Here is a 57,671-nt window from a genome sequence, read left to right as displayed (position 1 = left end):
ATGGCCGGATGGGACAGAACCCATCTTATGGAAATGGCGCGTGCTGCACGCGCAGCTGCCATTCCAGATGCGACAGAGCGTGTGGCCGCCGAAGTGGTTGCCGCCAGTAAAAAATGAAATTGAACGGGCCGTGCAATGCAGGGTCCCAGCCGTAAGAAACGGATTAATCAGTAACCTGAAATAGTGAATAAAAACGTGAATACACAACAATTGGCGAAACTGCGTACCTTCGTGCCCGAGATGCATCGTGTCAGGCACATTCACTTTGTTGGCATCGGTGGTGCCGGCATGGGTGGTATCGCCGAAGTGTTGGCAAATGAAGGCTATCAGATCAGCGGTTCTGACCTGGCACCTAATGCGGTGACGCAGCAACTGACGGCGCTGGGCGCGAAGATTTATTTCAATCACCGCCCTGAGAACGTGCTGGATGCCAGCGTCGTGGTCGTTTCCACGGCCATCTCTTCCGATAATCCGGAAATCGTTGCGGCACGCGAAGCGCGAATACCTGTGATTCGCCGCGCTGAAATGCTCGCCGAGCTGATGCGTTTTCGTCACGGCATCGCTGTGGCAGGTACGCACGGTAAAACCACGACCACGGCCATGGTCACCAGTATTTATGCCGAGGCCGGACTGGATCCGACCTTTGTGAACGGTGGATTGGTGAAAGCTGCAGGCACGCACGCACGTCTGGGCTCAAGTCGCTTCCTGATTGCTGAGGCAGACGAAAGCGACGCGTCCTTCCTGCATCTGCAACCGATGGTGGCCATTGTCACCAATATCGAAGCAGACCACATGGACACGTATCAGGGTGATTTTGAAAACCTGAAACAAACGTTTGTGAATTTCCTGCATAACCTGCCGTTCTACGGACGCGCAGTGATGTGCATCGATGATCCGGTGATCAGGGAACTGATCCCTCGCGTTGGTCGTCATATCACTACCTACGGCTTCAGCGAAGACGCAGACGTGATGATTGAGAGCTACCGTCAGGAAGGCGCGCAAGGGCACTTCACTCTGCGTCGTCACGACCTGCCGCAAATAACTGTCACGCTGAACGCACCGGGCCGTCATAACGCCCTGAATGCAGCGGCAGCAGTTGCGGTTGCGACCGACGAAGGCATCTGCGACGACGCGATTTTGCGGGCGCTGGAAGGCTTCCAGGGCACCGGACGCCGTTTCGATTTCCTCGGTGAATTCCCGCTGGAGAATGTGAACGGCAAATCCGGCAGCGCCATGCTGGTTGATGACTACGGTCACCATCCGACAGAAGTGGACGCCACTGTAAAAGCGGCACGCGCAGGCTGGGCGAATAAACGTCTGGTGATGATTTTCCAGCCGCACCGTTACACGCGTACCCGCGATTTATACGATGATTTCGCCAACGTGTTGTCACAGGTCGATGTGCTGATCATGCTCGATGTTTACCCGGCTGGCGAAACGCCGATTCCGGGCGCAGACAGCCGCTCGCTGTGCCGCACCATTCGCGCACGTGGCAAGCTGGATCCGATTTTGGTTTCTGATATTGACGCTGTGCCTGAAAGTCTGGCGCAGATCCTCGAAGGGGACGATTTAGTCCTGGTTCAGGGCGCCGGTACCATCGGCAAAGTGGCCCGCAAATTGGCTGATCAAAAGTTGCAGCCAGTGAAGAAAGGTGAAGAACATCATGTCTGAGAAAGTAGCAGTTTTATTTGGTGGTACTTCCGCAGAACGCGATGTGTCATTACAGTCTGGCGCTGCCGTGCTGGCAGGCTTACGTGAGTCTGGCGTGGATGCTCACGGCATTGATACTAAAACAGTTAACGTCGCGCTGCTTAAAGAGCAGGGCTTCAGCAAAGTCTTTATCGCGCTGCACGGTCGCGGTGGTGAAGACGGCACGATGCAGGGGATGCTCGAGCAAATCGGCCTGCCGTATACCGGCAGCGGCGTGATGGCTTCCGCCCTGACCATGGACAAATTCCGCACCAAACTGGTGTGGCAGGCGCTGGGTTTACCCGTTGCCCCGTTCGTGGCGTTGCATCGTTCACAAATTGAAGAAGCAGGGCAGGGCGCTCTGGCGGCAAAAATCGCGGCATTGGGTTTACCGGTGATCGTCAAGCCAAGTCGCGAAGGCTCCAGCGTTGGCATGAGCAAAGTGACAACCGAACAGGAGTTGTTACCGGCCCTGCAGGAAGGCTTCCGTCATGATGATAACGTCCTGGTGGAAAAATGGCTGAGCGGCCCGGAATACACCGTCGCTATCGTGGGCGAACAGGTGATGCCTTCGATCCGTATTCAGCCTGCCGGAACATTTTATGACTATCAGGCAAAATATCTGTCTGATGAAACACAGTATTTCTGCCCAAGTGGTTTAAGTCAGGCGCAGGAAGAAGAGTTGTCCGCTCTGGCATTACAGGCTTATCAGGCGCTCGATTGCAGCGGTTGGGGACGCGTTGATGTCATGCAGGATGGCGACGGCAGCTTTAATCTTCTGGAAGCCAATACGTCGCCGGGCATGACCAGCCACAGTCTGGTACCGATGGCGGCGAAAAATGCCGGGCTGAGCTTCCCGCAATTGGTTTTCCGTATTCTGGAACTGGCTGACTGATATGTCTCAAGCCGCCCTGAATACCCGAGAGCGAGAGACGGCCGAGAGCAATAACGGCGGCCGTCGCAGTAACGGCGGCCAGTTGGCAGGGATCGTGTTTCTGCTGCTGGTCGCAGGCACCATCTTATGGAGTGCATGGGCCGTTGTTATCTGGATGCAGGATGCAAACCGGCTGCCTTTATCGCAGCTGGTGGTGACCGGCGAGCGCCATTACACCACTAACGACGATATTCGTCAGGCGATCCTGTCCTTAGGGGCGCCGGGCACGTTCATGACGCAGGATGTGAATATCATCCAGCAACAGATTGAACGTTTGCCGTGGATTAAGCAGGCCAGCGTACGCAAGCAATGGCCGAATGAACTGAAGATACATCTGGTGGAGTATGTGCCGGTTGCACACTGGAATGATTTGCATATGGTCGATGCCGACGGCAAGTCATTCAGCATACCCGCCGAGCGCGTAGTGAATCAGAAAATGCCGTTGCTCTATGGTCCGGAAGGCAGCGAACAGGATGTTTTGCAAGGCTATCAAACGATGAGTCAGGCGCTGGCCGCCGGCAAGTTCACGTTGAAAGCCGTGGCAATGAGTGCTCGTCACTCGTGGCAGTTAACTCTGGATAATGATGTTCGGCTGGAGTTGGGGAGAGATGACCGGATGGGGCGTTTACAACGTTTTATCGAGCTTTATCCGAGATTCCAGCAACAGGCCGACGCCGATAAAAAACGCATCACTTATGTCGATTTACGTTATGACAGCGGTGCGTCAGTCGGCTGGGCGCCGGAGTTTATTGACCAGCAAAACAGTAATCAGCAACAGAATCAGGCACAGGCTAAACAACAATGATCAAGTCGACGGACAGAAAACTGGTAGTTGGGCTGGAAATCGGTACTGCAAAAGTCGCCGCATTGGTGGGTGAAGTCCTGCCCGATGGCATGGTCAACATTATCGGCGTGGGCAGTTGCCCATCCCGTGGCATGGACAAGGGTGGCGTTAACGATCTGGAATCGGTGGTGAAATGCGTTCAGCGCGCCATCGATCAGGCCGAACTGATGGCTGATTGTCAGATTTCCTCTGTTTACCTCGCTTTATCTGGTAAACATATCAGTTGTCAGAATGAAATAGGGATGGTTCCTATTTCAGAAGAGGAAGTGACGCAGGAAGATGTAGAGAACGTTGTGCACACTGCCAAGTCGGTGCGTGTGCGTGATGAGCATCGTGTGCTTCACGTTATTCCTCAGGAATATGCCATCGATTATCAGGAAGGCATTAAAAATCCGGTGGGGTTATCCGGCGTGCGTATGCAGGCCAAAGTTCACCTGATTACCTGCCATAACGATATGGCGAAGAACATTGTTAAAGCGGTTGAACGATGCGGTCTGAAAGTTGACCAACTGATTTTCGCCGGTCTCGCGGCCAGTTATGCCGTTCTGACCGAAGATGAACGCGAATTAGGTGTCTGCGTCGTCGATATTGGTGGCGGAACCATGGATATCGCTGTTTATACCGGTGGCGCACTGCGTCATACTAAGGTTATCCCTTATGCAGGGAATGTGGTCACCAGCGATATCGCTTATGCGTTTGGTACACCACCGACCGATGCCGAAGCCATCAAGGTTCGCCACGGTTGTGCATTAGGGTCGATTGTCGGCAAAGACGAAAATGTCGAAGTGCCGAGCGTGGGCGGGCGTCCGCCGCGCAGTCTGCAACGGCAGACACTGGCTGAAGTCATCGAGCCTCGTTATACAGAATTGCTAAATCTTGTGAATGACGAAATTTTGCAATTGCAGGAGCAGTTACGTCAGCAGGGCGTAAAACATCATCTGGCCGCAGGTATCGTATTGACAGGCGGCGCAGCACAAATTGATGGTCTGGCAGCTTGTGCGCAACGGGTATTCCATACTCAGGTGCGTATCGGGCAACCTCTGAACATCACCGGGCTGACAGATTATGCGCAGGAACCTTACTACTCAACTGCTGTAGGGCTGCTGCACTATGGTAAAGAGTCTCACCTGAGCGGTGAGGCCGAAGTGGAAAAACGCGCCTCAGTGGGCAACTGGTTCAAACGAATCAATAGCTGGCTGAGAAAAGAGTTTTAATGTTTTAACAACGGGATCATGCTTCCAAGTATTTCGATCCCGACGCGACAGGCACAAAACGGAGAGAAACTATGTTTGAACCTATGGAACTGACCAACGATGCGGTGATTAAAGTCATCGGCGTCGGCGGTGGTGGCGGTAACGCTGTCGAACACATGGTGCGCGAGCGCATCGAAGGTGTTGAATTCTTTGCCGTTAACACCGACGCTCAGGCGTTGCGTAAAACGGCAGTAGGCCAGACTATTCAGATCGGTAGCGGTATTACCAAAGGTCTGGGTGCTGGTGCGAATCCGGAAGTGGGTCGCAATTCTGCAGAAGAAGACCGTGAAGCCCTGCGTGCTGCGCTAGAAGGTGCTGACATGGTCTTTATCGCAGCGGGCATGGGTGGCGGTACCGGTACCGGTGCAGCGCCAGTGGTTGCTGAAGTCGCTAAAGATTTAGGTATTCTGACCGTCGCTGTCGTGACTAAGCCATTCAACTTTGAAGGCAAAAAACGCATGGCATTCGCGGAGCAGGGTATCGCTGAGCTGTCCAAACATGTGGACTCCCTGATCACTATCCCGAACGACAAATTGTTGAAAGTTCTGGGTCGCGGTATTTCTCTGCTGGACGCCTTCGGTGCGGCCAACGACGTGCTGAAAGGCGCGGTGCAGGGTATTGCAGAGCTGATCACCCGTCCGGGTCTGATGAACGTCGACTTCGCCGATGTGCGCACCGTGATGTCCGAAATGGGTTATGCCATGATGGGATCCGGCGTGGCTTGTGGTGAAGACCGTGCTGAAGAAGCGGCTGAAATGGCGATCTCCAGCCCGTTGCTGGAAGATATCGACCTGTCAGGTGCTCGCGGCGTTCTGGTCAACATCACTGCCGGCTTTGACCTGCGTCTGGATGAATTCGAAACCGTGGGTAACACTATCCGTGCTTTCGCTTCTGACAACGCAACCGTGGTTATCGGTACTTCCCTTGACCCGGAAATGAACGACGAATTGCGCGTAACGGTAGTGGCAACCGGTATCGGCATGGACAAACGTCCTGAGATCACTTTGGTGACCAATAAGCCAGCCAGCCAGCCTGTTATGGATCATCGCTACCAGCAGCACGGGATGTCTCCGTTGCCGCAGGAAACGAAGCCAGCTGCCAAAGTGGTTAACGATCAGAGCGCGCAATCCAATAAAGAGCCCGACTATCTGGACATCCCGGCCTTCCTGCGTAAGCAGGCAGACTAGTCCGAATTGTAGGATCTCCGCTCTTTGTGCTAAACTGTCCCGCCAACCTTAATGTACTATGAAAAGGTTGGTAGGATAGATGGATAACATTGCGAGATAAAAACGATGATCAAACAACGTACATTAAAACGTATCGTTCAGGCGACGGGCGTCGGTTTACATACCGGCAAGAAAGTCACCCTGACTCTGCGTCCTGCACCGGCCAATACCGGGGTCATCTATCGTCGCACTGACTTGAATCCACCGGTCGATTTCCCGGCAGATGCCAAATCCGTGCGTGATACCATGCTCTGTACTTGCCTGGTCAATGAGCATGACGTACGTATTTCTACGGTAGAGCACCTTAATGCGGCCCTCGCAGGCCTGGGCATCGATAACATCGTTATCGAAGTCGATGCGCCTGAAGTGCCAATTATGGATGGTAGTGCTGCACCTTTCGTCTATCTCTTGATGGATGCAGGGATTGAAGAGCTGAACTGCGCGAAGAAATTCCTGCGCATCAAACAGACTGTGCGTGTTGAAGACGGTGACAAGTGGGCCGAGTTTAAACCTTTCAATGGTTTCTCTCTGGACTTCACCATTGACTTTAAACACCCGGCGATTGATTCCAGCTCACAGCGCTACAAAATGAATTTCTCTGCAGAAGCATTTGTTCGTCAAATCAGCCGCGCACGCACATTTGGTTTTATGCGTGATATCGAGTACTTGCAGTCACGTGGTTTGTGCCTGGGTGGCAGCTTTGATTGTGCGATTGTTGTGGATGATTACCGCGTACTTAACGAAGATGGCCTGCGTTTTGAAGATGAGTTCGTTCGTCACAAAATGTTGGATGCTATCGGCGATCTGTTCATGTGTGGACATAACATCATTGGTGCGTTTACCGCATACAAGTCTGGCCACGCATTGAACAATAAGTTACTGCAAGCGGTATTGGCGCAGCAGGAAGCCTGGGAACTCGTTACCTTCCAGGATGAAGCTGAAGTGCCATTGGCTTTTAAAGCCCCTTCTACAGTATTGGCATAATCGGTACAGATATTACTGTTTTACTTATTACGACTGGTTGTTCTGGCACTCTCTCCGGCCAGGTCAGCCAGTCGTTCTAATGCCTTCCTCAGTTTTTCCGGGCTACGGCTCGCCAGTCCTCTCAATTCATCTGCACTCTGTGAACTCAAATGCCTGACTGGCATCGACTCTGCTGCAATCGCCTTATTTTTCTCAGCAATCTGCGAAGCATTTTCCATTTTAGCCATCAACGAAGGATTAATCCTGATGTCGATTGATGACAATGATGGTAGAATTTGCGCTCGAAGTGCAGAGAGTAATGCCGGTTGTTCATAGCGTAATCGCATCATCCAGCTGGCATTAGCGATTTCCAGCACTAAAACTCCCTGTCGATAATTACCGACGCGACACCATGGTTGCATAGGCGACGGTAACAGACCCTTCACTGCGCGGTTGAGTTTTAATAACGCCGCAGCGCGCTGTTGAACATTCCGCAGCGGGCTTTGTTCCGTTGAAGAGGCGTCATCGAACAGGATATCTAATAATTGTGGGCGACTATCGCGCATGATGGGCTCCGGCGGATTATAAACGTGTGATTGGTATTCTAAATCGTTGGCGACAATTTGGCAGAAAGTATTTTTGGCCGCATCTCCTGTTGGGGATGGTCGCGGCGAGCCTTGGCGTGTCGACGAATCTCTCACAAACGGAACTGGCCTCGGTTCCCAATACGTCTTCAAGTCTTAACCGTCTAAACATCGGTAATACCGGGCTGAGCAATCTCGCCTTACTTCAGGCACATCGTCGCCCGTCTTTCGGTGTCGATTATTGGCAGCAGCATGCGCTACGTACGGTAATTCGTCACCTTTCTTTTGCTCTGGCACCGCAGGTGGTTTACACCTCTTCGCCGGAAGTGATTGCTGAAGAAGCCGAGCCGCTGCACGTTCAGCAACTGGCTTTGCTGGTGACCCTGAATGCCTTACTGACCCATGAATCTAAACCTCCGGTGATCATTCGTCGGACGCAGCAGCCTTTGCTGACTACCTCCTCTTCGCATCAAACCGGCCTGTGGCTGGCACAGGTACAGGGCATTCGTGCCGGCCCGGTCACCCTGATTTAACACACTCTCATTTAAGCACTTTATCTATAAATCAATAAATTAGGGTCGATTTTAACGGCCACAAAGAGATATCAAGCATCATGTTAATCAAATTATTGACCAAAGTTTTTGGTAGCCGTAACGATCGTACATTGCGCCGTATGCGCAAAGTGGTTGAGCTCATCAACCGCATGGAACCTGAAGTTCAGAAGCTGACAGATGATCAGCTAAGAGCCAAAACCGATGAATTCCGCGCGCGCCTGGCGAAAGGCGAAGTGCTGGAAACGTTGATCCCTGAAGCCTTTGCTGTAGTACGTGAATCCAGTAAACGTGTGTTCGGTATGCGTCACTTCGACGTGCAGCTGCTCGGTGGTATGGTGCTCAATGAGCGTTGTATCGCAGAAATGCGTACTGGTGAAGGTAAAACCCTGACGGCAACGTTGCCGGCTTACCTGAACGCGCTGAGTGGCAAAGGCGTTCACGTCGTGACCGTCAATGACTACTTAGCACAGCGTGACGCCGAAAATAACCGTCCACTGTTTGAATTCCTGGGCCTTAGCATCGGGATCAACTTACCGGGTATGCCTTCCCCTGCTAAGCGCGCAGCTTACGCAGCTGACATCACCTATGGTACGAACAACGAATACGGCTTTGACTACCTGCGTGACAACATGGCGTTCAGCCCTGAAGAACGCGTACAGCGTAAACTTCACTACGCGCTGGTGGATGAGGTCGACTCCATCCTGATCGATGAAGCCCGTACTCCACTGATCATCTCCGGCCCGGCTGAAGACAGCTCAGAAATGTACACCCGCGTAGACAAACTGATCCCTAAACTGATCCGTCAGGAAAAAGAGGACTCGGATTCCTTCCAGGGCGAAGGTCACTTCTCCGTGGATGAGAAAGCGCGTCAGGTTCACCTGACGGAACGCGGTCTGGTCCTGATTGAAGAAATGCTGGTAGAAGCGGACATCATGCAAGAGGGCGAATCCCTGTATTCCCCGACTAATATCATGCTGATGCACCACGTAACCGCAGCGCTGCGTGCGCACGTGCTGTTCACCCGCGACGTCGATTACATCGTGAAAGATGGTGAAGTGATCATCGTCGATGAGCACACTGGCCGTACGATGCAGGGCCGCCGCTGGTCTGATGGTTTGCATCAGGCAGTGGAAGCGAAAGAAGGCGTGGATATTCAAAACGAAAATCAGACGCTGGCTTCTATTACTTTCCAGAACTACTTCCGTCTGTACGAAAAACTGGCCGGTATGACCGGTACCGCAGACACCGAAGCATTCGAATTTAGCTCTATTTATAAGCTTGATACCATTGTTGTGCCAACTAACCGCCCTATGGTGCGTAAAGATATGGCTGACCTGGTTTACATGACTGAAATGGAAAAGATTGGCGCAATCATTGAAGACATTCGTAATTGTACTGCCAATGGCCAGCCGGTTCTGGTGGGTACTATTTCCATTGAGAAATCAGAAGTTGTCTCTAACGAGCTGACTAAAGCGGGTATTGCGCACAGCGTACTGAACGCCAAATTCCACGCCAAAGAAGCTGAGATCGTTTCTCAGGCCGGTCAGCCGAGCGCGGTGACTATCGCAACGAACATGGCCGGTCGTGGTACCGATATCGTGTTGGGCGGCAGCTGGCAGGTTGAAGTTGAAGATTTGGGCGAAGAAGCCACTGATGAGAAAATCGCAGAAATCAAAGCTGCCTGGCAGATTCGTCATGATGCCGTTCTGGCTTCCGGTGGTTTACACATCATTGGTACTGAGCGTCATGAATCACGCCGTATCGATAACCAGTTGCGCGGTCGTGCCGGACGTCAGGGTGATGCCGGTTCTTCACGCTTCTACCTGTCAATGGAAGATGCTCTGATGCGTATCTTCGCCTCCGATCGCGTTTCCGGCATGATGCGCAAACTGGGTATGAAACCGGGCGAAGCCATTGAGCACCCTTGGGTGACCAAAGCGATTGCCAATGCACAGCGTAAGGTTGAAAGCCGTAACTTCGATATCCGTAAGCAGTTGCTGGAATACGATGATGTGGCAAGCGATCAGCGTCGTGCGATCTACAGCCAGCGTAACGAACTGCTGGATGTGTCTGACGTGAGCGAAACCATCGCCAGCATTCGTGAAGACGTGTTCAAAACTATGATCGACAGCTACATTCCACCTCAGTCTCTGGAAGAAATGTGGGATGTTGAAGGTCTGGAACAACGTCTGAAAACCGATTTCGAACTGGAAATGCCGATTGCAGAGTGGCTGGATAAAGAGCCTGAACTGCATGAAGAAACTCTGCGCGAACGTATTATGGAACTCGCGAAAGAATCATACGCCCGTAAAGAAGAAGTGGTTGGCGCTGAAATGATGCGTAACTTCGAGAAAGGCGTGATGCTTCAAACCCTCGATTCCTTGTGGAAAGAGCATCTGGCGGCGATGGATTATCTGCGTCAGGGTATCCACTTACGTGGTTACGCGCAGAAAGATCCTAAGCAGGAATATAAACGCGAGTCCTTCGCCATGTTTGCTGCAATGCTTGAATCACTGAAATACGAAGTGGTCAGCGTGTTGAGCAAAGTTCAGGTACGTATGCCTGAGGAAGTGGAAGCGATGGAGCTGCAGCGTCGTGAAGAAGCCGAACGTCTGGCGCGTCAGCAACAACTGAGCCATCAGGATCAGCTGGAAGTTGAAGTGGAAGAGGCAGCACGCCTTGCTTCTTCGGGGGAGCGTAAAGTTGGGCGTAACGATCTCTGCCCATGCGGTTCCGGCAAAAAATACAAACAATGCCATGGCCGCCTGCAAAAGTAAGATATCAGGCTAAGTCATCGTGTTAATCTTAAAGGCGGCTAATCACCGCCTTTATTTTTTGTCTTAAAAGTACGGTTCAGTACAGGAATTTCAGTCAGGGGAAAGGTGAATACTGTGACGATTAAGCAACTGAATATCTCAGTCGGCATCATCCGTAATACACAGAAAGAAATTTTTATTACTCAGCGTGATGCTTCATCACACATGGCAGGTTTTTGGGAGTTCCCCGGCGGCAAGATCGAATCGGGTGAAACGCCTGAACAGGCTGTGATCCGCGAATTGCAGGAAGAAGTCGGGATCGAGGCAATATCTCCGGTATTGCTCGATACTCTTGAGCACCGCTTTCCTGACCGTATCATTACGCTGCACTTCTTTATGGTTGAAGACTGGAAGGGCGAGCCGTATGGGAAAGAAGGCCAGCCGAAACGCTGGATTGCCCAGTCGCAGCTAAATGAAGCAGAGTTCCCGCCGGCCAATGAAGCGATCGTTCGGGCACTGAAAAACAATCAGTTCTGATCTACGTTAAATTCCACGTACAAAAAAGGGGCCGAAGCCCCTTTCTGTTTATCCCTTCTCGTACCTGCTTTGCGCGTTAAATCTCTTCTTCGCTCCACTCATCCAGATCGTTGATATCCCCTTTGCTGGGAATACGTTTCTCTTCATCGGCCCATTCGCCGAGGTCGATCAACTGACAGCGTTTGCAGCAAAAAGGCCGGTAGGGGCTTTGCTCGCCCCATACCACCGTTTTGCCACAAGTAGGGCAATTCACTTCAATAATTTCGGGATCCATTTGCAACTCCTAGCAGCAGGCAAGATCAAAATTCAGTCGCGCGGGAACCACGCCATGTTCGCTGTCGAGGGGCAAAAAGCGAATGGCATAACGGGTTTTGTGCCCGGACACTTGCGGGTAGAGCAGATTTTCCATCGACAGGCGTAATCGTAACAGATCCGCGCCTTCAGCATTGTCCTGGAAAAAGCCATTAAGGCTGATTTGGTTGCGGAAAACACCGGACTGGCGGATCAAATCTAACACCATCGTGAGCGAATTGTTCAGCGGCGCCAGCGTTTCTAGCCAGTTTTTTACTTCGCCATCCCGCTGTGACTGTGCCAGATGCAGCCAGATATGCAGCGTCGGCAAGTCAAAGCTGCAACAGCCGCCAGGAATGCTGAGACGCTGACGTACCAGCGCGATCATGCGATCTTCTTTCAGCGCCTGACCAATACGCGGTGCTTTCATCAGCACACCTGCACACTGCTTCAGCTCGGTGCGTAACCCTTCAATGCGCGTTAAATCGACGCCGGGGACATCCTGCCACTGGGACAATTTTTGTTGCTGACGCTCAAGTTCTTTCAGTAAGTCGGTGCGGACTTCGCCGCGTTCTAACACATCCAGTAAGTCGGATGCCGTGCGAAAGAACAGCAGGGCGGAAGAAATAGCAGTGACCTGTGCATTGGCATGCAGCTGCTGTAACAGAAATTCAATGCGCAACCAGGTACGCATTTTTTCATTTAAAGGATGTTCAAAAAGAACCGTGGCTGCGGCTTCACTCATGCTGGGCAATATCCTGTCTGTTTTCTCCCTGATAATTCAACGCATTATTCACGGAGATACTGATGCCGCCAATGTTAAATAGCGGCTATGTAATTGGGCAACACGCGGTTCAATCGTTTCGGGACCGCCGCTGTTATCAATGATGTCATCCGCGCAGGCCAGTCGTTTTTCACGACTTACCTGCGAGGCAATAATATTTTCAGCCTGCTCACGGCTGACACCGTCGCGCTGTATCGTGCGCGAAAGCTGAGTTTGCGGATCAACGTCGACCACCAGTACGCGATGGGCCCGTGCCTGCAATCCATTTTCAATTAATAACGGTACGACCCAGAGCACGTAAGGCGTTTGCGCCTGCGCGATAAGGCGCTGCGTTCGGGCATGAATAACCGGATGCAGCAATTTGTTAACCCATTCTTTCTCAACGGGGTTGCTGAATATACATTCTCTCAAAACGGCGCGGTTAAGCGAGCCGTCAGCGAGAAGAATACTGTTACCAAAATGGCTGCTCAACTCATCCAGCGCCGGTTCGCCGGGGGCAACCACCTGACGGGCAATAACATCAGCATCGACAATGCTTACGCCGTGGCGTGCAAAGCTCTCAGCAACGGTACTTTTCCCGCTCCCTATGCCTCCGGTCAATGCAACGATATACGCCATGCTGATGCTCTGATAAATTTAGTTGGGTAAATGATAAAGAGATTATGAGTAAGTGCAAGCCGCTCTCGTGTTGGTTTAGGACTTCGAAAATTATTCAGCTGTGCAATCAAAAGTCTGTGATGTCAGTTGGAAAAGCCATCTTGCCGTTGTCATTTTCCTGTGTATGATAAAACCACTGGAAAGGGTGTCTAATTTTTCGCTTTACGCCCTAGCGACCCGTCGCCAAACCAGGACAAACCCGTCATGCGCATTGAAGAAGATTTGAAGTTAGGCTTTAAAGACGTACTTATCCGCCCTAAACGTTCCACCCTCAAAAGCCGTTCCGAAGTAGAACTGGAGCGCACCTTCACATTCAAACACTCCGCGATCAGCTGGTCAGGCACGCCAATTATTGCCGCCAATATGGATACCGTAGGGACATTCCGCATGGCGACGGTGCTGGCATCCTTCGGCATGCTGACGGCAGTTCATAAGCATTATACTGTTGAACAATGGCAGGCTTTCATCGCTTCTGTGGATGAATCCGTCCTGCGCAATGTGATGGTTTCCACCGGGACGTCTGAAGCAGATTTCGTCAAAACACTGCAAATTCTCGCAATGTCACCATTGCTGAAATTTGTGTGTCTTGATGTTGCTAACGGCTATTCGGAGCACTTTGTCGATTTCCTGCGACGCGTACGCGAAGCCTGCCCGGATAAAGTCATCTGTGCCGGTAACGTGGTCACCGGTGAAATGGTCGAAGAGCTGATCCTCTCGGGTGCAGACATTGTCAAAGTCGGCATTGGACCGGGTTCAGTCTGTACTACCCGCGTTAAAACCGGTGTCGGTTATCCGCAGCTTTCCGCTGTGATCGAATGCGCTGATGCCGCACATGGTCTGGGCGGACAGATTGTCAGCGACGGTGGCTGTGCCGTGCCGGGCGATGTGGCTAAAGCTTTCGGCGGCGGTGCCGACTTCGTGATGCTCGGCGGAATGCTGGCAGCGCATGAAGAGTGTGAAGGTACTGTCGTTGAAGAGAACGGTGAAAAATTTATGCTGTTTTACGGTATGAGTTCCGAATCTGCGATGAAACGTCACGTCGGCGGCGTAGCTGAATATCGCGCAGCGGAAGGCAAAACCGTGAAGTTGCCTTTGCGAGGCCCGGTTGAAAATACTGTTCGCGATATCCTTGGCGGTCTGCGTTCTGCATGCACTTATGTGGGTGCCGATCGTCTGAAAGAGCTGACCAAGCGCACTACCTTTATCCGCGTGGCAGAGCAGGAAAACCGGCTTTTCGGCGGTAAGTAATCGCTTAAAGATACGAGCCTCAATTACGGCTTTAAGGCGTCTATAACGGCGAAACAGGTTTTCGCCGTTTTCATTTCCTCCAAACGTCCCGTCGATAGTGCGCCTCATCCCATCACCGATCCCAACTGGAAAATAGGCAGATACATGGCGATCACTAAGCCACCAACAATCACGCCCATCACGGCCATCAGAACCGGTTCAATCGTTTGGGACAACGTGTCCGCCAGCGAATTCGCCTTCTCATTATGCAGATGCGCCAGCTTCAGCAGCAACTCATCCAGCGACCCAGACTCCTCCCCGATTTTTATCAGTTGCTGACACAGCGAAGGAAACAGCGGCGACTGCACAAAGGCCTTATGCAGCGGTGTACCTTGCATAATTTGCTCACGGATCTGGCTGAGCGCACTCTGAAAATGCAAATTAGACAGGGAGGATGCCGCCGCCTCCAGGCCGGAAATCAGCGTCATTCCTGCCTGTTGTGTCATCGCCAGCGTCTGAAATATCTGGCTGAGGCAACTGTCGGTAACCAGCCGTGAGGTTAACGGCAATCTTAGGAGCAGCATTTGCTCCCTATGCTTCCAGCGCTTTTGCGGATGTAGTTTGCGCAAATAGGCAAAGCAGCCAACTGATATAACACCCGTCAGCCACGGACCGGTACTGATCAGGACATCCGATGTACTGACCAGCATGCGCGTGAACCACGGCAGCTCGGCATCAAAGGAGGCATAGATTTTGGCAAACTCCGGCAGAACCAGGGTTAGCATCAGTAAGGTCACCACCGTAGCTATTACACTGACGATCAGCGGATAGCGCAGGGCTTTTTTCACTTTATCTCTCAGTTTGGCCTGCTGTTCCTGCTGTGCGGCCAGCTGTAAACAGCAGCGATCCATCTGACCGGTGAGTTCACCGATGGCAATAATCTGCCGGTAGATATCCGGGAAAACATCAGGATAGGCATTCAGCATTGCGGATAAAGGTCTCCCTTCACGAACTCCTTTAGCGATATTTTGCAAAACGCATTGCCACGCCATTTTCGGATGCTCATTTGCCAGCAACATCAGGCTATTGACCAGCGGCAGTCCGGCCTGTAGCAGCGTGGCAAGTTGCCTAACCATCGCAACGCGTTCTGAATTTTTCCAGTAGCCCCGGTTCAGACGTTGCTTCATTTGAATCTTCAGTGGTTGCAAACTGGCTGCGAAAAGCTGCTGATAAATGCCATCTTTACTGGCCTCGATGCTGCTGCCTTGCTGAATGTTTCCCTGAATATCGATGGCCTGCCAGTGATACAGGCACCATCTTTGGGAAAGCGCAGGCATTTCACTCATGCATCGGTTTCCTCGCCGGTGACGCGATAGAGTTCTTCCAGCGAAGTGATCCCTTGCTCAACCAGCAGCATTCCGGCTTCCTGCAGTGTGATTTGCCCCTGCTCGCGGGCAATTTTGCTCAGTTCATTCACTGTGGCTTCTGCAACCAGTGCCTGCTGCAAGCGTGGTGTAATGCTCAGTGTTTCATAAATGCCTGTCCGTCCGTAATAGCCGGAAAAGCACTGATGACAGCCGGTAGCCAGCCAGAGTGGGATCTGGGCACCTCGCCCGTTTTCACCTTTACCGACAAACCCCATGTGCGCCTTACGGCAGTGCGGACAGAGTTTTCGCACCAGACGCTGAGCAATTACCAGCCGCAGGCTGGCGGCAATGTGAAAGCCTTCAATGCCCATCTGACGCAGCCGGGTCAGCGTTTCACAGGTGGAATTGGTGTGTAACGTTGAAAGCACCAGATGCCCGGTTTGTGCGGCTTTTACGGCGATTTCTGCCGTTTCCTTATCGCGTATCTCGCCGACCATAATCACATCCGGATCCTGGCGCAGCAATGCGCGCAGCACACTGGCAAAGCTGAGATCAGTTTTACTATTGATCTGCGTCTGGTTGATGCCACTGACCGGAATTTCGATCGGATCCTCCACGCTGCAAATATTGCGGGAGATGGCATTCAGATGCCGTAACCCACTGTAAAGCGTGACGGTTTTACCGCTGCCGGTCGGGCCGGTGACCAGAATCAGCCCCTGCGGGTGTTTCAGCGCGGCTTTGAAATACTCGAGATCGCGCAGTGTCAGCCCCAGTTGCGACATAGCCAGATCCTGCTGGGTCATATGCAGGATCCGCAGCACGATTTTTTCACCATGCAACGTTGGCAGGGAGGAGACGCGCATTGAGTAACGCTGGTTTTGAAGCATCACTGACAGCTGTCCGTCCTGTGGTAAGCGGCGTTCTGCAACGTTCAGCTGCCCCATGATTTTCAGCCGCGCACAAACACCCGCCGCCATTGAAAACTCAGGGCCGGGAATCTCCTGCAAAACGCCGTCAATTCGTACGCGGACACGGAAGCTGTGCTCGTAAGGCTCGAAGTGAACATCCGAAGCCCGACGGGTGATTGCCTGTCTGAGAATCTGATTGAGGACATTAATTACCGGCGCATCACTCTGGTCGTTAAGCTCATTTTCCTCTGAACTACCCGAAGCCGGACGCGACTCACCTTTTGCAGGTTCTTCTTTAGGATCAGTGCTGCTTTTCTCCATTACCTGTTCGAGTCTTGCCTGTGGCCAGCGTTCAAGCTGAACTTTCAGCCCGCTTGCAAAGCGCAGAACGTTGCTCAACGTATCGGTATCTGGTTCAGCCTCATGACAGGCCACCCGCAAAGTCTGTTCGTCTCGATGTAAAATCACCGCTTTGTAACGCTGGCAAAGTGCTTCCAGTGAAGCTTCACTTTGCTGTTTCAGGTTTTCTACCGGTGAAACCCGATTTAATGGCATGTCACTCATTTCGGCGCTCCTGTGGTGTCAAAACGGAAGACGCTTTCGCAAGCTTCAACCATCGAAGTGTTACCTGAATTGGTGCAGGTACGGTTCCAGATAATGCCGCCGGCCTGATTGTCGAGAGTAGGGGTCATTACAACGCTGAGACCGTTAAGTGCCTGCTGACCTGTCAGTGTGATGATCCCCGCACTGACTTGTGTCTGGCTGACATAGCGGCTTGTGGCGGTCGCAGGGATCCCCTGACTGCCCGCGTTGCAGCTGGTCAGGGCACCTGCATCAATCACGCACAGCTCCACGCCGGTTTTATACGGCACCATGGTTTGCAGCATGTCGGTCAGGGCCGCTTTTTGAATGTAACTTTGATAAGCGGGAATGCCGATGGCGCTGAGGATCGCAATAATTGCGATCACCACCATCAGCTCTATGAGGGTAAATCCTTGTTGCCGTTGCATGGCTTTCTCCGTCTGGTGTAACTGCATGGATGTTGCTCAGGCAGCAAACTAAACGAAGAAAAAAAAGGACTCCAGCATCATCGGTGGCTTCTCCGCGACGTCTTCCAGGATAAATGTGCAAGCTCAGAAGGCAGGCAAAACTTTTGCGTGATGTCTCGCAATTATGCTCAGGAGGTCAAAAAGGGAGTTGGCAGAGTTCGATGAGAATGAGAGGGTAATGCGGCAAGTTCGAGAGAGTCCGAAGAAGTCGTATTGCCCCCTGCAAGGATTTCAGAGGGCAATAGCTGAAAGGCTAATTAGTTGAAACGCATAGAGAGATCCATCGCCCGGACATGCTTAGTCAGCGCGCCGACAGAAATATAATCCACGCCGGTTTCAGCGAATTCACGCAGCGTTTTTTCAGTGACATTGCCAGAGACTTCCAGCAATGCGCGGCCCGCGGTGAGGGCTACACCTTCGCGCATCATCGGCACGGTGAAGTTATCCAGCATGATGATGTCCGCACCCGCATCCAGTGCTTGCTGAAGTTCGTCTAGCGATTCAACTTCGACTTCAACCGGGACGTCCGCGTGGATCCACAACGCACGTTCAACTGCCGCTTTAATCGAGCCGCAGGCAATAATGTGGTTTTCTTTAATGAGGAAAGCATCAGCAAGGCCGAGACGGTGATTGCTGCCGCCACCGCACAGTACGGCATATTTCAATGCTGTGCGCAGGCCAGGCAGGGTTTTTCGGGTATCTAGCAGCTGCGTTTTGGTGCCTGCGAGGCGTTTCACATACTGATTCACTTCAGTGGCCACGCCAGATAAGGTCTGGACAAAATTCAGTGCCGTGCGTTCGCCGGTCAGCAGCATGCGCGCAGAGCCTGAAAGCTCACATAATGTCTGGTTTTCAGAAACTGAATCGCCATCTTTGACATACCATTTGACGGTGATTTTGTCTCCCGCCAGTTGGGTAAAGACTTCATCCAGCCAGCGCTGACCACAAAAAATTCCGGCTTCACGAGTAATAACTGTCGCGCTGGCATCTTTATCCTGCGGCAACAGTTGAGCGGTTAAGTCATTGTCGGCATTGGCTTCGCCGCCGAGGTCTTCACCCAGCGCCTGAGTCACAAGTAAGGGAATATCACTCTCGATACGTTCGAGTAACTGTGCGCGGCGACTTTCAGGGCTGTAGCTGCGGGTAGACATACAAATACTCCGAAATGGCGGAAAGAAGGACAAAAAAACATGCTACCCTGTTGCTGTGATAAGTACCACCCAGGCACATCATTGAGGTCATTGATGCACTTAGAACATGGCTGGATTGCCGAGGCCCGGCAGGTTGTTTCTCCCCATTCCGATCTCCGTCCTGACGACGAAATCCCCTCACTACTGGTGATCCATAACATCAGTTTGCCGCCCGGAAAATTCGGTGGTCCGTATATTGATCAGTTATTTACCGGCACGCTGAATCCGCAGGACGATCCTTATTTTGAAGGGATCCACCAGCTGCGCGTCGCCGCGCATTGCCTGATCCGGCGTGACGGCGAAATCGTCCAATACGTGCCTTTCGATAAACGCGCCTGGCACGCAGGTGTTTCCAGCTGGCAAGGGCGTGAGCGCTGTAATGATTTTTCCATCGGTATTGAGATGGAAGGGACTGACTTTGAGCCTTTCACAAAAGCACAATATCGCAGCCTGGCGGCAGTTACTGAGTTGTTAATTAAGCACTATCCGATTAGTCTTGATGCCATTACCGGACACAGTGACATTGCGCCGGGGCGTAAAACGGATCCCGGCCCTGAGTTTGACTGGGCATTTTATCGCAAGCTGTTAACACCTTCCGCAGGGCACAATGCTTCTGCTGACTCGTGAATGAACGCGGGTTCAGGTTTTTTTTAGCGCGTGATGTGTTGAGAGAGAGTGACAATCGATGACGTTATTTACTTTATTGCTGGTGCTGGCTTGGGAGCGCTTGTTCAAACTGGGTGAACACTGGCAGTTGGATCATCGGTTCGAGGTGATTTTCAGCCGCGGACGACAGACTTCTCTGGCGAAAACGCTGGCGATCGCCGTGGTCTGGATGGCGGTGATTTGGGTGATCCTGCGTACGGTTCAGGGCTTGTTTTTTGGCGTGCCTTCGCTGGTTTTGTGGGTGATTATCTGTCTGTTGTGCATCGGTGCAGGCGTTAAACGTAAACATTATCGTGCCTATCTGAAATCAGCCCGTCAGGGCGATGCCGATGCCACGAAAGAGATGGCAGAAGAGCTGGCGCTGATCCACGGTTTGCCAACAGATTGCACCGAAGAAGCCCGTCTGCGTGAGCTGCAAAATGCGCTGTTGTGGATTAACTTCCGTTATTACCTTGGGCCGCTGTTCTGGTTCGTGGTGCTTGGCCCCTACGGACCGGTTGCGCTGGGCGGGTACGCTGTGCTGCGTGGCTATCAGACCTGGCTCGCGCGCCATACGACGCCGCTCAAACGCGCGCAGTCCGGCGTAGACAGTTTGCTGCACATTCTTGACTGGATCCCGGTGCGTCTGGCTGGTGTGGCGTATGCGCTGCTCGGGCACGGCGAAAAAGCATTACCGGCATGGTTTGCCTCGCTCGGAGACATTCATTCTTCGCAATATCACGTGCTGACCCGTCTGGCGCAGTTCTCGCTGGCGCGTGATCCACATATGGATCCGGTGCAGACGCCGCGCGCCGCCGTTGGGCTGGCGCGTAAAGTCACCATGATTATTCTGGTCGTGGTGGCGCTGCTGACGATTTATGGCGCGCTGATTTAACGCCGCAGTTTCGCTGCCCAGCGTCATCTCTGAACAAATTAAAAGCCCGGCGCATTCACATGGCCGGGCTTTTTATCGCTTTCTCTTAACTGTTTCTCTAAAGCGTTATGGCAGTTTTTGCAAGGTCAGCGGACGGTTGTCGGCGGCAGGTTCGCCGAAGTCCGGTAGCCCGTTGTCGTCCCAGCGAATGTTTTTAATCCGGGTATGACGGTTCGGGTCATACAAAGGATCGCCTTCAATCTCGGTGTAATTTCGCGCGTGGTAAACCAATACATCGTCACCCTGTTCGTTGCGGGTAAAGCTGTTGTGACCGGGGCCGAACTGTTTGTTCGTTGCGTGAGTGGTAAATACCGGATGCGGCGATTTATGCCACGAAGACGCATCCAGCAGGTTGCTGTGCACATCAGCTGTGAGCAATCCGATACAGTAATTCTCATCGGTGGCGCTGGCGGAATAGGTGATGAAAATCTTATCGCCATGAGTGATCACCGCGGGTCCTTCGTTCACCCAAAAGCCGATAATTTCCCAGTCCAGTTCGGGTTTACTGAGCATCACCGGCGGCGATTTCAGCGTCCACGGATTTTCCATTTCGGCAATATACAGGTTGGAGTTGCCGCGGAGCGCCGGGTCTTTCTGAGCCCACAGATAATAGCTTTTTCCCTGATGCCCGAAATGCGTGGCATCAAGTGAGAAACTGTCGATCGGCGTTTGGATCCGCCCCTTTTCGATCCATTTCCCCTTAAGCGGGTCGGCATCCTCACACACCAGCGTATACATGCGGTGCTGAAACAGTCCGTCCTTAATCTCCTGTGACGGCGCGGCAGCGTAGTAAATCACCCATTTCCCGTCGATGAAATGCAGTTCAGGTGCCCAGATAAGTGCGCTCATCGGGCCGCTGTCGGGTTTGCGCCAGACGATTTTTGCCGGTGCATCAGCAAGGCCGGTCAGCGTTTTTGAGCGGCGAATTTCCAGCCGGTCATATTCCGGCACCGAGGCGATAAAATAATAATGCCCATCGCTGTGCAGCCAGATATGCGGATCGGCACGTTGTTCGATGAGCGGGTTTGGGTAATTACTCATGTTTCAGCTCCTTGCTGTGAAGCGGGAGGGAGCCCGCGTCAGGTGCATTTTTCGTGTCGTGGTATTCATTCAGCTCGCGGTAATTGCGGCGGCGGATTTCCAGATCTGACTGGATGGTGCGCATCATTTCGCGGTCAACTTTTAGTAAACGAACAACGCCTGCGGTGATGAGATAGCCAACGCCGGGGATTACTGTGAATAACAATACTATCCCGTTGATGGCGTGATCACTCTGTCGCGCCGCGCCAGCGTCGTAGCCATAGCCTGAAAGCAGGAAGCCTACCATCGCCCCGGCCACAGCCAGGCCGCATTTGAGGAAGAACAGGTTACCGGAGAAGCTGATGCCGGTGATGCGTTTGCCGGTTTTCCATTCGCCGTAGTCATCCACATCTGCCATCAGCGACCAGTGCAGCGGAGAAGGCAACTGGTGCATGATATTCAGGACAAAGTAGGCGACCAGAATCAGCGTCGTGGCGTGCGGGTCGAGGAAATAGAAGCCGCAGGAGAAAATGGTCAGGATGATGTTGGCCCAGAAGAACACTTTCAGTTTGCAGAACTTGTCGGTCAGCGGTTTCGCCAGCGCGCTGCCGATCATCATGCCGACCACGCCGAGGCTGATAAACATGCTGGCAAACGAGGTGGATTTCTCCATCACCCAGGTGACGTAATACATCGTTGCAGCCATGCGGATAAAGCCCGGACACACATTGCAGAAGGTCAGCAGCAGAATGCGAACCCACTGGTCGTTTTTCCAGATGTCTTTCAGGTCAGATTTCAGCGCATGTTTAGACGGCACCGCAGGCTGGATACGTTCTTTCACGAAGCTGAAACAGAACAGGAACATGAACAGCGCGATGATCGCCATCACGCCCATCGACATCTGGTAGCCCTTGGCTTTGTCCGCACCGCCAAACCAGTCGGCCATTGGCAGAAGCGTCGAAGACAAGATCAGCGTCGCGATCCCCACCATAAAGAAGCGATAAGACTGGCAGGCCACGCGCTCGTGCGGATCGGCGGTGATGACGCCGCCCAGCGAGCAGTAAGGGATGTTAATTGCGGTATAGGTGAGTGACATCAGGAAGTAAGTCACAAAGGCATAGATAACCTTGCTGTTATAGGTCCATTCCGGTGTCGTGAACATCAGTACGCTGAACAGGACGTAGGGCACCGATATCCATAACAAGTAGGGACGAAAACGCCCCCAGCGGGTCGTGGTGCGGTCGGCAATCGCGCCCATGATCGGGTCAGTGACGGCGTCGATCACACGCACCGACAGCAGTAATACACCGACCAGCGCCGGGGCAAGGCCGAAAACGTCGGTATAAAAGTAATTAAGAAACAGCATGATGGCGCCGCCAATCATGTTGCATCCCGCGTCCCCCATGCCGTACGCCACTTTCTCTTTGAATGACAGCGCGCCTTCCTTCATGGATGTTCTCTCCGGCTATTGGTTAAAAGAGTGATGTTAAAAAACTGTTTGTTAGCCAAGAGTATTGGCGCGGGAGGGGCAGAGGAGTCAGGAGGTAAGAGTCATGAAGATGGACGTTTTAGTCATGCTGGGCAAAGTGTGACCCAGATAACAAAGCGCCCCGGCCTGGAAATCGGACCGGGGCGCTTAAGATTTTAAGCCTTTAACAACGCTGACTTAATTTCAGGCTTTCACGGATTTTCCGCTTTGCTGATTTTTGACCCAGTAACCGAGGCCCAGAATCACCAGCCAGACAGGGATCAGCCATACAGAAATGGCCATGCCCGGCGTGATCGCCATAATCACCAGGATCGCTGCCATGAACAGTAAGCAGATATAGTTACCCACCGGATACAGCAGCGCCTTGAACTTGGTTTCGATCCCTTCGCGACGCATCGCCTGGCGGAACTTGATGTGCGCAAGGCTTATCATCGCCCAGTTGATGACCAGTGCGGAAACCACCAGCGCCATCAGCAGACCGAAGGCTTCGCCCGGCATCAGATAGTTAATCAGTACGCACAGGGCCGTCGTGGCCGCAGAAACCATGATAGAAGCAACCGGCACGCCACGTTTGTCGACGTTCATCAGGGCTTTTGGTGCATTACCTTGCTGAGCCAGACCAAACAGCATACGGCTGTTGCAGTACACACAGCTGTTATAGACCGACAGTGCCGCAGTCAGGATCACCACGTTGAGGGCATTGGCGACCAGCGCATCACCCAGATCGTGGAAAATCAGGACGAACGGGCTGGTGTCCGGCCCTACGCGGGTCCACGGCATCAGGGAAAGCAAGACAGCCAGTGAGCCCACATAGAAAATCAGGATACGGTAAATAACCTGATTGGTGGCTTTAGGAATGCTTATCTCCGGGTTGTCGGCTTCTGCGGCGGTGATACCCACCAGCTCCAGACCCCCGAATGAGAACATGATGATAGCCATCATCATCACCAGCCCGGTCATACCATGAGGCAGGAAGCCACCTTGCTCCCAGAGGTTTCGCACTGTCGCCTGCGGACCGGCAGTATCGCTGAACAGCAACCAGCCACCGAACAGGATCATGGCCACTACCGCGACGACCTTGATGATCGCAAACCAGAACTCCATCTCACCAAAGACTTTAACGTTGGTCAGGTTGATAGCATTGATCAGCACGAAGAACACAGCCGCAGAAGCCCAGGTTGGGATCTCCGGATACCAGAATTGAATATATTTACCGACGGCGGTCAGCTCTGCCATCGCGACCAGCACGTACAGCACCCAGTAGTTCCAGCCAGAAGCAAAACCGGCAAACCCACCCCAGTATTTATAGGCGAAGTGGCTGAAAGAACCGGCGACCGGTTCTGCAACGACCATTTCACCGAGCTGGCGCATAATCAGGAATGCGATAAATCCGGCAATCGCGTAGCCAAGAATAATCCCCGGCCCCGCAGACTGAATAACGGAGGCGCTGCCCAGAAACAGGCCCGTTCCGACTGCCCCACCTAACGCGATCAACTGAATGTGGCGGTTTTTCAGACCGCGCTTCAGCTCATCGCCATGTTGTTGATCAACCATTTACCTGTCCTCTGTCATTGGGGCAAAACCCATAGCATTCTGCGTGTTAGAAAGAATGTAAGGCGATAATTACACTTTTTGTATTTAATTATTTACGGCTGGATTGTGCCTAAAAATCAGCATCATCTACCGTTCGGGCAAGAATAGTGTTATGCGAAAAAGTTTGCACCTGATTTATGCATCATCTGCATAACAAATAACCGAATTAACGGTAAATTTGCTCAGGATCGTAAAAATGTGATCTAAAGCGTGGAAAAAAAGGAGAATGCTAAAAAGTTGTTAAATTGTGCGAGGTCGACGCATTTACTGGGTAGCCATATGGACACAAGGTGAATACTTTGTTACTTTACGGCCACGTTTTTTAAATTGGTATTACCAATTGACTCCGGCAACTTACAGAGTCGCTACTCGCAGAGAACAGCACTGATATGGCTTACAGCAAAATCCGCCAGCCTAAGTTATCCGATGTGATCGAGCAGCAACTTGAGTTCCTGATCCTCGAAGGCACTTTGAGACCCGGAGAAAAGCTTCCGCCAGAACGTGAACTGGCCAAACAGTTTGATGTTTCACGACCTTCTCTCAGAGAGGCGATCCAAAGCCTGGAAGGGAAGGGACTGCTCCTGCGTCGTCAGGGTGGTGGCACTTTCGTGCAAAGTAATTTGTGGCAAAGCGTGAGCGATCCGCTGGCCGAGTTACTGGCTGACCATCCTGAATCACAATTCGATCTCCTTGAAACACGCCATGCCCTTGAAGGGATTGCTGCCTATTATGCTGCGCTCAGAGGCACAGAGGAAGATTTAGCACGCATTCGTGATTGTCACGTGGGCATTCAGACCGCACAAGACAGCGGGGATCTGGACGCAGAAGCCGATGCGGTTATGCAGTATCAGGTCGCTGTAACAGAAGCAGCCCATAATGTGGTGCTGCTGCATCTGGTTCGCTGTATGGGACCGATGCTTGAGAAGAACGTACGACAGAACTTTGAATTGCTCTACTCACGCCGGGAAATGCTGGCAACGGTAAGCAACCACCGCGCCAGTATTTTCGAGGCGATTGTTGCACGTGAACCAGAAATGGCGCGCGCTGCATCTCACCGTCACCTGGCGTTCATTGAAGAAGTTTTGCTGGATCTCAGCAGGGAACACACCCGGCGGGATCGGTCATTACGACGGCTCCAGCAACGGAAAGATGAAAGTTAACCTTCGGGATTAATTTTTAGAGCCTTCACTTGAGGGCTCACGGCAACTACATGACGGGCCTGTCTTCGTGCGTTTTGTTGAAAACGAAGAGCTTTGTGAAAGAGCGCAGGAAGACAGGCTCCAGATAAACCAACGTATTAGATACAGATAAGGAAAAGCACCATGTCAGAACGTGTAAATAATGACGTGGATCCGATCGAAACTCGCGACTGGCTACAAGCGATCGAATCGGTCATCCGTGAAGAGGGTGTTGAGCGTGCGCAGTTCCTGATTGATCAGGTTCTGAGTGAAGCACGTAAAGGCGGCGTGAGCGTCGCAGCTGGCGCGGCCAGCCGTAATTATGTCAACACCATCGCTGTTGAAGACGAACCTGAGTATCCGGGTAACCTGGAGCTGGAACGCAACATTCGTACCGCAATCCGCTGGAATGCGATCATGACCGTTCTGCGTGCGTCGAAGAAAGATCTGGATCTGGGCGGCCATATGTCATCCTTCCAGTCTTCCGCAGCGGTTTACGAAGTTTGCTTCAACCACTTCTTCCGTGCTCGCAACGAGAAAGACGGCGGCGATCTGGTGTATTTCCAGGGCCATATCTCTCCGGGCGTGTACGCGCGTGCTTTCCTTGAAGGCCGCCTGACCGAAGACCAGATGAACAATTTCCGTCAGGAAGTTCACGGTAAAGGTCTGTCATCTTATCCGCACCCTAAACTGATGCCTGAATTCTGGCAGTTCCCGACCGTATCAATGGGTCTGGGTCCAATCGGTGCTATCTATCAGGCTAAGTTCCTGAAATACCTTGATCACCGCGGTCTGAAAGACACCAAAGAACAGCGCGTTTATGCGTTCCTGGGTGACGGTGAAATGGACGAACCAGAATCCAAAGGTGCGATCACCATCGCGACCCGTGAGAAACTGGACAACCTGTGCTTCATCATCAACTGTAACTTACAGCGCCTTGATGGCCCGGTAACCGGCAACGGTAAAATCATCAACGAACTGGAAGGCATCTTTGCAGGCGCCGGCTGGAACGTGATCAAAGTGATTTGGGGCAACCGTTGGGATGAACTGCTGCGTAAAGATACCAGCGGTAAACTTATCCAGCTGATGAACGAAACCGTGGACGGCGACTACCAGACCTTCAAGTCCCGTGACGGTAAATACGTTCGTGAACACTTCTTCGGCCGTTATCCGGAAACCGCTGCGCTGGTCAAAGATATGACCGACGATGAGATCTGGGCATTGAACCGTGGTGGTCATGATCCGAAGAAAGTCTTCGCTGCACTGAACAAAGCACAGAACACCAAAGGTCAGCCGACCGTTATCCTTGCACATACCATCAAAGGTTATGGCATGGGCGAAGCGGCCGAAGGCAAGAACATTGCTCACCAGGTGAAGAAAATGAACATGGATGGCGTGCGCTATATCCGTGATCGTTTCAGCGTGCCAGTGACCGATGAAAATCTGGAAAAACTGCCGTACATCACTCTGGAAAAAGACTCTGCAGAATACAAATACCTGCATGAGCGTCGTGCCGCTCTGAAAGGCTACCTGCCGACTCGTCTGCCAAACTTCACTCAGAAGCTGGAAATGCCGAAACTGGAAGACTTCTCACAACTGCTGGAAGAGCAGAAGAAAGAGATCTCTACCACAATCGCCTTCGTCCGTGCCCTGAACGTGATGCTGAAGAACGATTCCATCAAAGACCGTCTGGTGCCAATCATCGCCGATGAAGCGCGTACCTTTGGTATGGAAGGTCTGTTCCGTCAGATTGGTATTTACAGCCCGAACGGCCAGCAGTACACCCCGCAGGACCGTGAGCAGGTTGCATACTATAAAGAAGACGAGAAAGGTCAGATCCTGCAGGAAGGCATCAACGAACTGGGCGCCGCGTCATCATGGCTGGCCGCAGCGACGTCTTACAGCACCAACGATCTGCCAATGATCCCGTTCTACATCTACTACTCCATGTTCGGTTTCCAGCGTATCGGCGACCTGTGCTGGGCAGCGGGTGACCAACAGGCACGTGGCTTCCTGGTCGGTGGTACTTCAGGTCGTACAACATTGAACGGCGAAGGTTTGCAGCACGAAGATGGTCACAGCCACATTCAGTCTCTGACTATCCCGAACTGTATTTCTTACGATCCGGCGTATGCCTACGAAGTGGCAGTCATCATGCATGACGGTCTCGTGCGTATGTACGGTGAAGCACAAGAAAACATCTATTACTACATCACTACGCTGAACGAAAACTACCACATGCCAGCCATGCCAGAAGGCGCGGAAGAAGGCATCCGTAAAGGTATCTACAAGTTAGAAACCGTGGAAGGTAGCAAAGGTAAAGTGCAGCTGATGAGCTCCGGTTCTATCCTGCGTCACGTCCGTGAAGCGGCTCAGATCCTGGCGAAAGACTACGGCGTCGGTTCTGACGTGTACAGCGTGACCTCCTTCACCGAACTGGCCCGTGACGGTCAGGACTGTGAACGCTGGAACATGCTGCACCCGACTGAAACCCCACGCGTACCTTACGTGGCTCAGGTAATGAACGATGCACCGGTTGTTGCTTCAACCGACTACATGAAGCTGTTCGCAGAGCAGATCCGTAACTTCGTTCCTGCCAGCGATTTCCGCGTACTGGGCACCGACGGCTTCGGTCGTTCTGACAGCCGCGAAAACCTGCGTCACCACTTCGAAATTGATGCGTCTTACGTTGTGGTTGCTGCGCTGGGCGAACTGGCCAAACGTGGCGAGATCGATGTGAAAGTAGTGGCTGAAGCCATTACCAAGTTCGGCATCGATGCTGACAAAGTTAACCCGCGTCTGGCATAAGAGGTAAAGACAGATGGCTATTGAAATTAACGTACCGGACATCGGTGCAGATGCAGTGGAAGTCACCGAAGTTATGGTGAAGGTGGGCGATAAGGTTGAAGTTGAACAATCGCTGATCACCGTTGAAGGCGATAAAGCTTCTATGGAAGTGCCTTCTCCACAGGCTGGCGTTGTGAAAGAGATCAAAGTTGCGGTCGGCGATACCGTCGAAACCGGCAAACTGATTATGATCTTTGAAGCCGCTGACGGAGCTGCTGATGCAGCTCCTGCGAAACAGGAAGCGCAAGCAGAAGAGAAACCTGCTGCTGCCGCACCTGCTTCGAGCGAAAGCAAAGAAGTGAACGTGCCAGATATCGGCGGCGATGAAGTTGAAGTCACCGAGATCATGGTCAAAGTGGGCGACAAAGTTGAAGCTGAACAATCGCTGATCACCGTAGAAGGCGACAAAGCCTCTATGGAAGTCCCTGCACCGTTCGCGGGTACCGTAAAAGAAATCAAAATCGCTGCGGGCGACAAAGTCAGCACTGGTTCTCTGATCATGGTCTTCGAAGTAGCAGGTTCCGGTTCTGCGGCACCAGCCAAAGAAGAAGCCAAGTCAGAAGCGGCTCCGGCTGCTCCAGCGGCCTCCGGCAGCAAAGAAGTGAACGTGCCTGATATCGGCGGCGACGAAGTTGAAGTCACTGAAATCATGGTTAAAGTCGGCGACAAAGTAACGGCTGAACAGTCGATTATCACCGTGGAAGGCGACAAAGCTTCTATGGAAGTTCCTGCGCCGTTCGCCGGTACTGTGAAAGAAATCAAAATCGCTGCGGGCGACAAAGTCAGCACCGGCTCTCTGATCATGGTCTTCGAAGTAGAAGGCGCTGCGCCTGCTGCTCCGGCGGCGAAGAAAGAAGAAGCTGCAGCCCCTGCGAAACAAGAACAGAAAGCTGCCGCACCGGCTGCTCCGGCCGCCAGCAAAGGCGACTTCGCTGAGAACGACGCTTACGTTCACGCCACGCCGGTTATCCGTCGTCTGGCTCGTGAATTCGGCGTTAACCTGGCGAAAGTGAAAGGGACGGGCCGTAAGGGTCGTATCCTGCGCGAAGACGTTCAGACTTACGTGAAGGACGCGGTCAAACGCGCTGAAGCCGCTCCGGCTGCTGCCACTGGCGGTGGTATTCCGGGCATGCTGCCTTGGCCGAAAGTCGACTTCAGCAAGTTTGGTGAAATTGAAGAAGTGGAATTGGGCCGCATCCAGAAAATCTCTGGCGCCAACCTGAGCCGTAACTGGGTAATGATCCCGCACGTTACGCACTTCGACAAAACGGATATCACTGAGCTGGAAGCGTTCCGTAAACAGCAGAATGATGAAGCGGCTAAACGCAAGCTGGACGTGAAGTTCACCCCTGTGGTGTTCATCATGAAAGCGGTTGCGGCTGCGCTTGAGCAGATGCCACGCTTCAACAGTTCTCTGTCCGAAGATGGTCAAAAACTGACGCTGAAAAAATACATCAACGTCGGTGTTGCGGTAGACACGCCTAACGGTCTGGTTGTTCCGGTCTTCAAAGACGTGAACAAGAAAGGCATCGCTGAGCTGTCCCGTGAACTGATGGCGATCTCCAAGAAAGCGCGTGATGGTAAGCTGACTGCCGGCGAAATGCAGGGCGGTTGCTTCACTATCTCCAGCCTTGGCGGTATCGGGACGACCCACTTTGCGCCAATCGTCAATGCGCCGGAAGTGGCTATCCTCGGTGTTTCCAAGTCCGCGATGGAGCCTGTCTGGAACGGTAAAGAGTTCGTACCGCGTCTGATGATGCCAATGTCGCTCTCCTTCGACCACCGTGTAATTGACGGTGCCGATGGTGCGCGCTTTATCACCATCATCAACAACGTACTGTCAGACATTCGCCGTCTGGTGATGTAAGTGAAAAGCCGGCCAAACGGCCGGCTTTTTTCTGATAATCTCATCATGTTGTTTGGGATTATCCTGCGCTAAACACGAATCGTATGCCGTTTGTTGTTTCAAATTTGTTAACAATTTTGTAAACTGCGGGCGGATAGAACGACCCGGTGGATGATGGGCGTTGCGACATAAAAATGACGTCAGACCCGCCGGACATAAATTAAGAGGTCATGATGAGTACTGAAATTAAAACTCAGGTCGTCGTACTTGGGGCGGGCCCTGCAGGTTACTCTGCTGCTTTCCGTTGCGCTGATTTAGGTCTTGAAACTGTTCTGGTTGAGCGTTATGCCACTCTCGGCGGCGTGTGCCTGAACGTAGGTTGTATCCCTTCAAAAGCTCTGCTGCACGTCGCGAAAGTGATCTCTGAAGCAAAAGCCCTGGCCGAGCACGGCATCGTTTTCGGCGAGCCGAAAACTGATATCGACAAAGTGCGCGTCTGGAAAGAAAAAGTCATCAACCAGCTGACCGGTGGTCTGGCAGGCATGGCGAAAGGCCGTAAAGTCAAAGTCGTGAACGGCTTGGGCAAATTTACTGGCGCGAATACTCTGGTTGTTGAAGGCGAAAATGGTCCAACCACCATCACTTTCGACAATGCGATCATTGCGGCGGGTTCCCGTCCAATCAAACTGCCATTCATTCCTCATGATGATCCACGCGTGTGGGATTCCACTGACGCACTGGAACTGAAAACCGTCCCTGAGCGTCTGCTCGTGATGGGCGGTGGCATCATCGGTCTGGAAATGGGCACCGTTTACCACGCGCTGGGTTCACAGATCGACGTGGTAGAAATGTTTGATCAGGTGATCCCTGCCGCTGATAAAGACGTGGTGAAAGTCTTTACCAAGAAAATCAGCAAGCAATTCAACCTGATGCTGGAAACCAAAGTGACAGCGGTAGAAGCCAAAGAAGACGGCATCTATGTCACGATGGAAGGCAAGAAAGCCCCTGCAGAACCACAGCGTTATGACGCGGTGCTGGTCGCGATTGGCCGTGTGCCAAATGGCAAACTGCTGGAAGCGGGCGCGGCGGGCATCGAAGTTGACGATCGTGGCTTCATCCACGTCGACAAACAAATGCGTACCAACGTGCCTCACATCTTTGCTATCGGCGACATCGTCGGCCAGCCAATGCTGGCACACAAAGGTGTACACGAAGGCCACGTGGCTGCCGAAGTTATCTCCGGCAAGAAACATTACTTCGATCCGAAAGTGATTCCATCGATCGCCTACACTGAGCCAGAAGTTGCCTGGGTTGGCCTGACCGAGAAAGAAGCGAAAGAAAAAGGCATCAGCTACGAAACCGCCACCTTCCCGTGGGCAGCTTCAGGCCGTGCTATCGCTTCCGATTGTGCAGACGGCATGACCAAACTGATCTTCGACAAAGAAACTCACCGTGTTATCGGTGGTGCAATTGTCGGTACCAACGGCGGCGAGCTGCTGGGCGAGATCGGCCTGGCCATCGAAATGGGTTGTGATGCAGAAGATATCGCGCTGACCATCCATGCTCACCCGACTCTGCACGAGTCAGTGGGTCTGGCAGCAGAAATCTACGAAGGCAGCATCACTGACCTGCCTAACCCGAAAGCCAAGAAGAAATAATTCTGGTTTAAAGGTTTAAGAAGCGGCGCCGAGAGGGGCCGCTTTTTTTTGTCTGAAAGTTACCCCGCAGAAAGTACGTTGATATGAACATTAACGTGTGAAATTAACCACCCGCCTTTGTCCGTATCCAACACATTTCCCAGTACAACGAGCAGGATACAAAGTGACGTCCTTTTCATTGCGTAATTCCTGTAACGAACACGACCATCGGAATTTCATCGGGAAAACAACGGTGAACCAGCCCATGGTGGTGGCTGAATCGCAGTACAAAAGACCTTTTAAGCCATTTATTCCCTTGTACCAATTAGGGGGTTGTGATGATCTAGAGGACGAATGGAGATGGACAGTCGATCCGTCTGTGCTCAACGATTCAGCAAAGATTTAATGTTGCTTTTATGTGAACGAATTAACAAGCAGGTAAAATCCTGCTATGCTGCCCCAGCGCAAAGGGCCACTGTGCTCAGGTTCAGGATGTACTGCTGAGCGACAATATTATCAGCATACCCGCAGTGTCCCCACTCATCAGGCAGTTTTAAATCCCCTGTCCCTACAGGTTTGACGCCGGTCTGATGATGGAAGCCAGGCATAATAAATGACAATGAGAGCGAGGAGAAAGTCGTGCTAGAAGAATACCGTAAGCACGTAGCCGAGCGTGCTGCAGAGGGCATCGTCCCTAAGCCACTTGATGCTTCACAGATGGCAGCGTTGGTTGAGTCCCTGAAGAATCCGCCACAAGGCGAAGAAGATACTCTGTTAGACCTGCTGATTAACCGTGTTCCACCGGGCGTCGACGAAGCCGCCTATGTTAAAGCCGGATTCCTGGCTGCCGTCGCCAAAGGCGAAACCACCTCCCCGTTGGTCACCCCTGAAAAAGCTGTCGAACTGCTGGGCACCATGCAGGGCGGCTACAATATTCATCCGCTGATCGATGCGCTGGATAGCGAAACGCTGGCGCCTATCGCCGCGAAAGCGCTGTCTCATACGCTGCTGATGTTCGATAACTTCTATGATGTCGAAGAGAAAGCGCACGCAGGCAACGAGCACGCAAAAAAAATTCTTCAGTCGTGGGCTGATGCCGAATGGTATCTGTCACGTCCGAAACTGGCAGAAAAAATCACCGTGACCGTTTTCAAAGTCACCGGCGAAACCAACACTGACGATCTGTCACCTGCACCGGATGCCTGGTCCCGTCCAGATATTCCATTGCACGCATTGGCGATGCTGAAAAACGAACGCGAAGGCATTGTACCTGACGCACCGGGCACTATCGGGCCGATTAAACAGATCGAAGAACTGAACAAAAAAGGCTTCCCGCTGGCCTATGTCGGTGACGTGGTCGGTACCGGATCTTCGCGTAAATCAGCCACCAACTCCGTATTGTGGTACATGGGCGACGATATTCCGCACGTGCCAAACAAACGCGGTGGTGGTGTGGTTCTGGGCGGAAAAATCGCGCCAATCTTCTTCAACACCATGGAAGATGCCGGTGCGCTGCCGATCGAAGTGGATGTGTCTGATCTGAATATGGGCGATGTGATCGACATCTTCCCGTATCTAGGCGAAGTGCGTAACCACGAGACTGGCGCAGTCATTGCGACGTTCGAACTGAAAACCGACGTGCTGCTGGACGAAGTCCGCGCCGGTGGCCGTATTCCGTTGATCATTGGACGTGGTTTAACCACAAAAGCCCGTGAATCACTGAAGCTGCCTCAGAGCGAGGTATTCCGCATTGCCAAACCTGTCGCTGCCAGCAATAAAGGCTTCTCGCTGGCACAGAAAATGGTTGGCCGCGCCTGTGGCGTTGCCGGTGTTCGTCCAAATGAATATTGCGAACCGAAAATGACGTCCGTAGGTTCTCAGGACACCACCGGTCCTATGACCCGTGACGAACTGAAAGACCTGGCCTGTCTGGGCTTCTCTGCGGATCTGGTGATGCAGTCATTCTGTCATACCGCGGCTTATCCAAAGCCGGTTGACGTGACCACCCACCACACGCTGCCAGATTTCATCATGAACCGCGGCGGCGTTTCGCTGCGCCCTGGTGACGGTATCATCCACTCATGGCTGAACCGTATGCTGCTGCCTGATACCGTCGGTACAGGCGGTGACTCCCATACCCGTTTCCCAATCGGGATTTCCTTCCCTGCGGGTTCTGGTCTGGTGGCGTTTGCTGCAGCAACCGGCGTGATGCCTCTCGATATGCCGGAATCCGTTCTGGTGCGTTTCAAAGGCAAAATGCAGCCGGGGATCACCCTGCGTGATCTGGTGCATGCGATCCCTTATTACGCGATTAAAGAAGGTCATCTGACCGTTGAGAAAAAGGGTAAGAAAAACCTCTTCTCCGGCCGTATTCTGGAAATCGAAGGCTTACCAGAGCTGAAAGTAGAACAGGCATTTGAACTGGCGGATGCGTCCGCAGAACGTTCAGCGGCAGGTTGTACGATCAAACTCGATCAGGCACCTATCAAAGAATACCTGAGCTCTAACATCGTGCTGCTGAAGTGGATGATTTCCGAAGGTTACGGCGATCGTCGTACCATCGAACGCCGCATCAAAGGGATGGAAGAGTGGCTGGCAAATCCAACGCTGCTGGAAGCGGACGCAGATGCCGAGTACGCAGCGGTGATCGAAATCGATCTGGCCGAGATCAAAGAGCCGATTCTTTGTGCGCCAAACGATCCGGACGATGCACGCCTGCTGTCTTCCGTTCAGAACAGCAAGATCGACGAAGTGTTCATCGGTTCGTGCATGACCAACATCGGTCACTTCCGCGCGGCTGGCAAGCTGCTGGACAGCCACAAAGGCGCGTTGCCAACGCGTCTGTGGGTTGCGCCACCGACTAAAATGGATGCGGCGCAGCTGACGGAAGAGGGCTATTACAGCGTCTTTGGTAAGAGCGGTGCACGTGTTGAAATTCCTGGCTGTTCACTGTGCATGGGTAACCAGGCGCGCGTGGCCGACGGTTCTACCGTGGTATCCACGTCAACCCGTAACTTCCCGAACCGTCTGGGTAATGGCGCTAACGTCTATCTGGCCTCTGCGGAGCTGGCGGCGATCGCGTCCCTGCTGGGTCGTTTGCCAACGCCGGAAGAGTATCTGGGCTATATGGCGGAAGTGGATAAGACCGCGGTGGATACTTACCGCTATCTGAACTTCGACAAACTGAGTGAATATACCGACAAAGCTGACGGCGTGATCTTCCAAACCGCAGTCTAAATCGTTATATTTGCGCCAGTGTTGAAAGGGAGCCTCGGCTCCCTTTTTTATTTTCATTTTCCAGAGGACTGAATCATGGACTACGACTTTTTGCGCGACATCACCGGAGAGGTCAAAGTGCGGTTCTCGATGGGCCACGAAGTGATTGGTCACTGGCTGAATGAGGAAGTAAAGGGCGATCTGAGCGTGCTGGATAAAGTCGAAGCGGCGATTGCGGAACTTAAAGGCAGCGAGCGCGACACACAGATCGTCGGACACGAATACACGCTGCTGTTAGCCGACGATGAAGTGATGGTTCGCACTAATCAGCTGGATTTCGACGGTGATGAGATTGAAGAAGGCATGAGCTATTACGACGAAGAAAGTCTGGCGTTTTGCGGCGTCGAGGACTTTTTGCAAGTCCTCGAAAAGTACCGTTCCTTTATCAACACCTACCGCTAAGCGGTCATTTTCCCCGCGCGGCGGTCCAGCACAACAGAGAACCGCCGACCACCATCAGCACGCCCGGCCAGAAACTGGCACCCGGCAGCGTTTGCAGCCACAATCCGGCGATCAAAATCGATGACAGTGGCGTGAAATACGACAGCGCCGCTACCAGCGTGGCATTGCCTTTTTTCATCGCCAGATCCCAGCACTGATAGGAGACAGCCGTCACTGCGCCCATCGCCAGCAGTTCGAGGATCGCCGGTAACGTCAGACTGATACGGTTGGATGAATACGTGAAGTAAAGCACCCACAGCACCACGCCGGTCGCCAGCAGGAACAGCGGCAGCACGCCTTTGCCTTTGCACAAGACCCGCACCAGATTGGAATACAGCGCCCACGACACCGCAGCACCCAGTGCCAGACCGTAGGCCACCGGATTGCCCTGTACGTTGCGCAGCAACTGTTGCACATTCAGCCCGTGACCGCCGCTTATCGCCCACATTACGCCGGCAAACGCCAGCACCGCGCCCGGCCAGATCCACCAGCGTACCCGTAACTTCAGCAACGGCACGGCAAATAACAGCGTCAGGCTAGGCCACAGATAGTTGATAAGCCCCAGTTCCAGCGTTTGCTGGCGGCTATGTGCCAGACCGATCGCCAGTGAAAACGCGACCATATAGAAGATGAACAACATGCCGCAGATAATCAGGTAAGCCGCGGATTCGCCACGCAATGAGGGTTTTCCGCCCGCCATCCAGACCATGATCCCACTGACGGTATAAATAGAGGCGGCAGCGCCGAACGGGCCGAGAGATTCAGACAGGCTGCGGGTGAGCGCGACGCTCATGCTCCACAGTAAAATGGCGACGACGCCAAAGAGCGTAGCAAAACGATCCATTTAAAGGGTATGCCTCTGAGAAAGGAGGCCTTAAAGATAAGCGATTGTTGCGGTGGAAGAAACCGCAACAATCATCTTGAGAGAGACTTTCAGAAGAGTCATCAGAAATAGAAACCGACTTCCAGACCCAGTGTTGAGGTGGTGGTCGCAGGCTGGTAATAGCCCACGTTACGTCCGTTCAGATCACCCTGTTTCTCATCTGATTTACCGTATTTCTGGTGCACATAGCTGGCTTTGACGAACACATCTTTATTGATGTTCCACGTCAGGCTGGTGAACGGCGAGAGCTTCGATTTTGGCTCCAGCCAGACATCACCCTGATTGCTGTGCGTCCAGGTTTTGATCGGATACAGCGCACCGCCTTCCACACTCAGTCGTGAATCGGCGGTCATCTGCCAGTTCGCGCCCAATGAGGCTTTAGCATACGGTTGCAACGACACTTCCAGCGCCGTGTAATCCCGCGTGCGGTTTTCCGACGCGATGTAGACATCGTCGGAGCGGATGTTACGCAACCACACTTGCCCGCCCAGCGCACCTTTCATATCGAAAGAGACGCTGTCTGACGCGCGATAACGGTAGCCGCGTGTCAAATCGGCACTGTAACCGGTGTAGTAAGTTTTGCCTTTCAGCGTTCCGTTGGCCACATTGGCCTGATCGTCAAGCGTGCTGCCTTTATAATTGACGATCCCAAACATCACGCTCATGTCCCAGGCTTTTAATAAGCCATTCTGGAGATCGAGATAATTATTGGATCCAAAATTAACGCGCAGGCGCGGGCCATGTTCAGCAACATATTTACCGTCCATATTATCGACGGATTCGTCCCACTTATAATATTCAGCACCATAACTCACATAGTGCCGCATCCCTTCAGTATTGCTGCCTAACAAACTTTCCCCGGCCCGGGAAACCCCGGAAACCAATAAAGAACTCGCGACCAGCAGGCTGGATACGGTCTTTAATTTACTCATTGTCATTTTTTATTTCTACTTGCAGGTGGATGGAGCTGGTTGCTTAGTAAGCAATGGGGCGATGCTAAAGGCTGGAGGGGCAGAGATAAAGGGATTTATCTGTTTTTCAGAAAATAGCGATCTTTTGATCTTCTCTAACTCAAATTAATGAACATATAGGAATATAATTTGATTTAAAGGATGCGTGTTGTATTAATAATTTGGCTTAACGCAGAGATCATTCATCTGATAATTTGACTTAAAATAGAGTTTGATGAATGATTTTATATTAATTTGTCTTAAGGAGTGTAGCCGGTATTTAAACCTGCGTGGTTATTTTACTTAAGTAATGCTAATCGAGTTTTAAAGCCTGATCATTATTTCTCTGTTATTCAAATAAAGAAAAGGCCTGACATTTTTGCGAATGTCAGGCCTTGGTTTGTTATTTCTGCCACGGGTTTGCGGGTATCACACCGCAGGCAGATTGCGACCGTAATAGATTTCCTGCATTTCTTTGTACAGCAAGTCCGTGATCTCTTTACGTTCCTGCGCGCTCAGCTCTTCCGGTTTGGCATTGAACAGATAATGCTTAAGATCGAATTCTTTCAGCAACATCTTGGTATGGAAGATATTTTCCTGATACACGTTGACGTCCATCATGTCGTACAACGCTTTCATGTCCTGAGACATGAAATTTTGGATCGAGTTAATGGAGTGGTCGATGTAATGCTTCACGCCGTTGACGTCGCGGGTGAAACCGCGGACGCGGTAATCAATGGTGACGATGTCAGATTCAAGCTGATGGATGAGATAGTTCAACGCTTTCAGCGGAGAAATCACGCCGCAGGTTGAGACTTCAATATCGGCGCGGAAGGTGCACAGGCCGCCTTCGGGATGGCTTTCCGGATAGGTGTGCACGCAGATGTGGCTTTTATCCAGGTGCGCGACCACGGAGTTCGGCAGCGGGCCGGGATGTTCGGTGGTGTCCACGTCGCGTGGATCGACCGGCTCTTCGCTCACTAAAATCGTGACGCTGGCGCCCTGTGGTTCGTAATCCTGACGCGCAACGTTAAGGACATTTGCACCGATGATCGAACAGGTTTCGGTGAGGATCTCGGTTAACCGGTTGGCGTTATATTCTTTGTCAATGTAGGCAATGTAGCCATCACGATCGTCTGCGGTTTTGGCGTAGCAGATATCGTAGATACAAAAACTCAGGCTTTTGGTCAGGTTGTTGAAGCCATGCAGTTTCAGTTTTTGCAATTTAGTTCACCCCCTCATGGATGCAGTATCAGCGCGCAGCTGACAGGGCATTCAGTAAATACTGTGGCAGGGCAAAGCTGCCGTGATGAATAGCCGGATTGTAATAACGGCAAGTGATGCCTGCGTCGTCGAAACGCGCCTGCAAGGTCTGGCTGTCAATCTGGCGATATTCCGGGCTGTTGGTCGCCCAGGCAAAGGTCATGATGCCGCCGTAATAGGTCGGGATCGCGGCCTGATAGAAACTGACATCACTGAAATAGTGGCTCAGTTTGGTGTGGCTGTTGACCGCTTCATCCTGCTGGAGGAAGCAGACGCCGTTCTGCGCCACAAATATGCCTCCCGGCTTCAGACAGCGGGCACAGCCTTCGTAGAACGCCGAAGTGAACAGGCTTTCTCCGGGACCGATCGGATCGGTACAGTCGGAGATGATCACATCGAAAGTATCAGTGGTCTGATTGACGAAGTTCACGCCGTCGTCGATAACCAGATTGAAACGGGGATCGTCATAGGCACCCGCGCTATGGTTCGGCAGATACTGGCGGCAAAATGCCACCACGCCCGCATCGATTTCGACCATAGTGATCGCTTCCACACCTTTGTGGCGGCACACTTCGCGCAGCATTCCGCCGTCGCCGCCGCCGATGATCAACACTTTTTTGGCATTGCCATGCGAGAGCAGAGGCACGTGGGTCAGCATTTCGTGATAGATAAATTCATCACGTTCGGTCGTTTGCACCACGCCGTCGAGCGCCATCACGCGGCCGAGCGCGGCGTTCTCGAAAATGACCAGATCCTGATGATCGGTTTTCTCGCGGTATATTTCTTTTTCGACGCTAAAGTACTGGCCAAAATTGGCGTGCAGCGTCTCGAACCATAATTCTTTGGATGACGGGTTCCTGGACATCTGATACTTCTCCTGAGCCTTCGCAGCCATAAAAATGGGCGCACATGATAGCTAACTCTGCCGGTGCTTGCACGGTGGGATTTCAAGCAGGGCAATGTGAGTCCAGTGTAGTTCAGTCAGGGAAAGCCGGGAGGAAAGCGGAGAAATGAACAGGCTCCGGCATCAGAATGACGGAGCGCAAGGCAGAAATCAGTTGGTGTAGGCCAGCAGGCTCAGTGAATCCCGCGCCAGCGATTTACATTTGGTCGGCTTCGGCACAGCGATACCGCTCAGATCGCGATAGCTGTCTTCACCCATCGCCTGCATATTGAAGCTGTTGTAATTGCTCAGATCCCAGCGGTTTTGCTGAGCGAAGAAGACGATCGCCCGTTTTATCTGGGTATTCGGCAACTGTTCGTAGCCGCAGTTATTTTTGAGAAAGACGAAAACAGCGGTCAGATCCGCCAGATCTTCCGCTTCAGACTCACTCAGCGCCTGGCTGGCGGAGGAGAAGCCAAGCAGTGACAGCAACAGCAAACACAGTGTTGTTCTTTTCATGGGCGTGTTCTTGTTCTTTTAGATAGAAAGAAAATGAGAAAGACTCGGCTCAAACGAAATTAAAATGACGTTAACATATTAGCACAAAGGGGCACCAAATTTTTTCTGCCGTGCCAGTCACTTGACCTTCCCCCTGGGGCAGGGTTTAGGCTGAGGCACGATTATGGCAATTTTCCGATCATAAGGACTGAACATGAACCGTCGCGATTTCGTAAAGTGGACGACCCTGGTGGGCGCCGCCAGCACGCTTCCCGGCTGGAGCCGCTTCGCGCTGGCTGACAGCCGCCCGGCACTGCCGATCCCCGCGTTACTGGAACCCGATGCCCGCAGCGCCATCACGCTGACGTTACAGCGCGGCCAGAGTCAGTTCTTACCGGGCGTCACGACTGAGACATGGGGCGTGAATGGCAATATTCTCGGTCCGGCGCTGCGCATCCGCCGTGGTAAAGCTGTCAACGTGACGGTCAACAACCGTCTGAGCGTTCCGAGCACCGTTCACTGGCACGGGCTGGAGATCCCCGGTGACATCGACGGCGGTCCGCAAGGATTGATCGCCCCTGGCCAGAGCCGCAGTCTGAGTTTTCAGCTGGATCAACCTGCATCGACTTGCTGGTTCCACCCGCATCCGCATCAGACCAGCGGTTATCAGGTTGCGATGGGGCTGGCCGGTATGGTGCTTATCGAGGATGAAGCCAGCGATATGCTCCAGCTTCCTAAACGCTGGGGCGTGGATGATATTCCGGTGATTTTGCAGGATAAACGCCTCAACGATGCCGGGCAAATCGATTACCAGATGGATGTGATGACCGCCGCCGTCGGCTGGTTCGGGCAACATATGCTGACCAACGGAGCGGTTTATCCGCAGCACGGCATCTCACGCGGCTGGCTGCGCCTGCGCCTGCTCAACGGCTGCAACGCGCGCGCGCTGCATCTCGCCACCAGCGATCGCCGTCCGATGTACGTTATCGCCAGCGATGGCGGTTTTCTGGCCGAGCCTGTGAAGGTGACTGAGCTGCCGATGCTGATGGGCGAACGGTTTGAAGTGATGATCGAATGCAACGATGGCAAAGCGTTTGATCTGTTGACGCTGCCGGTGAAGCAGATGGGCATGACGCTGGCGCCGTTTGACAAGCCGCTGCCGGTACTGCGCATCCAGCCGACGCTGACGCAAAGCGGCGGTACATTGCCGGATTCGCTGATTAAATTACCTGAGCTGGTGTCTGCCGATAACCTGCCGACCCGCTGGCTGCAACTGATGATGGATCCGCAGCTCGATCAGCAAGGCATGGCCGCGCTGATGGCGAAATATGGTCACAGCGCAATGGCCGGAATGAGTATGGATCACGGCGGCGGCGAGATGGCCGCGATGCCGGGGATGGCCGGGTCGGATCACGACGCTCACGGCAGTATGGCCGGTATGGACATGAGTAAATCCTCCGGCAAATACGATTTCATGCAGGGCAATAAAATCAACGGCAAAGCCTACGATATGAATGCGCCAGCGTTCGATGTCAAACAAGGGCAGTACGAGAAATGGACGATTTCGGGCGAAGGCGACATGATGCTGCACCCGTTCCATATCCACGGTACGCAGTTCCGTATTCTTTCTGAAAATGGTCAGCCGGTCGCGCCGCACCGTCAGGGCTGGAAAGATATTGTGCGCGTCGAAGGTGCCCGCAGCGAAGTCCTGGTACGTTTTAATCATCTGGCCGATCAGCAGCACGCGTACATGGCGCACTGTCATTTACTCGAGCACGAAGACACCGGCATGATGCTCGGGTTTACGGTGTCTGCGTAAAATCCGCATTGCCCCGGCACGCTGCATTACCCCTCGCCGCGTTATTTGTTATAATCCTTTCCGCTTCAAGGTCGCCGTTTTACCTAAAAACGGCGATAAATATTCTTAAATCAGGTGGTTAGTCTTTATATGAAACATCGCGTAGACGTCATGATTTCCGAGCAGGAAGTCAAAACCCGAATTGCCGAGTTAGGCCGTGAAATCACCGAGCACTACCGCGACAGCGGCAGCGAAATGGTGCTGGTTGGGCTGCTGCGCGGTTCCTTCATGTTTATGGCAGACCTGTGCCGCGCCGTTGATGTGCCGCACGAAGTCGACTTTATGACTGCCTCCAGCTACGGCAACGGCATGTCCACCACCCGCGACGTTAAAATCCTGAAAGACCTCGACGAAGACATTCGCGGTAAAGACGTGCTGATCGTCGAAGACATCATCGACTCCGGCAACACGCTGAGCAAAGTGCGTGAACTCCTGCAACTGCGCGGCCCTAAATCACTGGCGATCTGTACGCTGTTGGATAAGCCCGAGCGTCGCGAAGTAGAAGTGAAAGTGGAATACGTCGGTTTCGCCATCCCTGACGAATTCGTCGTCGGTTACGGCATCGATTACGCCCAGCGCTATCGCCATCTGCCGTATGTCGGCAAAGTGGTGATGCTGGAGGAGTAATCTCGCCAGTAACAAACAGGCACTATAAAAGGCACTTTTGTTTTGCCTTGGAAAACGATGTTAACTCCATGAATTAAAATTATTTATTCATGCAATGTCCACGCATTGATCACATCGACAAAAAAAGCCCCGTTCTCGGGGCTTTTTGTTTAGTGCATCTTGTTATCAGAAAGCGTAACGCACCTTAACGGCAATGCTTTGGCTGAAGAAGCTGGAGCGTTGCTCTGCATCGTACTGAACCGTGCCGTCCAGTTGGTCAGTGAACTTAGCGCTCACGCCTACGCCCGCCATCCCAATCCACGGGCTTTGTTCCATGCTCTGGTAGGTGAGCGGGGTATCAGGGCTGCCGGTAAATGCGATTCGGTTGGCGCTACGGTCATTGATGGTGTCATACCCCACACCAGCAGTCGCATGCACATTCACAAACTCAGACACCTGTAAACCCAGCTTGGCTTTGGTGGAAACAATCATCGCTTCAAGCGTCTGTCCCTCCACATCCAGACCCAGATCGCTGGCATTTTTCTCGGTGTAGCCTTTGTCCTTGATACTGTAGTAGTCGCCACCCACCATCGGCGTCAGAGTCAAATTGTCCGTCAGATTGAAGATGCTCTGTAAGCCGAGGCCCGCCTGCAGGTTACGGCTGTCATAGCTGGAACGTGCCACGCCGCCAAAAGCCAGGTCAGAGGACGACGGGTTGAGGATGTTCAGGTAGCGATTACCCTCAACTTTGTCGTGGCCGTAGCCCGCTTTCCAGGTCAGGGATGTGGCGGGAGTGAAATCAAAGCTGCCGTAAAGCAGGGTATTCCAGCTTTCAATCTGCGCATCATGGCGGAAATCGTCGGAAGTATCCTGCACATCGGTACGACTGGTGCCCACTGCCACACCCACGCGAGCCTGTTCAAATACCGGTACATCGGCACCAATGGCGATACCACGGGTATCAGATTTATAGCCATCCAGCCCGTCACGTTGTTCCTGGTTATCCCAGCGACCTACCGGTCTGATCCATAAGTACTTCTCGGGGTTGAACTCATCGTAGCGACCCAACTCACGCACCGAATCCTGACGAGAGTCCACAATATTGCCAAAGGCACGCGCATTATTTAACTCGGCATAAGGCAGCATACCGTTCATCAATGGCCCTAACTGCACCACGTTACGGTAAACCTGTTGTGCATTGGATGAGGAGGTGATGGCGCAGACCGTCGCCCCTAACGCACCAGAGCAATAGCTTGAATCGCTACTTCCGGTAGCAACATTGTTACCGTTGCCGCCGGTGTCCGGGTTTGCGCCGGGAAGAGTACCCGGACTTGCACCTGCGCCAGCGGAACTATTTTTGGCTATAATCTGGTCGATTGCGCCACCGATACGGGAAGCCGTCGGTGAGGCGGTTTGCGTGGTGACCGCCGTTTGTACGCTGGTAAGTCCTGTATCCACGATGCGTAATGAGTAACTTGTAGGTGTCACCTCCTGCACAAACTGGAAGCGCAGAGAGTCATCAATCACCGATGTCGGGGTGCCGACAATATTCGAGGAGGTGACCACATCACTCAACAGATCGCCATTGCTAAAGTCCAGGCTGCCATTGGTCACCACAATGGTATTCCCCGCCAGCGATGCCGTTCCGCCAACCTGTAATTGCCCATAATTAGTGGCATTCTCAGCCTGCAGCGCTAAGAAGGCATCTGAAGACTGGCTATAATTGGCGACGCGTGAAGGGGAATTATTATTGAGCAAATCAAACAGACCACTGTTGCTCATATTCGTTGTTGGAGCATCTACTCTGCCAATAATAATGCCTTCGTTATTAATACCGTTAGTAACGGTGCTGGTCTCACTGACACGGATCGCATCCCCTTCGATTGAACCAATAACACCGCGGTTAAGGAGTAAATTGGTTCCGCTGGTATCGTCAAGGGTAATCCCTCCGCGCCCGGCAGCAATAATCCCGTCATTGATAATGCGTGAAACTTGCGCGTTATCCTGCAAAGAAATACCGCTATCTGCCGCTTCGATTATCCCTGCGTTATCAATGGTACCGGTTGAATCACGGCTAAAGTTAATACCATCGTCAGTCTCAGAATAGATAACACCTGACGAGCTGTTTACCACCGCGACATCTTCAGCCGTCGTTGTGGCCGTATCAACGAAGATACCGGAACTGCTCGGACCGCTTGCTGTGATACTTCCGCTATTGTTGATTGCGATGTTCCGACTCTCTCCGGTTACCCAGATACCATGGGACTGAGCACCGGTAGTGGTAATAACTCCATTGTTATTTAAGGTGTTATTGCCGATGTTTGCGTCCAACAGGATCCCTGAACTGACGTTCCCCGTTGTACTTAACCGTCCATTGTTGGTAATGGTGCTATCAAAAACACCAGACAAATGGACGGCGTTGGAATTGCTGCCCGAAGTGCCTATAGAGGCGTCGTTGATTAAAGTGAAGTCACTGAGGCTCTCTAAAGCCACACCATCACTGGTGATAGCGTCTGTTGTAATATTGCCCTGATTTTGAAGGCGGCTGAATGGGGTATCGAAATAAAAAGCAGGCGTATCCTGCGCAGTAATAGCAATTTGCGTACGAGGAGTAATCGTCGCTGTGATACCACTAGCATCAGTGAATGATTGCGGCGTATTAATTATTCCATCACAGATTATGCTCACGTTATTCCCTGTTGCGGGAGTACAGGCTGCCAGAGCATTCACAGTGTTAAATAACCCACAGCTGCCAGCGATCCCACTTAAGAGAAAAAACTTCATTTTTGTTTTCAAATATTTATCCTTCCCCAGAAAAATTAAGCATTAAATATAACGAACAAAAAGGGTGTAGAACCGCCCTATGAGCAATGCTCATTAGATAATATATTAGGCGAGTAAACGGTAATCGCCAGCCAAATGCCCTATTGATTATTCACGCGGAAATCATGTGGGAATGATCTCCTCCCTGAAAAAAGTGCCAGTCTAAACTGAATTATCCTGTCTTTCTTTCATCTCACGTTCGTCATGATCGCAATCTGTAGATGTGGCCAATTTGGCAATTAACGCGATCCTCTCCAACAATGCAGCCGTTTGTAATCCTTCCATTCCCACCTTATTTAACTGTGTATTTATACAGTATACTAAGTTTTTTCCGATATGATTTCCATATATTTCTGGATGTTAAGCATGGCAATTATCTGTCACCTGAATGCTTTGCCTGCAAAATGGACAATCCCTGCCTTGCGGTAAAAGTCCATATTGTTCAAGTGGTTTTTTGGGTGTATGTTTTCCCTACAAAACATAAGGATTTTTTAACAATGGCTATACCAGCGTATTTATGGTTGAAGGATGACGGCGGAGCAGATATTAAAGGTTCTGTCGATGTGAATGGACGTGAAGGTTCAATTGAGATTCAAGGTTTCGGGCACTCTCTGCATCTTCCAACTGACGGGGCTACAGGCAAGATCACCGGCACACGTATACATGCGGCATTAGGTTTTGAAAAAGAATTCGACAGCTCTAGCCCTTATCTCTACAAAGCAACCGCCACCGGCCAAACCCTCCAATCTGCCGAGTTTAAATGGTACAAAATCAACGATGCAGGACAGGAAGTTGAGTACTTCAACATGTATCTCGAAGGCGTTAAAATTGTATCAATCTGCCCAACAATGCACCACATCAAAAACCCAGCCTTCGAGAAACATAACCACAACGAAAGTGTTGAGCTTCGCTATGAAAAAATCACATGGAAATATTGTGACGGCAACGTAATTTTTGCCGACGCCTGGAATGAAAGAGTGACAGCTTAAATGGCTCTTAATTGTAGCTTTGTGCTGAATGGCATGGAAACTTCCATTTTAAGCTGTGCAGGAGTCGGCAATTTCCCTGCGTTCTCAGGTCGAATGGTTGGACGAAACAATCCTACATTAACCAATGTTTCAATGACTGGAGCCTTACCAACGGGGCGCTATTTTATTGTCAGTCGGGAGTCTTGGGGACGCTTAGGGAGCTTACGTATGGCTGCCTTGAAATACTATTACGGGGCAGGTCGGGAAGAATGGTTTTCACTTTATCGTGATGATGGAAAAATCAATGATGACACATTCATTGAGGGTGTAAAACGTGGGAATTTCCGCCTTCATCCCATCGGGCCACAAGCTTTAAGTGAAGGCTGTATCACAATGACGGCACTTGCAGATTTTGATTATCTAAGAGCTGCATTGTTAAACACATCGATGATCGGCGTGCCGGGAACCTCACTGAGGGCTCACGGTATTATGAAAGTAACAGTGTAATGAAATGGGTCAAACGGTTCTTTGCTGCTGTGGGTTACGTACTGATATTTATTGTCTTTTTTACTTTATATACTCAGGTAATTGATAACTTCATCACTGAGGACGCAATGCACTACTTTGCATGGTTCTTTGGTATCTATGATGCAGAGGGAATTTTAGACCTATACCAAAATACAGCGATGTTTGTCTCAGCCTTGTTTGCTATAGGGACGACTTTGCTATGTCGTCTATATATCCGGCAACAATTAAGAACAAGTTGATCAGCAACCAATCTATAAAACTTTGCTGATACCGACAGATTAACACAGTTAAATACAGCTATATTAAACGATTTTATAGTTGTATCGATTACATTAGCTGATAACTCGTATCAAATCTTTATCCAAGGACCCCCATGTCGACTCCAAAAGCCTTTATTTCTTACTCACATGACACCCAAGAGCACAAAAAATGGGTTCTCGACCTTGCAACCCGCCTAAGAAACAATGGTGTTGATGCTATTCTGGATCAATGGGATCTGAAGCCAGGTGATGACCTCCCCCGCTTTATGGAACAAGGTTTAATTTCCGCTGATAGGGTACTAATGATCTGTACTGATAAGTACGTTGAAAAGGCTAACTCAGGTGCGGGAGGTGTCGGATACGAAAAGATGATTGTCACAGCCGACCTACTAAAGACAATAGACTCCAATAAAGTTATCCCATTGATTCGTCAAAGTGGGAGCTCTGACGTTCCACACTTTCTCCGATCCAAACTATTTTTAGATTTTTCGCTACCAGGTCAATTCGAATTTTCGTTTGATGAACTTGTTCGGTCTTTGCACAACGCACCTCTCTATGAAAAGCCACCAGTTGCGAATAATCCATTTGTGCCTGTTTCTCAAACCCCACCGAATCGTACAGGTGATGGTGTACTGAAGGTGATGAAGATAATCATTTCAAAATTCGAAAGGCAAACTAACGATTATGTATTTTATTCCGAGGTAGTAGGAGAGGCACGTATGTCCAGGATCATGTTAGATGTCTATCTTGAAGAGGCGAAATCTCTGAAACTAATTACTCAAGATAATGAAAGAGATATTTGGCTAACGAATATTGGTAAGCATTACGCAATTCAACATAAAATAATTAAACCTTAACAATATCAATTTGAAGTCGGGTCAAAACTTCGCTGCGCCTTGCTGACTCTCGGCGTTTCTTCACGTATGCGCGCCACAATCGCCCTCACGGCGGCTGTGTCTGTCCAGTCAATAACTCGCAGATTGTCAGAATTAGACGTTGTAGCGGTGCCCTCATCCTGGCTACCACGCCAATTTGTGGCCTGTCTCTTTCCACCTAACCCACAGTTATTGACAGGACTCCGAGGCGCGCCGGAGGCGCTTTTTAAGGTCAAAACCTCAACGTCAACGGCAGAAGAAACGATCCGCCATTGTGTTGTACGGGTTTCATAAACACGGGAGTCGCCGAGGTGAGGCGCGAAAATACCGACAACCTTCTTCACTTCCTCATCGTATGCGTTCAACTCATCAGCAACGCGGCGGGCGACACGCACAGTCTGATCGTCGCGTGGTACATTAGCGCCGCCCTGGGCTGACATGTACGCCATAAAGTCACCGGCATCAGCTGCTGCGCGAACGGCTTCCACTTCTTCGTCAAAGGTTTCAGTCAGACTGATGGAACGGATACGGCGGCACTCACGATATGAACCCATGGTAGGCAGGCCGATAGGATGAAACTGCGGGATACGCCAGGTAGCAGCCCAGGCAGTAACAGCGGCAGCAGAATCTGTCAGCAGCTCGCCGGTTTCGTGGTCCCGCTCGCCTTCCAGGGCGTAACCGTCGATGTTCTTTGCAATGTATTTGGCGATATAGCCAGCCGCGCCGCCACGGTTCAGATGCTTACAGTCAAAGCGGTTCTTTGCCGCACCGCGCTCGTCACCGTCTTCTTTCATGGCGTATTTGCGCATGATATCGATCACCTGCTGCCGCATGGCAGGTTTAGTGAATAGCATCATGCGCCAGTGCGGCGTCGCGTCGTGGTGAGGTTCAACAACGCGCATCCCGTAAACAGACAGACCGTTATCCTTGAACGCGGTGCGCATTTTGCTCCAGATCCCGCACAGATAACGCTGCGCATCTTTCGGGGTATAGGCTTCTTTGTCCCAGGCATGATTTCGCTGAACGCGCTTTTTATCGCCCTTACCCACCATGCGGGTCGGATGATATTTAGAAGGGGTGGTAATCGTCAAAAACATGCCGACATCGCCATTTGCAGCGGCATATTTTTCGGTGCCGGCGATCGTGCTCATTAACTCCATGCGGCGGATTTCAGGATTTGAAATACTCGCCATCACTTTGTCGATCAGACTGAAACGCTCGCCGGTTTCGACGTTTTCCAGGTCACAGCTTTTCAGATAGTCGAGATTCGACAGACGGCGCGCACGTACCTCACGAATAGCCTGCTTACTGGCATAGGGGGAAGCGTCGCGGTTATCCGAGTTGATAGAATTGTGGTGGCTCTATCACGGGCAGAACGTGAAGCACGGCAAGCTCGACAAAGCCAAACTGGAATTCATCTGTAACCTGATGGATGACCCGTGTTCTTTCCAAATTGATAGCCTGGCTATTACAAAATTTAAGTCTTTAAGATTGGCGAAGGGCGTTAAGGCAACGACGGTAAACCGCAATTTGATGTTGCTGAGTGGCCTGTTTACTTACCTGAACGAAGCCGGTTTGTTCCACGCTGAAAATCCGTTGCATGGCGTAACGTTGCTAAAAGGGCAGCTATCATCCATGACTTTTATGTCTGCTGATGAAATTGAAAAGTTGCTGTCAGTTTTGGAAGGGGACAATAAGAGGATTGCGATCCTGAGTTTGAGCACGGGAGGTCGCTGGGGAGAAGTAAGCAGTTTGAAGGCTGAGAACGTCATTAACAATCGAGTGACTTTTCTCAACACCAAAAGTGGCAAACCCAGAACAGTTCCGATCTCTGATGAGGTATGTAAGGAAGTCAAAAATCAGAAGTCTGGATTACTTTTTCCTGATGCTGATTATTTGACCTTCCGGCTGCTATTGAAATCGGTGAAGCCAGACTTACCGAAAGGGCAATCACTGCACGTGCTGCGACATACGTTTGCCACACATTTCATGATGAACGGCGGGAACATAATCACCCTGCAAAGAATTCTCGGACACGCGAATATTAACCAGACAATGGTCTATGCTCACTTCGCTCCGGACTTCCTGCAGGACGCCATTTCCTTCAATCCACTGACGGGAAAAGCGGGGCTGGAGTGTCCATATAGTGTCCACACCTAAGCATCTTTATAGGGTTTGTAGCTGCTTACACCGCATATAACTCATTGATTTATAGTGATCTTGGTGTAAGTGCAGGAAAAATAAATGATAAAAAAGGCACATTTTTGTGCCTTTTCTTTTTTGAATTTCTGTAGAGTGGTGCGGCTTGTTACTTCGGATTACCGTTGAGCAAGGCGGAGACACCCAGACGGTAACGCTGTTCAAGGGTTTCGCGGCTGGTGGCGTCAACTTCGAGGTTGCGCAGGCGTCCGTCCTGAATGCCGTAAACCCAGCCGTGCAGCGTGACTTTCTGGCCACGTTTCCAGGCTGATTGCATGACAGTGGAGTGACCGAGGTTATAAACCTGCTCAACCACATTCAATTCACACAGTTTATCGAGACGCTGGTTCGGGGAAAGCTCGCCCAGCAGTGAACTGTGTTTGTACCAGATGTCACGGATATGCAACAGCCAGTTATTAATCAGCCCCAGCTCCGGGTTCTCAACCGCTGCCTGAACACCGCCACAACCGTAGTGACCGCAAATAATCACGTGTTCCACTTCCAGCACGTCGATAGCATATTGCACCACAGACAGGCAGTTCAGGTCGGTGTGAATCACCAGATTGGCGACGTTACGGTGAACGAAGAGTTCGCCGGGCTCAAGACCCGTCAGCTGTTCCGCAGGAACGCGACTGTCAGAGCAGCCGATCCACAGGAAGCGCGGTTTTTGAGATTGGGAAAGTCGTTCGAAGAAACCAGGATCTTCGTCGATCATGGTCTTGGACCAGTTGGCGTTATTACTGATGAGCTTTTCTATATCATTCATTGAGGTTAATAGCCTGTAACGTGCCAACAGCGATGGAGTAATATAGGGCAATGCACCGCATTTTAAAACTGATTCGACATCTCATTTTGACTCACTCCTACTACAAGATTTTGACAACAAGGTATGTCCCTTTATGAATTATGCATTGGAACTGGAAAAGTTAACCAAAACTTACGCCGGTGGTGTGCAGGCTTTGCGTGGTATCGATCTGCGCGTCGAAGCCGGTGATTTCTATGCACTGCTCGGGCCAAACGGCGCGGGGAAATCCACGACCATTGGCATCATCAGCTCGCTGGTCAACAAAACGGCGGGCAAGGTGCAGGTGTTTGGGTATGACATTGATAAAGACATCGTCAACGCCAAACGTCAGCTCGGTCTGGTGCCGCAGGAATTTAACTTCAACCCGTTTGAAACGGTGATGCAGGTCGTGGTTAATCAGGCGGGATATTACGGCGTACCGCGTCCGCTGGCGCTGCAACGCGCAGAGAAATACCTGACGCAGCTCGACCTGTGGGGCAAACGCAACGAGCGTTCACGTATGCTCTCCGGCGGGATGAAGCGTCGTCTGATGATCGCCCGTGCGCTGATGCATGAGCCAAAACTGCTGATCCTCGACGAACCGACGGCCGGTGTGGATATCGAACTGCGCCGCTCCATGTGGGGCTTCCTCAAAGAGCTGAACGCGCAGGGCACGACCATCATTCTGACCACGCACTATCTGGAAGAAGCCGAAATGCTGTGCCGTAACATCGGCATCATTCAGGGCGGCCAGCTGGTGGAAAACACCAGCATGAAAGAGCTGCTGTCGAAGCTGAAATCCGAAACCTTCATTCTGGATTTAGGGGTGAAAAGTCCACTGCCGGTGCTTGAAGGTTACCGCAGCCAGCTGACAGACACCTCGACGCTGGAAGTGGAAGTGATGCGTGAGCAGGGGCTGAACTCCCTGTTCAGCCAGCTGAGCAAGCAGGGCGTGCAGGTATTGAGTATGCGTAACAAAGCGAACCGTCTGGAAGAGCTGTTTGTCACGCTGGTGAACGGCAGCGAGGAAAAGAAATAATGTCGCAACTGTATTGGGTGGCTCTGAAAAGTATCTGGCTGAAAGAGATTAACCGGTTTGGGCGTATCTGGATCCAGACGCTGGTTCCGCCGGTGATCACCATGACGCTGTATTTTATCATCTTTGGTAATCTGATCGGCTCGCAGATCGGCAGTATGCATGGCTTCACTTACATGCAATTTATCGTACCGGGTCTGATCATGATGGCGGTGATCACCAACTCCTACGCTAATGTGGCGTCGTCATTTTTCAGCGCCAAGTTCCAGCGCAACATTGAAGAGCTGCTGGTCGCCCCCGTGCCAACGCACGTCGTGATCGCCGGTTATGTCGGCGGTGGCGTGGCGCGCGGGATCTGCGTGGGGATTTTGGTCACCGCGATTTCGCTGTTCTTTGTGCCGCTGGTGATCCATTCCTGGTGGGTTATCGCGCTGACGCTGCTGCTGACCGCGATCCTGTTCTCGCTGGGCGGCTTGCTGAATGCGGTTTTTGCGACCACGTTCGATGACATCAGCCTGATCCCGACTTTTGTGCTGACTCCGCTGACCTATCTGGGCGGCGTGTTCTATTCACTGTCGCTGCTGCCGCCGATCTGGCAGGCCGTCTCCAAGCTGAACCCGATCGTGTATATGATCAGTGGCTTCCGCTACGGTTTTCTGGGGATTTCCGATGTGCCGCTGGTGTTTACCATGAGCGTGCTGGTGGCGTTTATCGCAGTGTTTTATCTGCTGGCGTGGTATTTGATTGAACGCGGGCGCGGTTTAAGAAGTTGATTTTTGCTCCTGCCCCTTTGCAGGGGCAGGAATTTAATTACGCCACCTGAACCGGCACGGCTTTCGCGGTGCGTTTCAGCTGGTTTTCGCCCTCAAAATAGGCCACTTTCGGCTGGTGCTGACGGGCGTCTGCATCGGACATCTGCACATAAGAGCAGATGATGAGCAAATCGCCGACGCAGGCACAGCGTGCTGCCGCACCATTGACCGAAATAATACGCGAACCGCGTTCAGCGGCGATGGCGTAAGTTGAGAAACGCTGACCGTTATCAACGTTATAAATATCAATCGCTTCGTATTCCAGAATGCCTGACGCGTCGAGAAAATCCTGATCGATGGCGCAGGAACCTTCATAGTGCAAATCTGCCTGAGTCACGTGAACCCGGTGCAGTTTGCCTTGCAGCATAGTGCGAATCATTGCTTCTACCTTACTGACGTAAAAAGTCTGAGAACCTGCCGGGCCGGATAATAAAAATCTGAATCCCGGCCGGCCAACATCTTTGCCCATTTGACCCGCGCTGTCTACTGCGTCAGATCAACCTGTTGATTATCAATCAGACGCGCTTTGCCGAGCCACGCAGCCATCAGGATCACCGCCGACGTGCTGTCTACCGACAAGTTCTGCAAGGTTTTGGCGTCACGGACAAACAGCTCATCCGGGATAAAGCCCGCCTCGCGCAACTGTTGCGCGGTTTCCTGCAACATCTCATCGATGTGGCGTTCGCCCTGGCTGAGACGATCTGCCAGCGCGTTCATGATTTTATAAAGCTGCGGCGCCGTTTTGCGCTCGTCGCTGGTCAGGTAACCGTTGCGTGAGCTCAGCGCCAAACCGTCTTTTGCGCGCACAGTCGGCACGCCGACAATCTCGATATCGTAACCCATGTCTTCCACCATGGTGCGCAGCAGCGCCAGTTGCTGGAAGTCTTTCTGGCCAAAACAGGCCACCTGCGGCTGTACCAGATTAAAAAGCTTGCTGACGATGGTCGAGACGCCGCGAAAATGCCCCGGACGGCTCGCGCCTTCCAAAATGGTGGAAATCACCGGCACATCGACCTGCGTCTGCGTGCTCAGGCCCTTCGGATACACTTCTGCTGGCGACGGTGCGAAGACCAGATCGACGCCGCGCTTATTCAGCTTCTCGCAGTCTTCCTGCAAGGTGCGCGGATAACGCTCAAGATCGTCCGGGCGTTCAAACTGCATCGGGTTGACGAAAATACTGACCACCACGACGTCGCCGCGCGCTTTGGCTTCATCTACCAGCGTCATGTGCCCTTCGTGCAGGTTGCCCATGGTCGGCACCAGCGCGATACGTTTATTGCTCTGGCGGAAATAACGAATTTCGCGACGCAGCAGCGCCACGCTGTCGATTATCAACACGGATATTGTCCCCGATTATTTGAAAGAGTGTTCTTCGCCCGGATACACGCCTTGCGCGACCTGATCGACGTAAAGACGCACTGCACCGCGAATGTCACCGGCTTCGCTGAGGAAATCTTTGGCGAATTTTGGTGTATGGCCGCCGGTGATACCAAAGGCGTCGTGCATCACCAGAATCTGGCCGTCAGTGACATTACCGGCACCAATGCCGATCACCGGGATAGTCAGCTCTTCGGTGACTCGGCGCGCCAGTTCGACCGGCACACATTCCAGCACCAGTAACTGTGCACCGGCTTCTTCCAGCATAAGCGCATCTTTGATCAGCTGATTGGCCGCCACTTCATCGCGTCCCTGAACTTTGTATCCGCCGAAAATGTTCACCGACTGCGGCGTCAGCCCCAGATGGCCGCACACCGGCACGGCGCGTTCGGTCAGCATTCTCACCGTATCGCACAACCAGTTGCCGCCTTCCAGTTTGACCATGTTGCCGCCGGCGCGCATCAGAACAGCAGCGCTCTCGAAGGCCTGCTCTGGCGTGGCGTAACTCATGAACGGCAGGTCAGCCAGCAACAGCGCGTGAGGCGCACCCCGGCGCACGCAGCGGGTGTGGTAGGCGATCTCTTCCACCGTCACTGGCAGCGTGGAATCCTGACCCTGAACGACCATGCCCAGAGAATCACCAATCAGCATGACGTTAATACCTTGTTCGGCAAACAGCTGCGCAAAACTGGCGTCATAAGCGGTAATGGTCGCAAATTTATGTTTTTCCTGCTTCCATTGGCGAAGCTGGCTCAGCGTGGTTGGTTTCATGAACACTTTCCTTTGAATAATTCATCGGATGAATATGATGGCAGTATTCTACTGTAAGCGCCTACAGGCAGACAGCAAAGATCTGCGATCGCCGTCTTAAGAAGTCGCTAAGATGCTTCGCCTATAATGGATAAAAACGGAGGGAACCATGCGAATTCTGTTAGTTGAAGACGACAAAATGATTGGCGACGGCATTAAGGCCGGGCTGACGAAACTGGGCTTTACGATTGACTGGTTTACCGACGGGCTGACCGGCAAAGCGGCGCTCGACAGCGCGCCGTATGACGCGGTAATCCTCGATTTAAGCCTGCCAGGTATGGACGGTATGCAGCTGCTGCGCGAATGGCGACAGGCCGGGCGCGATACGCCGGTGCTGATCCTCACCGCGCGCGATGCGCTGGAGCAGCGCGTCGGCGGGTTGCAGGCCGGTGCCGACGACTATCTCTGCAAGCCGTTTGCGCTGGTTGAAGTGGCGGCGCGTTTGCAGGCGCTTAATCGCCGCCGTCACGGCGTGATCACGCCAAAAGTCACCCACGGCGGGATCGAATTCGATCCTGCCGCCCGCAGCGTGATGCTTAACGGCGAATCTGTCACGCTGACGCCACGCGAAGTCGCGGTGCTCGAGCTGTTCCTCAACAACAAGGGCCGCGTACTGGCCCGCACGCTGATTCAGGAAAAACTCTACAGCTGGGATGAAGACGTTAGCAGTAACGCGGTCGAAGTGCATATCCATCATCTGCGCAGCAAACTCGGCAAAGGGTTTATCCGCACCGTGCACGGCGTCGGTTATACGCTGGGCGACGCGCAGTCAGGAGAACCGGCGTGAAAGAGCTGAAAAACCTCAGTCTGCGCGTGCGGCTGATCCTGATTTTTTCCCTGCTGGCGCTGCTGACCTGGTTGATTGCCAGCGGCGTGGCGTGGCATCAGACCCGAAAACACATCAACGAAGTGTTCGACACCCAGCAGATGCTGTTCGCCAAACGGCTCGCCGCCACCGGTCTGGGCGAGCGTCTGAACGAGCAGAAAAGTACCGAATTGCCGGATACCAAAAAGTGGGTGCATAAAGGTTCGCGTGGCCATACCGACGACGATGCCCTCACGTTCGCCATTTTCAACCGGCAGGGCGATATGTTGCTCAACGACGGCGAGAAGGGCAGGCATATCCGCTTCGATCACGATACCCAGGGCTTTAAAGATGTGGAACTGAAAGGCGATGACGATCTCTGGCGCATGGTCTGGCTGACGTCGCCGGACGATCAATATCGCGTGGCCGTAGGGCAGGAATACGATTACCGCAATGACATGGCGTGGGGACTGGTCAGCGGCCAGCTGACGCCGTGGCTGGCCTCTTTGCCGGTGCTGTTGCTGGCGCTGATTGTGATGGTGACGCTGGAACTGCGCCCGCTGCGCCGCGTGGCCGAAAGTCTGCGGCAACGTTCGCCGGAAGACGCCACGCCGATTGATACTCACAAACTGCCCGGCGAGGTGCTGCCGCTGGCGGATGCGCTGAATTCTTTGTTCACGCGAACCGGCGAAATGTTGATCCGCGAGCGCCGTTTTACGTCCGACGCGGCGCACGAGTTGCGCAGCCCGCTGGCAGCGCTGCGGGTGCAGACTGAAGTGGTACAGCTTTCCGGTGACGACGCCCAAATGCGCGAACATGCGCTGGAAAATCTGACCACCAGTATCGATCGCGCCACGCGTCTGGTTGATCAACTGCTGACGCTGTCACGGCTGGAAAGCTTTGCCGAACCGGAAGCGCTTGAAATCATCGACTGGCCGACGCTGGTGGCGCAAAGTCTGGCAGAACAGGATTATCGCGCGCACAGCAAAGGTATCGAACTGTGCTTTGAACATCAGGGGACGCCGCCGGAACTGCGCGGGCAGTCGCTGTTGTTATCGCTGATGGTGCGCAATTTACTTGATAACGCCATCCGCTATTCCGCGAGCGGAACGCACATTACGGTGACACTGGACGAGCAGGGATTAACCGTGTCCGATCAGGGGCCGGGTATCACGGATGAACATCTGGCGAGGCTGGGCGAGCGCTTTTACCGGCCACCGGGGCAGGAGCAAACGGGCAGCGGGCTGGGGATTTCGATCGTACAGAGGATCGCGCAGTTACATCAGCTTAACGTCGTTTACAGGAACAGGGCAGAGGGCGGGTTGGATGTGCGGGTAAGTCGCTGAGCGACTTACCATTTCGTCAGGCCATTCAGGGGAACGCGGGCGAGCAGGCTTTGCAACGTTTCGCCATCCGGGAACACCAGATCGGGTGCCAGATCGGCCAGCGGATAAAGCATAAATTCCCGGTTTTTCATGTCGTAATGCGGGACTGTCAGACGTTCGGTGTTGATCACCTGATCGCCATAAATCAGCATATCAAGATCTAACGTCCTTGGCCCCCAGCGCTCAGCTTTACGCACGCGCCCCTGATTCTGCTCAATCGCCTGGGTGGCGTCGAGCAACTGTTCAGGGGGAAGCAGGGTATCTAACGCCACGACGGCGTTCAGATAGTCCGGCTGATCCTGTGGCCCCAGCGGTTTACTGCGGTAAAACGGGGACGCGGCCACAAAAC

The 57,671-nt window shown here is 52.4% G+C and carries 51 protein-coding genes and 1 pseudogene (2 of these 52 cut by a window edge); 29 read left to right on the top strand and 23 right to left on the bottom strand.

Annotation, left to right across the window (positions count from 1 at the left end):
* The 7 genes from murG to lpxC all read left to right on the top strand — a co-directional run.
* On the top strand, window positions 1-117 hold the end of the coding sequence (gene murG / locus I2123_RS20215; RefSeq protein ID WP_213051368.1) for an undecaprenyldiphospho-muramoylpentapeptide beta-N-acetylglucosaminyltransferase. 951 nt of this gene lie to the left of the window's left edge; only the last 117 of its 1,068 coding nucleotides appear in the window; its start codon lies off the left edge, out of view; its stop codon occupies window positions 115-117.
* A 78-nt stretch (window positions 118-195) separates the two neighbouring features.
* Window positions 196-1,671: a UDP-N-acetylmuramate--L-alanine ligase gene (gene murC / locus I2123_RS20210; RefSeq protein ID WP_112168738.1), complete on the top strand. Its 1,476-nt coding sequence runs from the start codon at window positions 196-198 to the stop codon at window positions 1,669-1,671.
* A complete protein-coding gene (locus tag I2123_RS20205) occupies window positions 1,664-2,584 on the top strand; it encodes a D-alanine--D-alanine ligase (RefSeq protein WP_213051367.1) in 921 nt (306 codons plus the stop codon). The genes murC and I2123_RS20205 overlap by 8 nt, the downstream gene beginning before the upstream one ends.
* A 1-nt stretch (window position 2,585) precedes the next feature.
* Complete coding sequence (gene ftsQ / locus I2123_RS20200; protein ID WP_112168706.1) at window positions 2,586-3,428, top strand: cell division protein FtsQ; 843 nt, start codon at window positions 2,586-2,588, stop codon at window positions 3,426-3,428.
* On the top strand, window positions 3,425-4,681 hold the full coding sequence (gene ftsA / locus I2123_RS20195) for a cell division protein FtsA (RefSeq protein WP_009634688.1): 1,257 nt from the start codon (window positions 3,425-3,427) through the stop codon (window positions 4,679-4,681). Before ftsQ ends, ftsA begins: the two co-directional genes overlap by 4 nt.
* Before the next feature lie 71 nt (window positions 4,682-4,752).
* A complete protein-coding gene (ftsZ, locus tag I2123_RS20190; RefSeq protein WP_013577005.1) occupies window positions 4,753-5,907 on the top strand; it encodes a cell division protein FtsZ in 1,155 nt (384 codons plus the stop codon).
* A 105-nt stretch (window positions 5,908-6,012) separates the two neighbouring features.
* On the top strand, window positions 6,013-6,930 hold the full coding sequence (gene lpxC, locus I2123_RS20185) for a UDP-3-O-acyl-N-acetylglucosamine deacetylase (RefSeq protein ID WP_112168705.1): 918 nt from the start codon (window positions 6,013-6,015) through the stop codon (window positions 6,928-6,930).
* Between the two features lie 20 nt (window positions 6,931-6,950).
* On the opposite strand, the gene I2123_RS20180 is transcribed toward lpxC, so the two are convergent.
* Entirely contained in the window at window positions 6,951-7,475 is a 525-nt protein-coding gene (locus I2123_RS20180) for a DUF721 domain-containing protein (RefSeq protein ID WP_112168704.1), read from the bottom strand.
* A 26-nt stretch (window positions 7,476-7,501) separates the two neighbouring features.
* On the opposite strand from I2123_RS20180, the gene secM reads away from it, so the two are divergent.
* The 3 genes from secM to mutT all read left to right on the top strand — a co-directional run bounded on the left by secM (window position 7,502) and on the right by mutT (window position 11,340).
* Window positions 7,502-8,026, top strand: coding sequence for a secA translation cis-regulator SecM (gene secM / locus I2123_RS20175; protein ID WP_213051366.1), 525 nt, complete (start codon window positions 7,502-7,504; stop codon window positions 8,024-8,026).
* A gap of 80 nt (window positions 8,027-8,106) precedes the next feature.
* Complete coding sequence (gene secA, locus I2123_RS20170; RefSeq protein ID WP_112168702.1) at window positions 8,107-10,824, top strand: preprotein translocase subunit SecA; 2,718 nt, start codon at window positions 8,107-8,109, stop codon at window positions 10,822-10,824.
* A gap of 120 nt (window positions 10,825-10,944) precedes the next feature.
* Window positions 10,945-11,340 carry an 8-oxo-dGTP diphosphatase MutT gene (mutT, locus tag I2123_RS20165; protein ID WP_213052580.1) on the top strand — a complete coding sequence of 132 codons (396 nt, stop codon included), beginning with the start codon at window positions 10,945-10,947 and terminating at the stop codon, window positions 11,338-11,340.
* Window positions 11,341-11,416: 76 nt separating this feature from the next.
* On the opposite strand, the gene yacG is transcribed toward mutT, so the two are convergent.
* Genes yacG through coaE form a run of 3 tightly spaced genes read right to left on the bottom strand, consistent with a single transcriptional unit; the run spans window position 11,417 to window position 13,033 of the window.
* Window positions 11,417-11,614 carry a DNA gyrase inhibitor YacG gene (yacG, locus tag I2123_RS20160; protein WP_056776990.1) on the bottom strand — a complete coding sequence of 66 codons (198 nt, stop codon included), beginning with the start codon at window positions 11,612-11,614 and terminating at the stop codon, window positions 11,417-11,419.
* A 9-nt stretch (window positions 11,615-11,623) separates the two neighbouring features.
* Window positions 11,624-12,376 (bottom strand): cell division protein ZapD, encoded by a 753-nt coding sequence (gene zapD, locus I2123_RS20155; protein ID WP_112168701.1) that lies wholly within the window; start codon window positions 12,374-12,376, stop codon window positions 11,624-11,626.
* A gap of 48 nt (window positions 12,377-12,424) precedes the next feature.
* The gene (gene coaE / locus I2123_RS20150; protein WP_112168700.1) at window positions 12,425-13,033 is read right to left on the bottom strand and encodes a dephospho-CoA kinase; all 609 of its coding nucleotides are present in this window, start codon (window positions 13,031-13,033) and stop codon (window positions 12,425-12,427) included.
* Between the two features lie 243 nt (window positions 13,034-13,276).
* Here coaE and I2123_RS20145 point away from each other — a divergent pair, with 243 nt between their 5' ends.
* A complete protein-coding gene (locus I2123_RS20145; protein WP_112168699.1) occupies window positions 13,277-14,320 on the top strand; it encodes a GMP reductase in 1,044 nt (347 codons plus the stop codon).
* 104 nt (window positions 14,321-14,424) lie between these two features.
* Here the strand turns inward: I2123_RS20145 and hofC are convergent, their stop codons facing one another.
* The 4 genes from hofC to nadC all read right to left on the bottom strand — a co-directional run bounded on the left by hofC (window position 14,425) and on the right by nadC (window position 18,774).
* Window positions 14,425-15,645: a protein transport protein HofC gene (gene hofC, locus I2123_RS20140; RefSeq protein WP_244879860.1), complete on the bottom strand. Its 1,221-nt coding sequence runs from the start codon at window positions 15,643-15,645 to the stop codon at window positions 14,425-14,427.
* Window positions 15,642-17,138: a type II secretion system protein GspE gene (gspE, locus tag I2123_RS20135; protein ID WP_213051365.1), complete on the bottom strand. Its 1,497-nt coding sequence runs from the start codon at window positions 17,136-17,138 to the stop codon at window positions 15,642-15,644. Before gspE ends, hofC begins: the two co-directional genes overlap by 4 nt.
* Window positions 17,135-17,584 carry a prepilin peptidase-dependent pilin gene (gene ppdD, locus I2123_RS20130; protein WP_213051364.1) on the bottom strand — a complete coding sequence of 150 codons (450 nt, stop codon included), beginning with the start codon at window positions 17,582-17,584 and terminating at the stop codon, window positions 17,135-17,137. The genes gspE and ppdD overlap by 4 nt, the downstream gene beginning before the upstream one ends.
* A gap of 296 nt (window positions 17,585-17,880) precedes the next feature.
* Window positions 17,881-18,774 carry a carboxylating nicotinate-nucleotide diphosphorylase gene (gene nadC, locus I2123_RS20125; RefSeq protein WP_213051363.1) on the bottom strand — a complete coding sequence of 298 codons (894 nt, stop codon included), beginning with the start codon at window positions 18,772-18,774 and terminating at the stop codon, window positions 17,881-17,883.
* A gap of 93 nt (window positions 18,775-18,867) precedes the next feature.
* Here nadC and ampD point away from each other — a divergent pair, with 93 nt between their 5' ends.
* Together ampD and ampE are read left to right on the top strand one after the other, a co-directional pair.
* Window positions 18,868-19,440, top strand: a complete 573-nt coding sequence (gene ampD, locus I2123_RS20120) for a 1,6-anhydro-N-acetylmuramyl-L-alanine amidase AmpD (RefSeq protein WP_213051362.1) — start codon at window positions 18,868-18,870, stop codon at window positions 19,438-19,440.
* A gap of 58 nt (window positions 19,441-19,498) precedes the next feature.
* Window positions 19,499-20,353 carry a beta-lactamase regulator AmpE gene (gene ampE, locus I2123_RS20115; protein ID WP_213051361.1) on the top strand — a complete coding sequence of 285 codons (855 nt, stop codon included), beginning with the start codon at window positions 19,499-19,501 and terminating at the stop codon, window positions 20,351-20,353.
* A gap of 105 nt (window positions 20,354-20,458) precedes the next feature.
* Here ampE and I2123_RS20110 read toward each other — a convergent pair whose 3' ends face one another.
* The 3 genes from I2123_RS20110 to aroP form a co-directional block, all read right to left on the bottom strand.
* Window positions 20,459-21,433, bottom strand: a complete 975-nt coding sequence (locus I2123_RS20110; RefSeq protein ID WP_213051360.1) for a glycoside hydrolase family 43 protein — start codon at window positions 21,431-21,433, stop codon at window positions 20,459-20,461.
* On the bottom strand, window positions 21,426-22,862 hold the full coding sequence (locus I2123_RS20105; RefSeq protein WP_112168692.1) for a glycoside-pentoside-hexuronide (GPH):cation symporter: 1,437 nt from the start codon (window positions 22,860-22,862) through the stop codon (window positions 21,426-21,428). The genes I2123_RS20110 and I2123_RS20105 overlap by 8 nt, the downstream gene beginning before the upstream one ends.
* Window positions 22,863-23,084: 222 nt before the next feature.
* Window positions 23,085-24,455 carry an aromatic amino acid transporter AroP gene (gene aroP, locus I2123_RS20100; RefSeq protein ID WP_112168691.1) on the bottom strand — a complete coding sequence of 457 codons (1,371 nt, stop codon included), beginning with the start codon at window positions 24,453-24,455 and terminating at the stop codon, window positions 23,085-23,087.
* A 428-nt stretch (window positions 24,456-24,883) separates the two neighbouring features.
* Between aroP and pdhR the strand changes: the two genes are divergently transcribed.
* The 6 genes from pdhR (at window position 24,884) to yacL (ending at window position 35,680) form a co-directional block, all read left to right on the top strand.
* Window positions 24,884-25,654, top strand: a complete 771-nt coding sequence (pdhR, locus tag I2123_RS20095) for a pyruvate dehydrogenase complex transcriptional repressor PdhR (protein WP_112168690.1) — start codon at window positions 24,884-24,886, stop codon at window positions 25,652-25,654.
* 162 nt (window positions 25,655-25,816) lie between these two features.
* On the top strand, window positions 25,817-28,480 hold the full coding sequence (aceE, locus tag I2123_RS20090) for a pyruvate dehydrogenase (acetyl-transferring), homodimeric type (protein ID WP_112168689.1): 2,664 nt from the start codon (window positions 25,817-25,819) through the stop codon (window positions 28,478-28,480).
* Window positions 28,481-28,493: 13 nt separating this feature from the next.
* On the top strand, window positions 28,494-30,386 hold the full coding sequence (gene aceF, locus I2123_RS20085; RefSeq protein WP_213051359.1) for a pyruvate dehydrogenase complex dihydrolipoyllysine-residue acetyltransferase: 1,893 nt from the start codon (window positions 28,494-28,496) through the stop codon (window positions 30,384-30,386).
* A gap of 212 nt (window positions 30,387-30,598) precedes the next feature.
* Entirely contained in the window at window positions 30,599-32,023 is a 1,425-nt protein-coding gene (gene lpdA / locus I2123_RS20080; protein WP_167457477.1) for a dihydrolipoyl dehydrogenase, read from the top strand.
* 618 nt (window positions 32,024-32,641) lie between these two features.
* Complete coding sequence (acnB, locus tag I2123_RS20075) at window positions 32,642-35,239, top strand: bifunctional aconitate hydratase 2/2-methylisocitrate dehydratase (RefSeq protein WP_112167416.1); 2,598 nt, start codon at window positions 32,642-32,644, stop codon at window positions 35,237-35,239.
* 75 nt (window positions 35,240-35,314) lie between these two features.
* Window positions 35,315-35,680 (top strand): protein YacL, encoded by a 366-nt coding sequence (gene yacL, locus I2123_RS20070; RefSeq protein WP_112167417.1) that lies wholly within the window; start codon window positions 35,315-35,317, stop codon window positions 35,678-35,680.
* Between the two features lie 4 nt (window positions 35,681-35,684).
* Here yacL and yddG read toward each other — a convergent pair whose 3' ends face one another.
* The 5 genes from yddG to I2123_RS20045 form a co-directional block, all read right to left on the bottom strand.
* On the bottom strand, window positions 35,685-36,563 hold the full coding sequence (gene yddG / locus I2123_RS20065; RefSeq protein WP_112167418.1) for an aromatic amino acid DMT transporter YddG: 879 nt from the start codon (window positions 36,561-36,563) through the stop codon (window positions 35,685-35,687).
* A 101-nt stretch (window positions 36,564-36,664) separates the two neighbouring features.
* Entirely contained in the window at window positions 36,665-37,534 is an 870-nt protein-coding gene (locus I2123_RS20060) for a hypothetical protein (RefSeq protein WP_244207758.1), read from the bottom strand.
* 447 nt (window positions 37,535-37,981) lie between these two features.
* Complete coding sequence (gene speD / locus I2123_RS20055) at window positions 37,982-38,776, bottom strand: adenosylmethionine decarboxylase (protein WP_112167420.1); 795 nt, start codon at window positions 38,774-38,776, stop codon at window positions 37,982-37,984.
* A gap of 28 nt (window positions 38,777-38,804) precedes the next feature.
* The gene (gene speE, locus I2123_RS20050; protein WP_112167421.1) at window positions 38,805-39,680 is read right to left on the bottom strand and encodes a polyamine aminopropyltransferase; all 876 of its coding nucleotides are present in this window, start codon (window positions 39,678-39,680) and stop codon (window positions 38,805-38,807) included.
* Between the two features lie 189 nt (window positions 39,681-39,869).
* A complete protein-coding gene (locus I2123_RS20045) occupies window positions 39,870-40,217 on the bottom strand; it encodes a YacC family pilotin-like protein (RefSeq protein WP_056777109.1) in 348 nt (115 codons plus the stop codon).
* Window positions 40,218-40,410: 193 nt separating this feature from the next.
* Between I2123_RS20045 and cueO the strand changes: the two genes are divergently transcribed.
* Together cueO and hpt are read left to right on the top strand one after the other, a co-directional pair.
* On the top strand, window positions 40,411-42,015 hold the full coding sequence (gene cueO, locus I2123_RS20040) for a multicopper oxidase CueO (protein ID WP_213051358.1): 1,605 nt from the start codon (window positions 40,411-40,413) through the stop codon (window positions 42,013-42,015).
* 129 nt (window positions 42,016-42,144) lie between these two features.
* Window positions 42,145-42,681 (top strand): hypoxanthine phosphoribosyltransferase, encoded by a 537-nt coding sequence (gene hpt, locus I2123_RS20035; protein ID WP_112167423.1) that lies wholly within the window; start codon window positions 42,145-42,147, stop codon window positions 42,679-42,681.
* A gap of 165 nt (window positions 42,682-42,846) precedes the next feature.
* On the opposite strand, the gene I2123_RS20030 is transcribed toward hpt, so the two are convergent.
* A complete protein-coding gene (locus tag I2123_RS20030; protein WP_213051357.1) occupies window positions 42,847-45,348 on the bottom strand; it encodes an autotransporter outer membrane beta-barrel domain-containing protein in 2,502 nt (833 codons plus the stop codon).
* 632 nt (window positions 45,349-45,980) lie between these two features.
* On the opposite strand from I2123_RS20030, the gene I2123_RS20025 reads away from it, so the two are divergent.
* From I2123_RS20025 to I2123_RS20015, 3 genes are all read left to right on the top strand, one after another.
* Window positions 45,981-46,472 carry an Hcp family type VI secretion system effector gene (locus I2123_RS20025; RefSeq protein ID WP_047607110.1) on the top strand — a complete coding sequence of 164 codons (492 nt, stop codon included), beginning with the start codon at window positions 45,981-45,983 and terminating at the stop codon, window positions 46,470-46,472.
* A gap of 33 nt (window positions 46,473-46,505) precedes the next feature.
* On the top strand, window positions 46,506-46,958 hold the full coding sequence (locus I2123_RS20020; RefSeq protein ID WP_244879859.1) for a DUF2778 domain-containing protein: 453 nt from the start codon (window positions 46,506-46,508) through the stop codon (window positions 46,956-46,958).
* A gap of 394 nt (window positions 46,959-47,352) precedes the next feature.
* Entirely contained in the window at window positions 47,353-48,096 is a 744-nt protein-coding gene (locus I2123_RS20015; RefSeq protein WP_213051355.1) for a toll/interleukin-1 receptor domain-containing protein, read from the top strand.
* Between the two features lie 5 nt (window positions 48,097-48,101).
* Here I2123_RS20015 and I2123_RS20010 read toward each other — a convergent pair.
* Window positions 48,102-49,445, bottom strand: a pseudogene (locus tag I2123_RS20010) (replication endonuclease); the annotation flags it as partial.
* Window positions 49,446-49,491: 46 nt separating this feature from the next.
* Between I2123_RS20010 and I2123_RS20005 the strand changes: the two are divergent.
* The gene (locus I2123_RS20005; RefSeq protein WP_244879858.1) at window positions 49,492-50,274 is read left to right on the top strand and encodes a phage integrase; all 783 of its coding nucleotides are present in this window, start codon (window positions 49,492-49,494) and stop codon (window positions 50,272-50,274) included.
* A gap of 148 nt (window positions 50,275-50,422) precedes the next feature.
* Here the strand turns inward: I2123_RS20005 and can are convergent, their stop codons facing one another.
* Window positions 50,423-51,079, bottom strand: coding sequence for a carbonate dehydratase (can, locus tag I2123_RS20000; protein WP_112167425.1), 657 nt, complete (start codon window positions 51,077-51,079; stop codon window positions 50,423-50,425).
* A gap of 133 nt (window positions 51,080-51,212) precedes the next feature.
* On the opposite strand from can, the gene I2123_RS19995 reads away from it, so the two are divergent.
* Together I2123_RS19995 and I2123_RS19990 are read left to right on the top strand one after the other, a co-directional pair.
* Window positions 51,213-52,136: an ABC transporter ATP-binding protein gene (locus I2123_RS19995; protein WP_112167426.1), complete on the top strand. Its 924-nt coding sequence runs from the start codon at window positions 51,213-51,215 to the stop codon at window positions 52,134-52,136.
* Window positions 52,136-52,906 (top strand): ABC transporter permease, encoded by a 771-nt coding sequence (locus I2123_RS19990; protein WP_112167427.1) that lies wholly within the window; start codon window positions 52,136-52,138, stop codon window positions 52,904-52,906. The genes I2123_RS19995 and I2123_RS19990 overlap by 1 nt, the downstream gene beginning before the upstream one ends.
* Window positions 52,907-52,943: 37 nt before the next feature.
* On the opposite strand, the gene panD is transcribed toward I2123_RS19990, so the two are convergent.
* From panD to panB, 3 genes are all read right to left on the bottom strand, one after another.
* Window positions 52,944-53,324 (bottom strand): aspartate 1-decarboxylase, encoded by a 381-nt coding sequence (panD, locus tag I2123_RS19985; RefSeq protein WP_112167433.1) that lies wholly within the window; start codon window positions 53,322-53,324, stop codon window positions 52,944-52,946.
* A gap of 104 nt (window positions 53,325-53,428) precedes the next feature.
* Window positions 53,429-54,283 carry a pantoate--beta-alanine ligase gene (panC, locus tag I2123_RS19980; protein WP_213051354.1) on the bottom strand — a complete coding sequence of 285 codons (855 nt, stop codon included), beginning with the start codon at window positions 54,281-54,283 and terminating at the stop codon, window positions 53,429-53,431.
* Window positions 54,284-54,298: 15 nt separating this feature from the next.
* On the bottom strand, window positions 54,299-55,093 hold the full coding sequence (gene panB / locus I2123_RS19975; RefSeq protein WP_112167429.1) for a 3-methyl-2-oxobutanoate hydroxymethyltransferase: 795 nt from the start codon (window positions 55,091-55,093) through the stop codon (window positions 54,299-54,301).
* A gap of 148 nt (window positions 55,094-55,241) precedes the next feature.
* On the opposite strand from panB, the gene qseB reads away from it, so the two are divergent.
* Together qseB and qseC are read left to right on the top strand one after the other, a co-directional pair.
* Window positions 55,242-55,919 (top strand): quorum sensing response regulator transcription factor QseB, encoded by a 678-nt coding sequence (gene qseB / locus I2123_RS19970; protein ID WP_213051353.1) that lies wholly within the window; start codon window positions 55,242-55,244, stop codon window positions 55,917-55,919.
* Window positions 55,920-55,924: 5 nt separating this feature from the next.
* Window positions 55,925-57,283: a quorum sensing histidine kinase QseC gene (gene qseC / locus I2123_RS19965; RefSeq protein ID WP_213052578.1), complete on the top strand. Its 1,359-nt coding sequence runs from the start codon at window positions 55,925-55,927 to the stop codon at window positions 57,281-57,283.
* A gap of 5 nt (window positions 57,284-57,288) precedes the next feature.
* Here qseC and folK read toward each other — a convergent pair whose 3' ends face one another.
* Window positions 57,289-57,671, bottom strand: partial view of a 2-amino-4-hydroxy-6-hydroxymethyldihydropteridine diphosphokinase gene (gene folK / locus I2123_RS19960; protein WP_112167430.1) — the 3' portion only. The gene runs 97 nt beyond the window's last position; the window shows 383 of its 480 coding nt (coding positions 98-480); the start codon falls outside the window, past its right edge — the gene reads right to left on this strand; it ends in the stop codon at window positions 57,289-57,291.

It is taken from the genome of Rahnella inusitata (assembly GCF_018288855.1).
Taxonomy (GTDB): Bacteria; Pseudomonadota; Gammaproteobacteria; order Enterobacterales; family Enterobacteriaceae; genus Rahnella; species Rahnella inusitata.
This window is presented reverse-complemented; position numbering and strand designations above follow the sequence as displayed.

Bases quoted from the DNA above. Each gene is read 5' to 3' on its own strand.
- I2123_RS20205 (WP_213051367.1), top strand. From the start codon at position 1,664: ATGTCTGAGAAAGTAGCAGTTTTATTTGGTGGTACTTCCGCAGAACGC.
- ftsQ (WP_112168706.1), top strand. From the start codon at position 2,586: ATGTCTCAAGCCGCCCTGAATACCCGAGAGCGAGAGACGGCCGAGAGC.
- ftsA (WP_009634688.1), top strand. From the start codon at position 3,425: ATGATCAAGTCGACGGACAGAAAACTGGTAGTTGGGCTGGAAATCGGT.
- ftsZ (WP_013577005.1), top strand. From the start codon at position 4,753: ATGTTTGAACCTATGGAACTGACCAACGATGCGGTGATTAAAGTCATC.
- lpxC (WP_112168705.1), top strand. From the start codon at position 6,013: ATGATCAAACAACGTACATTAAAACGTATCGTTCAGGCGACGGGCGTC.
- I2123_RS20180 (WP_112168704.1), bottom strand. From the start codon at position 7,475: ATGCGCGATAGTCGCCCACAATTATTAGATATCCTGTTCGATGACGCC.
- secA (WP_112168702.1), top strand. From the start codon at position 8,107: ATGTTAATCAAATTATTGACCAAAGTTTTTGGTAGCCGTAACGATCGT.
- yacG (WP_056776990.1), bottom strand. From the start codon at position 11,614: ATGGATCCCGAAATTATTGAAGTGAATTGCCCTACTTGTGGCAAAACG.
- zapD (WP_112168701.1), bottom strand. From the start codon at position 12,376: ATGAGTGAAGCCGCAGCCACGGTTCTTTTTGAACATCCTTTAAATGAA.
- coaE (WP_112168700.1), bottom strand. From the start codon at position 13,033: ATGGCGTATATCGTTGCATTGACCGGAGGCATAGGGAGCGGGAAAAGT.
- I2123_RS20145 (WP_112168699.1), top strand. From the start codon at position 13,277: ATGCGCATTGAAGAAGATTTGAAGTTAGGCTTTAAAGACGTACTTATC.
- hofC (WP_244879860.1), bottom strand. From the start codon at position 15,645: ATGAGTGAAATGCCTGCGCTTTCCCAAAGATGGTGCCTGTATCACTGG.
- gspE (WP_213051365.1), bottom strand. From the start codon at position 17,138: ATGAGTGACATGCCATTAAATCGGGTTTCACCGGTAGAAAACCTGAAA.
- ppdD (WP_213051364.1), bottom strand. From the start codon at position 17,584: ATGCAACGGCAACAAGGATTTACCCTCATAGAGCTGATGGTGGTGATC.
- nadC (WP_213051363.1), bottom strand. From the start codon at position 18,774: ATGTCTACCCGCAGCTACAGCCCTGAAAGTCGCCGCGCACAGTTACTC.
- ampD (WP_213051362.1), top strand. From the start codon at position 18,868: ATGCACTTAGAACATGGCTGGATTGCCGAGGCCCGGCAGGTTGTTTCT.
- ampE (WP_213051361.1), top strand. From the start codon at position 19,499: ATGACGTTATTTACTTTATTGCTGGTGCTGGCTTGGGAGCGCTTGTTC.
- I2123_RS20110 (WP_213051360.1), bottom strand. From the start codon at position 21,433: ATGAGTAATTACCCAAACCCGCTCATCGAACAACGTGCCGATCCGCAT.
- I2123_RS20105 (WP_112168692.1), bottom strand. From the start codon at position 22,862: ATGAAGGAAGGCGCGCTGTCATTCAAAGAGAAAGTGGCGTACGGCATG.
- aroP (WP_112168691.1), bottom strand. From the start codon at position 24,455: ATGGTTGATCAACAACATGGCGATGAGCTGAAGCGCGGTCTGAAAAAC.
- pdhR (WP_112168690.1), top strand. From the start codon at position 24,884: ATGGCTTACAGCAAAATCCGCCAGCCTAAGTTATCCGATGTGATCGAG.
- aceE (WP_112168689.1), top strand. From the start codon at position 25,817: ATGTCAGAACGTGTAAATAATGACGTGGATCCGATCGAAACTCGCGAC.
- aceF (WP_213051359.1), top strand. From the start codon at position 28,494: ATGGCTATTGAAATTAACGTACCGGACATCGGTGCAGATGCAGTGGAA.
- lpdA (WP_167457477.1), top strand. From the start codon at position 30,599: ATGAGTACTGAAATTAAAACTCAGGTCGTCGTACTTGGGGCGGGCCCT.
- yacL (WP_112167417.1), top strand. From the start codon at position 35,315: ATGGACTACGACTTTTTGCGCGACATCACCGGAGAGGTCAAAGTGCGG.
- yddG (WP_112167418.1), bottom strand. From the start codon at position 36,563: ATGGATCGTTTTGCTACGCTCTTTGGCGTCGTCGCCATTTTACTGTGG.
- I2123_RS20060 (WP_244207758.1), bottom strand. From the start codon at position 37,534: ATGAGTAAATTAAAGACCGTATCCAGCCTGCTGGTCGCGAGTTCTTTA.
- speE (WP_112167421.1), bottom strand. From the start codon at position 39,680: ATGTCCAGGAACCCGTCATCCAAAGAATTATGGTTCGAGACGCTGCAC.
- I2123_RS20045 (WP_056777109.1), bottom strand. From the start codon at position 40,217: ATGAAAAGAACAACACTGTGTTTGCTGTTGCTGTCACTGCTTGGCTTC.
- cueO (WP_213051358.1), top strand. From the start codon at position 40,411: ATGAACCGTCGCGATTTCGTAAAGTGGACGACCCTGGTGGGCGCCGCC.
- hpt (WP_112167423.1), top strand. From the start codon at position 42,145: ATGAAACATCGCGTAGACGTCATGATTTCCGAGCAGGAAGTCAAAACC.
- I2123_RS20025 (WP_047607110.1), top strand. From the start codon at position 45,981: ATGGCTATACCAGCGTATTTATGGTTGAAGGATGACGGCGGAGCAGAT.
- I2123_RS20020 (WP_244879859.1), top strand. From the start codon at position 46,506: ATGGAAACTTCCATTTTAAGCTGTGCAGGAGTCGGCAATTTCCCTGCG.
- I2123_RS20015 (WP_213051355.1), top strand. From the start codon at position 47,353: ATGTCGACTCCAAAAGCCTTTATTTCTTACTCACATGACACCCAAGAG.
- can (WP_112167425.1), bottom strand. From the start codon at position 51,079: ATGAATGATATAGAAAAGCTCATCAGTAATAACGCCAACTGGTCCAAG.
- I2123_RS19995 (WP_112167426.1), top strand. From the start codon at position 51,213: ATGAATTATGCATTGGAACTGGAAAAGTTAACCAAAACTTACGCCGGT.
- I2123_RS19990 (WP_112167427.1), top strand. From the start codon at position 52,136: ATGTCGCAACTGTATTGGGTGGCTCTGAAAAGTATCTGGCTGAAAGAG.
- panD (WP_112167433.1), bottom strand. From the start codon at position 53,324: ATGATTCGCACTATGCTGCAAGGCAAACTGCACCGGGTTCACGTGACT.
- panB (WP_112167429.1), bottom strand. From the start codon at position 55,093: ATGAAACCAACCACGCTGAGCCAGCTTCGCCAATGGAAGCAGGAAAAA.
- qseB (WP_213051353.1), top strand. From the start codon at position 55,242: ATGCGAATTCTGTTAGTTGAAGACGACAAAATGATTGGCGACGGCATT.